Origin of the sequence: Enterobacter cloacae complex sp. P14RS, assembly GCF_014895895.1 — a bacterium.
Classification (GTDB): domain Bacteria; phylum Pseudomonadota; class Gammaproteobacteria; order Enterobacterales; family Enterobacteriaceae; genus Enterobacter; species Enterobacter bugandensis.
The window spans coordinates 1-56,928 of record NZ_JADBQM010000019.1; the positions used below are offsets into that span (position 1 = coordinate 1).

At 57.3% G+C, this 56,928-nt stretch carries 52 protein-coding genes and 1 pseudogene (1 of these 53 only partly in view); 26 read left to right on the forward strand and 27 right to left on the reverse strand.

All coding sequences use genetic code 11. The features are described 5' to 3' along the window. Window positions 1–293 precede the first annotated feature (293 nt). The 5 genes from arcA to IM295_RS14760 all read left to right on the forward strand — a co-directional run bounded on the left by arcA (window position 294) and on the right by IM295_RS14760 (window position 5,476). On the forward strand, window positions 294–1,514 hold the full coding sequence (gene arcA, locus IM295_RS14740) for an arginine deiminase (RefSeq protein ID WP_193066872.1): 1,221 nt from the start codon (window positions 294–296) through the stop codon (window positions 1,512–1,514). A 9-nt stretch (window positions 1,515–1,523) separates the two neighbouring features. Beyond that, on the forward strand, window positions 1,524–2,435 hold the full coding sequence (locus tag IM295_RS14745; RefSeq protein WP_150144683.1) for a carbamate kinase: 912 nt from the start codon (window positions 1,524–1,526) through the stop codon (window positions 2,433–2,435). 25 nt (window positions 2,436–2,460) lie between these two features. Beyond that, entirely contained in the window at window positions 2,461–3,465 is a 1,005-nt protein-coding gene (gene argF, locus IM295_RS14750) for an ornithine carbamoyltransferase (protein ID WP_003863360.1), read from the forward strand. A gap of 47 nt (window positions 3,466–3,512) precedes the next feature. Next, entirely contained in the window at window positions 3,513–4,916 is a 1,404-nt protein-coding gene (locus IM295_RS14755) for a YfcC family protein (RefSeq protein WP_045259604.1), read from the forward strand. A gap of 80 nt (window positions 4,917–4,996) precedes the next feature. Beyond that, window positions 4,997–5,476: an arginine repressor gene (locus IM295_RS14760; protein WP_028015317.1), complete on the forward strand. Its 480-nt coding sequence runs from the start codon at window positions 4,997–4,999 to the stop codon at window positions 5,474–5,476. Window positions 5,477–5,479: 3 nt separating this feature from the next. On the opposite strand, the pseudogene IM295_RS14765 reads toward IM295_RS14760, so the two are convergent. Next, window positions 5,480–5,597: pseudogene (locus IM295_RS14765) on the reverse strand (hypothetical protein). Here IM295_RS14765 and IM295_RS14770 point away from each other — a divergent pair. The 5 genes from IM295_RS14770 to gbpA all read left to right on the forward strand — a co-directional run bounded on the left by IM295_RS14770 (window position 5,577) and on the right by gbpA (window position 9,173). Further along, complete coding sequence (locus tag IM295_RS14770) at window positions 5,577–5,681, forward strand: pyrBI operon leader peptide (RefSeq protein WP_022646880.1); 105 nt, start codon at window positions 5,577–5,579, stop codon at window positions 5,679–5,681. The pseudogene IM295_RS14765 and the gene IM295_RS14770 overlap by 21 nt on opposite strands. A 34-nt stretch (window positions 5,682–5,715) precedes the next feature. Continuing rightward, window positions 5,716–6,648 (forward strand): aspartate carbamoyltransferase, encoded by a 933-nt coding sequence (gene pyrB, locus IM295_RS14775; protein WP_028015316.1) that lies wholly within the window; start codon window positions 5,716–5,718, stop codon window positions 6,646–6,648. A 12-nt stretch (window positions 6,649–6,660) separates the two neighbouring features. Next, window positions 6,661–7,122: an aspartate carbamoyltransferase regulatory subunit gene (pyrI, locus tag IM295_RS14780; protein ID WP_048960123.1), complete on the forward strand. Its 462-nt coding sequence runs from the start codon at window positions 6,661–6,663 to the stop codon at window positions 7,120–7,122. Window positions 7,123–7,195: 73 nt separating this feature from the next. Further along, a complete protein-coding gene (gene ridA, locus IM295_RS14785; protein WP_003863373.1) occupies window positions 7,196–7,582 on the forward strand; it encodes a 2-iminobutanoate/2-iminopropanoate deaminase in 387 nt (128 codons plus the stop codon). A 139-nt stretch (window positions 7,583–7,721) separates the two neighbouring features. Further along, a complete protein-coding gene (gene gbpA / locus IM295_RS14790) occupies window positions 7,722–9,173 on the forward strand; it encodes an N-acetylglucosamine-binding protein GbpA (protein WP_028015315.1) in 1,452 nt (483 codons plus the stop codon). A gap of 83 nt (window positions 9,174–9,256) precedes the next feature. Here the strand turns inward: gbpA and IM295_RS14795 are convergent, their stop codons facing one another. Next, window positions 9,257–11,641 carry a beta-N-acetylhexosaminidase gene (locus tag IM295_RS14795; RefSeq protein ID WP_193066873.1) on the reverse strand — a complete coding sequence of 795 codons (2,385 nt, stop codon included), beginning with the start codon at window positions 11,639–11,641 and terminating at the stop codon, window positions 9,257–9,259. 178 nt (window positions 11,642–11,819) lie between these two features. Next, window positions 11,820–14,528, reverse strand: coding sequence for a magnesium-translocating P-type ATPase (gene mgtA / locus IM295_RS14800; protein ID WP_048957647.1), 2,709 nt, complete (start codon window positions 14,526–14,528; stop codon window positions 11,820–11,822). A 390-nt stretch (window positions 14,529–14,918) separates the two neighbouring features. Between mgtA and treR the strand changes: the two genes are divergently transcribed. The 4 genes from treR to IM295_RS14820 all read left to right on the forward strand — a co-directional run bounded on the left by treR (window position 14,919) and on the right by IM295_RS14820 (window position 20,002). Continuing rightward, window positions 14,919–15,866 carry a trehalose operon repressor TreR gene (treR, locus tag IM295_RS14805; protein WP_028015312.1) on the forward strand — a complete coding sequence of 316 codons (948 nt, stop codon included), beginning with the start codon at window positions 14,919–14,921 and terminating at the stop codon, window positions 15,864–15,866. A gap of 127 nt (window positions 15,867–15,993) precedes the next feature. Beyond that, window positions 15,994–17,412, forward strand: coding sequence for a PTS trehalose transporter subunit IIBC (gene treB, locus IM295_RS14810; RefSeq protein ID WP_045259643.1), 1,419 nt, complete (start codon window positions 15,994–15,996; stop codon window positions 17,410–17,412). 51 nt (window positions 17,413–17,463) lie between these two features. Continuing rightward, the gene (gene treC, locus IM295_RS14815; RefSeq protein ID WP_126817956.1) at window positions 17,464–19,119 is read left to right on the forward strand and encodes an alpha,alpha-phosphotrehalase; all 1,656 of its coding nucleotides are present in this window, start codon (window positions 17,464–17,466) and stop codon (window positions 19,117–19,119) included. A gap of 136 nt (window positions 19,120–19,255) precedes the next feature. After that, complete coding sequence (locus IM295_RS14820; RefSeq protein WP_028015309.1) at window positions 19,256–20,002, forward strand: oligogalacturonate-specific porin KdgM family protein; 747 nt, start codon at window positions 19,256–19,258, stop codon at window positions 20,000–20,002. Between the two features lie 8 nt (window positions 20,003–20,010). On the opposite strand, the gene IM295_RS14825 is transcribed toward IM295_RS14820, so the two are convergent. After that, entirely contained in the window at window positions 20,011–20,670 is a 660-nt protein-coding gene (locus IM295_RS14825; RefSeq protein ID WP_041911449.1) for a MurR/RpiR family transcriptional regulator, read from the reverse strand. Between the two features lie 179 nt (window positions 20,671–20,849). On the opposite strand from IM295_RS14825, the gene IM295_RS14830 reads away from it, so the two are divergent. From IM295_RS14830 to nrdG, 5 genes are all read left to right on the forward strand, one after another. Next, window positions 20,850–22,247 carry a PTS fructose transporter subunit IIC gene (locus tag IM295_RS14830; protein ID WP_193066874.1) on the forward strand — a complete coding sequence of 466 codons (1,398 nt, stop codon included), beginning with the start codon at window positions 20,850–20,852 and terminating at the stop codon, window positions 22,245–22,247. Window positions 22,248–22,257: 10 nt separating this feature from the next. After that, a complete protein-coding gene (locus tag IM295_RS14835; RefSeq protein WP_193066875.1) occupies window positions 22,258–24,855 on the forward strand; it encodes a glycoside hydrolase family 38 C-terminal domain-containing protein in 2,598 nt (865 codons plus the stop codon). 1 nt (window position 24,856) lies between these two features. Continuing rightward, window positions 24,857–25,429: a PTS sugar transporter subunit IIA gene (locus tag IM295_RS14840; RefSeq protein WP_193066876.1), complete on the forward strand. Its 573-nt coding sequence runs from the start codon at window positions 24,857–24,859 to the stop codon at window positions 25,427–25,429. A 369-nt stretch (window positions 25,430–25,798) separates the two neighbouring features. After that, window positions 25,799–27,937, forward strand: coding sequence for an anaerobic ribonucleoside-triphosphate reductase (gene nrdD, locus IM295_RS14845; protein WP_041911452.1), 2,139 nt, complete (start codon window positions 25,799–25,801; stop codon window positions 27,935–27,937). Between the two features lie 85 nt (window positions 27,938–28,022). Beyond that, the gene (gene nrdG / locus IM295_RS14850; protein WP_193066877.1) at window positions 28,023–28,487 is read left to right on the forward strand and encodes an anaerobic ribonucleoside-triphosphate reductase-activating protein; all 465 of its coding nucleotides are present in this window, start codon (window positions 28,023–28,025) and stop codon (window positions 28,485–28,487) included. A gap of 3 nt (window positions 28,488–28,490) precedes the next feature. Here the strand turns inward: nrdG and IM295_RS14855 are convergent, their stop codons facing one another. The 12 genes from IM295_RS14855 to IM295_RS14910 form a co-directional block, all read right to left on the reverse strand. Continuing rightward, window positions 28,491–28,775: a type II toxin-antitoxin system RelE/ParE family toxin gene (locus tag IM295_RS14855; protein ID WP_088204684.1), complete on the reverse strand. Its 285-nt coding sequence runs from the start codon at window positions 28,773–28,775 to the stop codon at window positions 28,491–28,493. Further along, a complete protein-coding gene (locus tag IM295_RS14860) occupies window positions 28,765–29,007 on the reverse strand; it encodes a type II toxin-antitoxin system RelB/DinJ family antitoxin (protein ID WP_023331889.1) in 243 nt (80 codons plus the stop codon). The genes IM295_RS14855 and IM295_RS14860 overlap by 11 nt, the downstream gene beginning before the upstream one ends. 77 nt (window positions 29,008–29,084) lie before the next feature. Then, window positions 29,085–30,995 carry a transcription antiterminator gene (locus IM295_RS14865; protein WP_182033523.1) on the reverse strand — a complete coding sequence of 637 codons (1,911 nt, stop codon included), beginning with the start codon at window positions 30,993–30,995 and terminating at the stop codon, window positions 29,085–29,087. A gap of 19 nt (window positions 30,996–31,014) precedes the next feature. Further along, window positions 31,015–32,151, reverse strand: a complete 1,137-nt coding sequence (locus IM295_RS14870; protein WP_193066878.1) for a lactonase family protein — start codon at window positions 32,149–32,151, stop codon at window positions 31,015–31,017. A gap of 25 nt (window positions 32,152–32,176) precedes the next feature. Next, complete coding sequence (locus IM295_RS14875; protein ID WP_041911457.1) at window positions 32,177–32,917, reverse strand: KDGP aldolase family protein; 741 nt, start codon at window positions 32,915–32,917, stop codon at window positions 32,177–32,179. Beyond that, window positions 32,914–34,032 carry a DgaE family pyridoxal phosphate-dependent ammonia lyase gene (locus IM295_RS14880; RefSeq protein ID WP_028015299.1) on the reverse strand — a complete coding sequence of 373 codons (1,119 nt, stop codon included), beginning with the start codon at window positions 34,030–34,032 and terminating at the stop codon, window positions 32,914–32,916. Before IM295_RS14880 ends, IM295_RS14875 begins: the two co-directional genes overlap by 4 nt. Continuing rightward, entirely contained in the window at window positions 34,016–35,149 is a 1,134-nt protein-coding gene (locus IM295_RS14885) for an amidohydrolase/deacetylase family metallohydrolase (RefSeq protein WP_193066879.1), read from the reverse strand. The genes IM295_RS14880 and IM295_RS14885 overlap by 17 nt, the downstream gene beginning before the upstream one ends. A gap of 42 nt (window positions 35,150–35,191) precedes the next feature. Then, complete coding sequence (locus IM295_RS14890; RefSeq protein WP_003856081.1) at window positions 35,192–35,833, reverse strand: DUF4310 family protein; 642 nt, start codon at window positions 35,831–35,833, stop codon at window positions 35,192–35,194. A 13-nt stretch (window positions 35,834–35,846) separates the two neighbouring features. Next, window positions 35,847–36,623 (reverse strand): DUF4311 domain-containing protein, encoded by a 777-nt coding sequence (locus IM295_RS14895; RefSeq protein WP_023310182.1) that lies wholly within the window; start codon window positions 36,621–36,623, stop codon window positions 35,847–35,849. Between the two features lie 22 nt (window positions 36,624–36,645). Continuing rightward, entirely contained in the window at window positions 36,646–36,945 is a 300-nt protein-coding gene (locus IM295_RS14900; protein ID WP_008501409.1) for a DUF4312 family protein, read from the reverse strand. A gap of 2 nt (window positions 36,946–36,947) precedes the next feature. Continuing rightward, a complete protein-coding gene (locus IM295_RS14905) occupies window positions 36,948–37,310 on the reverse strand; it encodes an SFCGS family glycine-rich protein (protein WP_023293430.1) in 363 nt (120 codons plus the stop codon). 10 nt (window positions 37,311–37,320) lie between these two features. Beyond that, on the reverse strand, window positions 37,321–37,659 hold the full coding sequence (locus IM295_RS14910) for a PRD domain-containing protein (RefSeq protein WP_026080657.1): 339 nt from the start codon (window positions 37,657–37,659) through the stop codon (window positions 37,321–37,323). Between the two features lie 416 nt (window positions 37,660–38,075). On the opposite strand from IM295_RS14910, the gene IM295_RS14915 reads away from it, so the two are divergent. Next, window positions 38,076–38,231, forward strand: coding sequence for a Hok/Gef family protein (locus IM295_RS14915; RefSeq protein ID WP_041911460.1), 156 nt, complete (start codon window positions 38,076–38,078; stop codon window positions 38,229–38,231). A gap of 70 nt (window positions 38,232–38,301) precedes the next feature. On the opposite strand, the gene cybC is transcribed toward IM295_RS14915, so the two are convergent. After that, window positions 38,302–38,688 carry a cytochrome b562 gene (gene cybC, locus IM295_RS14920; protein WP_028015297.1) on the reverse strand — a complete coding sequence of 129 codons (387 nt, stop codon included), beginning with the start codon at window positions 38,686–38,688 and terminating at the stop codon, window positions 38,302–38,304. Between the two features lie 40 nt (window positions 38,689–38,728). Beyond that, on the reverse strand, window positions 38,729–40,081 hold the full coding sequence (pmbA, locus tag IM295_RS14925) for a metalloprotease PmbA (RefSeq protein ID WP_193066880.1): 1,353 nt from the start codon (window positions 40,079–40,081) through the stop codon (window positions 38,729–38,731). Between the two features lie 95 nt (window positions 40,082–40,176). Between pmbA and yjgA the strand changes: the two genes are divergently transcribed. Next, window positions 40,177–40,728, forward strand: a complete 552-nt coding sequence (gene yjgA, locus IM295_RS14930; protein ID WP_028015295.1) for a ribosome biogenesis factor YjgA — start codon at window positions 40,177–40,179, stop codon at window positions 40,726–40,728. A gap of 74 nt (window positions 40,729–40,802) precedes the next feature. Here yjgA and mpl read toward each other — a convergent pair whose 3' ends face one another. After that, on the reverse strand, window positions 40,803–42,176 hold the full coding sequence (gene mpl / locus IM295_RS14935) for a UDP-N-acetylmuramate:L-alanyl-gamma-D-glutamyl-meso-diaminopimelate ligase (RefSeq protein WP_193066881.1): 1,374 nt from the start codon (window positions 42,174–42,176) through the stop codon (window positions 40,803–40,805). A 197-nt stretch (window positions 42,177–42,373) separates the two neighbouring features. On the opposite strand from mpl, the gene fbp reads away from it, so the two are divergent. Next, complete coding sequence (gene fbp / locus IM295_RS14940; RefSeq protein WP_028015293.1) at window positions 42,374–43,372, forward strand: class 1 fructose-bisphosphatase; 999 nt, start codon at window positions 42,374–42,376, stop codon at window positions 43,370–43,372. Window positions 43,373–43,520: 148 nt separating this feature from the next. Next, window positions 43,521–43,877 (forward strand): LysR family transcriptional regulator, encoded by a 357-nt coding sequence (locus IM295_RS14945; protein ID WP_193066882.1) that lies wholly within the window; start codon window positions 43,521–43,523, stop codon window positions 43,875–43,877. On the opposite strand, the gene IM295_RS14950 is transcribed toward IM295_RS14945, so the two are convergent. From IM295_RS14950 to ytfQ, 5 genes are all read right to left on the reverse strand, one after another. Beyond that, window positions 43,849–45,420, reverse strand: a complete 1,572-nt coding sequence (locus IM295_RS14950; RefSeq protein WP_049138562.1) for a methyl-accepting chemotaxis protein — start codon at window positions 45,418–45,420, stop codon at window positions 43,849–43,851. The two genes, IM295_RS14945 and IM295_RS14950, sit on opposite strands and share 29 nt — an antisense overlap. 93 nt (window positions 45,421–45,513) lie before the next feature. After that, the gene (yjfF, locus tag IM295_RS14955; protein ID WP_021240694.1) at window positions 45,514–46,515 is read right to left on the reverse strand and encodes a galactofuranose ABC transporter, permease protein YjfF; all 1,002 of its coding nucleotides are present in this window, start codon (window positions 46,513–46,515) and stop codon (window positions 45,514–45,516) included. After that, entirely contained in the window at window positions 46,502–47,527 is a 1,026-nt protein-coding gene (ytfT, locus tag IM295_RS14960; protein WP_162268710.1) for a galactofuranose ABC transporter, ATP-binding protein YtfT, read from the reverse strand. Before ytfT ends, yjfF begins: the two co-directional genes overlap by 14 nt. 10 nt (window positions 47,528–47,537) lie before the next feature. After that, a complete protein-coding gene (gene ytfR / locus IM295_RS14965) occupies window positions 47,538–49,040 on the reverse strand; it encodes a galactofuranose ABC transporter, ATP-binding protein YtfR (RefSeq protein WP_193066883.1) in 1,503 nt (500 codons plus the stop codon). Between the two features lie 65 nt (window positions 49,041–49,105). After that, on the reverse strand, window positions 49,106–50,062 hold the full coding sequence (gene ytfQ, locus IM295_RS14970) for a galactofuranose ABC transporter substrate-binding protein YtfQ (protein ID WP_021240696.1): 957 nt from the start codon (window positions 50,060–50,062) through the stop codon (window positions 49,106–49,108). Between the two features lie 309 nt (window positions 50,063–50,371). Here ytfQ and ppa point away from each other — a divergent pair, with 309 nt between their 5' ends. The 3 genes from ppa (at window position 50,372) to IM295_RS14985 (ending at window position 52,173) form a co-directional block, all read left to right on the forward strand. Next, a complete protein-coding gene (gene ppa / locus IM295_RS14975) occupies window positions 50,372–50,902 on the forward strand; it encodes an inorganic diphosphatase (RefSeq protein ID WP_041911466.1) in 531 nt (176 codons plus the stop codon). 219 nt (window positions 50,903–51,121) lie between these two features. Then, entirely contained in the window at window positions 51,122–51,706 is a 585-nt protein-coding gene (locus tag IM295_RS14980) for a hypothetical protein (RefSeq protein ID WP_193066884.1), read from the forward strand. Further along, the gene (locus tag IM295_RS14985) at window positions 51,703–52,173 is read left to right on the forward strand and encodes a hypothetical protein (RefSeq protein ID WP_193066885.1); all 471 of its coding nucleotides are present in this window, start codon (window positions 51,703–51,705) and stop codon (window positions 52,171–52,173) included. The genes IM295_RS14980 and IM295_RS14985 overlap by 4 nt, the downstream gene beginning before the upstream one ends. A gap of 314 nt (window positions 52,174–52,487) precedes the next feature. Here the strand turns inward: IM295_RS14985 and IM295_RS14990 are convergent, their stop codons facing one another. The 3 genes in view from IM295_RS14990 to tamA are tightly spaced (at most 2 nt apart) and all read right to left on the reverse strand, a layout consistent with a single transcriptional unit that may run on beyond the window. Continuing rightward, complete coding sequence (locus IM295_RS14990; RefSeq protein WP_008501424.1) at window positions 52,488–52,832, reverse strand: gamma-glutamylcyclotransferase; 345 nt, start codon at window positions 52,830–52,832, stop codon at window positions 52,488–52,490. Between the two features lie 2 nt (window positions 52,833–52,834). Then, complete coding sequence (gene tamB, locus IM295_RS14995; protein ID WP_193066886.1) at window positions 52,835–56,611, reverse strand: autotransporter assembly complex protein TamB; 3,777 nt, start codon at window positions 56,609–56,611, stop codon at window positions 52,835–52,837. Continuing rightward, window positions 56,608–56,928, reverse strand: the end of a protein-coding gene (gene tamA / locus IM295_RS15000; RefSeq protein WP_045259622.1) for an autotransporter assembly complex protein TamA. 1,413 nt of this gene lie beyond the right edge of the window; 321 of the gene's 1,734 nt are visible here — the last part of the coding sequence; its start codon lies beyond the right edge, outside the window — the gene reads right to left on this strand; it ends in the stop codon at window positions 56,608–56,610. The genes tamB and tamA overlap by 4 nt, the downstream gene beginning before the upstream one ends.

Genomic DNA, 56,928 nt, shown 5'->3' on the forward strand with positions numbered 1-56,928 from the left:
CCAATAATTACAAAATGTGTAATTCTACAAAATAATAACAACCTCAAATAATGCCACCGGATCCTGCTTAGCTATTCAACTCCCAATAATATGAAATTAATCATTATCTGATGCGAATCATGCAAATGAAAACAAACTCATTAATATCCATTTTCGCGTGAGCAATATCACATTACGGATTATTTAACTGCCTAGTATAAATCACGAAATCAATTGAGCTTAGCCGCCATGTAATTAAACACACCACATGGCGCATGCCCTTTTTATTCTGAAAAACAGTTAAAGGAATAATTATGGAAAAGCATTATGTCGGTTCTGAAATTGGTCAATTGCGTAGCGTTATGCTGCACCGCCCTAATTTAAGTCTGAAGCGGTTAACCCCCTCAAACTGTCAGGAGCTGTTATTTGATGATGTACTGTCGGTTGAACGGGCGGGTGAGGAGCATGACATCTTCGCAAACACGCTGCGCGAGCAGGGTGTGGAAGTCCTGCTGTTGACCGACCTGCTCACGCAAACCCTTGATATCGCAGAAGCGAAAGCCTGGCTTCTTGAAACACAAATTTCCGACTATCGCCTCGGGCCAACCTTTGCCGGCGACGTGCGCGGCTGGCTGGCGGATATGCCGCACCGCGAACTGGCGCGGCGATTAAGCGGGGGATTAACCTACGGCGAAATTCCGGCAGCCATTAAAAATATGGTAGTGGATACCCACACGGCGAATGATTTTATTATGAAGCCGCTGCCGAACCATTTATTTACCCGCGATACCTCCTGCTGGATTTATAACGGCGTGTCCATTAACCCGATGGCGAAACCCGCCCGCCAGCGTGAAACCAATAATCTGCGCGCGATATATCGCTGGCACTCGGCATTTGCCGACGGCGATTTTATTAAGTATTTCGGCGACGAGAATATTAATTACGACCACGCCACCTTAGAAGGCGGCGACGTACTGGTGATTGGCCGCGGGGCGGTATTGATCGGCATGTCCGAGCGCACAACGCCGCAGGGCGTGGAGTTCCTCGCCAACAGCCTGTTTAAACACCGTCAGGCCGAACGCGTGATTGCCGTTGAGCTGCCCAAACATCGCTCCTGCATGCACCTCGACACGGTGATGACCCACATCGACGTGGACACTTTCTCCGTCTATCCGGAAGTGGTGCGCAAAGACGCCCAGTGCTGGACGCTCACCCCGGACGGACGCGGCGGCCTGCTGCGCACGCAGGAAACCGACCTGCTGCACGCCATTGAGAAAGCCCTCGGCATTAACCAGGTCCGCCTGATCACCACCGGCGGCGACGCCTTTGAAGCCGAACGCGAGCAGTGGAACGACGCCAACAACGTTCTGACCATCCGCCCGGGCGTAGTGATCGGCTACGAGCGCAACGTCTGGACCAACGAGAAGTACGACAAAGCGGGCATCACCGTGCTGCCGATCCCCGGCGACGAACTGGGACGCGGTCGCGGCGGCGCGCGCTGCATGAGCTGCCCACTGGAACGCGACGGAATTTAAGGAGCCATCATGGAACGAAAACCCACTCTGGTTGTGGCCTTGGGCGGCAACGCGCTGCTCAAGCGCGGCGAGCCGCTGGAAGCGGATATCCAGCGCCAGAACATCGAGCAGGCCGCCCGCATCATCGCCGGATTAACAGAACAGTGGCGCGTGGTGCTGGTGCACGGCAACGGGCCGCAGGTCGGGCTGCTGGCGCTGCAGAACAGCGCCTACGACAAAGTGACGCCCTACCCGCTGGACGTTCTCGGCGCGGAAAGCCAGGGGATGATCGGCTACATGCTCCAGCAGGCGCTGAAAAACAATCTGCCCCAGCGTGAGGTGAGCGTCCTGCTCACCCAGGTGGAAGTGGACGCCGCCGATCCGGCCTTTAGCAACCCGACCAAGTACATCGGTCCGGTGTACAGCGAGGCCCAGGCGAAAGCGCTGGCCGCAGAAAAAGGCTGGACGTTCAGGGCCGACGGCACCTATTTCCGCCGCGTGGTGCCCTCTCCGCAGCCCAAACGCATCGTTGAGAGCGACGCCATCACGGCGCTGATCCAGCGTGACCACCTGGTGATCTGCAACGGCGGCGGCGGCGTGCCGGTAGTGGAAAACGCCAACGGCTATCGCGGCGTTGAGGCGGTGATCGACAAAGACCTCTCCGCCGCCCTGCTGGCGCGCCAGATCGAGGCCGACGCCCTGCTGATCCTCACCGATGCCGACGCGGTGTACCTCGACTGGGGCAAGCCGACCCAGCGCCCGCTGGCGCAGGTGACGCCGGAATTGCTTAAAGACATGACGTTCGACGCCGGATCGATGGGGCCGAAGGTCGCCGCCTGCCGCGAATTTGTTGAGGCCTGCAACGGCATTGCCGGGATCGGCGCGCTGGCCGACGGCGCGGAGATCCTGGCGGGCGAGAAAGGCACGCTGATTCGTAACTGAGCACTCATTTAAAAAGGATTTACCCATGACCATTAACCTGAAAAACCGCAACTTTCTCAAACTGCTGGACTACACCCCGGCGGAAATTCAGTACCTGATCGACCTCGCCATCGAGCTGAAGGCGGCCAAAAAAGCCGGGCGCGAAAAGCAGACCCTGGTCGGAAAAAACATCGCCCTGATCTTTGAAAAAACCTCCACCCGCACCCGCTGCGCCTTCGAAGTGGGCGCGTTTGACCAGGGCGCGCAGGTTACCTACCTCGGCCCAAGCGGGTCGCAGATCGGTCACAAAGAGTCGATGAAAGACACCGCCCGCGTGCTGGGCCGCATGTATGACGGCATCGAGTACCGCGGCTACGGCCAGGCCATCGTCGAGGAGCTCGGAGAATACGCGGGCGTGCCGGTATGGAACGGCCTGACCGACGAGTTCCACCCGACGCAAATTCTCGCTGACCTGATGACCATGCTGGAGCATTCACCGGGCAAAACTCTGCCGGAGTTGAGCTTTGCCTATCTCGGCGACGCGCGCAACAACATGGGCAACTCCCTGATGGTCGGCGCGGCCAAGATGGGGATGGATATCCGCCTCGTGGCACCGAAATCCTTCTGGCCGGAAGCCGGGCTGGTTGAGCAGTGCCGCGCCATCGCCAAAGAAACGGGCGCGCGCATCACCCTCACCGACGATGTGGAAGAAGGTGTGCAGGGCACCGATTTCCTCTACACCGACGTGTGGGTCTCCATGGGAGAGCCGAAGGAGGCCTGGGCCGAGCGCGTCAGCCTGATGAAGCCGTATCAAATCAACGCGGACGTGATGAAGGCCACCGGCAACCCGAACGTCAAGTTCATGCACTGCCTGCCCGCGTTCCACAACGAGCACACCAAAGTGGGCCGTGAGATCGAGATGGCGTACGGCCTGAAGGGGCTGGAGGTGACGGAAGAGGTCTTTGAATCACCGAACTCCATCGTCTTTGACGAAGCAGAAAACCGCATGCACACCATTAAGGCGGTCATGGTGGCGACACTCGGCGACTAATCACCGCCCGGCGCGCCGCGGGGTGCGCCGGGTTTCAGGAGAACATCATGGGCAAGTTCAAGTTTCCCTCCGCTTACACCATTCTCTTTTTTCTGATTGCCGTGGTTGCCGTGCTGACGTGGATTGTTCCGGCCGGGCAGTACCATATGGCGATGAACGAGGCGCTCGGCAAAGAGGTGCCGGTTGCCGGCACCTATGCGCACGTGGCATCGCATCCGCAGGGGCTGGTGTCGGTGCTGATGGCCCCGATAGCCGGGCTGTACGATCCGGAGTCCGGCCAGGCCGGGGCGATAGACGTTGCGTTGTTTATCCTGATCATCGGGGGATTTCTCGGGATCGTCACCAAAACCGGGGCAATTGACGCCGGGATCGAGCGCGTCACCACTAAGCTCCGCGGGCGCGAAGAGTGGATGATCCCGATCCTGATGGCGCTGTTTGCCGCAGGCGGCACGATTTACGGCATGGCCGAAGAGTCGCTGCCCTTCTATACCTTACTGGTGCCGGTGATGCTGGCGGCGCGGTTCGATCCGGTAGTTGCCGCGTCCACCGTGCTGCTCGGGGCGGGGATCGGCACGCTCGGGTCCACCATTAACCCGTTCGCGACGGTGATCGCCGCCAACGCCGCCGGGATCCCCTTCACCAATGGGATCATGCTGCGCATCGCGCTGCTGGTCATCGGCTGGATCATCTGCGTGGCGTGGGTGATGCGCTATGCCCGTAAGGTGCGCAAAGATCCGTCGCTGTCGATCGTGGCGGATAAACAGGAGGAGAACCTCGCCCACTTCCTCGGCAACAAGGGCGAGCAGTCGCTGGAATTTACCCCGGTGCGCAAACTCATCCTGGTGATTTTCGCCCTCGCCTTCGCGGTGATGATCTACGGCGTGGCGGTGCTGGGCTGGTGGATGGCGGAGATCTCGGCGGTGTTCCTCGCCAGCGCCATTATCGTTGGGCTTATCGCCCGCATGAGCGAAGAGGAGCTGACCTCAACCTTTATCAACGGCGCGCGAGATTTGCTGGGCGTCGCGCTGATTATCGGCATCGCGCGCGGTATCGTAGTGATTATGGATAAGGGCATGATTACCCACACCATTTTGCACAGCGCCGAGGGGATGGTCACCGGATTGTCGACGGTGGCGTTCATTAACGTGATGTACTGGCTGGAGGTGGTGCTGTCGTTTCTTGTGCCTTCTTCGTCCGGCCTGGCCGTTCTGACGATGCCGATCATGGCGCCCCTTGCCGATTTCGCTAACGTCAACCGCGACCTGGTGGTTACGGCTTACCAGTCGGCGTCCGGCATCGTTAACCTTATCACCCCCACCTCTGCCGTCGTGATGGGCGGGCTGGCTATCGCCCGCGTGCCCTACGTGCGTTATCTGAAATGGGTCGCGCCGCTGCTGGGGATTTTGACGGTGGTGATTATGGTGGCGTTAAGCCTGGGCGCGTTGTTGTGATTTGCCGGATGGCGCTGCGCTTATCCGGCCTACGGATCGGTGCGGTGCCACCGGTTATTTCGGGAACTGATATGGGAACTATGATGGATTACGAAGAGTACTCTCCCAAAGAGCAACTACAGCTAACGGTCTGCCAGCGTCTGATCGCGGAAAAGAGCTATCTCTCTCAGGAAGAGATCCGCCGCGACTTGCAGGAGCGGGGTTTTGAGACCATCAGCCAGTCCACCGTTTCACGTCTGCTCAAGCTGCTTGGCGTCATAAAAATTCGCAATGCCAAAGGGCTAAAGATTTATTCGCTGAATCCCCAGCTGCGCCCTGCCCCCGACGCCGCGCGTACCGTCTCCGAAATGGTGGTGAGCGTGGAGCACAATAGCGAATTTATCCTTATTCATACCGTTGCCGGATATGGCCGCGCGGTGGCGCGTATTCTGGATTATCACCAGTTACCGGAAATTTTAGGTGTGGTGGCGGGAAGCAGTATCGTCTGGGTCGCGCCCCGGGTGGTGAAGCGTACCGCGCTGGTGCATAAGCAAATTAATTACTTACTCAGAATGCATTAATATTCATAAAGAACCGTTTGCATTGAGTAAAGCGTGCATTAAATCGCTTGATCCCAAAAACGAGCTGCGTATAATGCCCGACAATTTGCCGGGAGGAAGCATGGTCAAGCGTGTACGACATAACGTCTTACCGCGTCTGAAATCAGACGCTGGCCTGCCGTTTTTCTTCCCGTTGCTAAACCTATTCCCAGAGCCCCTCATTTGAGGGGCTTTTTTTTGCCCGGCGTCAGGAGATAAACATGAATCCGCTTTATCAAAAACACATCATTTCCATAAACGACCTCAGCCGCGAAGAGCTGGAACTGGTTCTGGAAACCGCGGCAAAACTGAAGGCCAATCCGCAGCCGGAGCTGCTGAAGCACAAGGTGATCGCGAGCTGTTTCTTTGAAGCCTCGACGCGCACCCGCCTCTCCTTTGAAACCTCCATGCACCGCCTGGGCGCGAGCGTGGTGGGCTTCTCGGACAGCAGCAACACGTCGCTGGGCAAAAAAGGCGAAACCCTGGCGGATACCATTTCAGTGATCAGCACCTACGTGGACGCGATTGTGATGCGCCACCCGCAGGAGGGCGCGGCGCGTCTGGCGACCGAGTTTTCTGGCGGCATTCCGGTGCTGAACGCCGGTGACGGCGCCAACCAGCATCCGACGCAGACCCTGCTGGACCTGTTCACCATTCAGGAGACCCAGGGCACGCTTGAAAATCTGAACATCGCCATGGTCGGTGACCTGAAGTACGGCCGCACCGTCCACTCCCTGACCCAGGCGCTGGCGAAATTTAGCGGCAACCGCTTCTTCTTCATCGCCCCGGACGCACTGGCGATGCCGCAGTACATCCTCGACATGCTGGACGAGAAAGGCATTACGTGGAGCCTGCACGCCAGCATCGAAGAGGTGGTGGGCAACGTGGATATTCTCTATATGACCCGCGTGCAGAAAGAGCGTCTGGATCCATCCGAATACGCCAACGTGAAGGCGCAGTTCGTGCTGCGCGCCAGCGATCTCGACGGCGCGCGCGACAACATGAAGGTGCTGCACCCGCTGCCGCGCATCGATGAGATTGCCACCGACGTGGATAAAACGCCGCACGCCTGGTACTTCCAGCAGGCCGGAAACGGCATCTTCGCTCGCCAGGCGTTACTGGCACTGGTTCTGAATCGCGAATTAGCTCTGTAAGGGGAGACGACCATGACACACGATAACAAACTCCAGGTTGAAGCCATCAAGCGTGGCACCGTGATTGACCACATCCCTGCGCAGGTGGGCTTTAAGCTGCTGACGCTGTTCAAACTGACCGAAACCGACCAGCGCATCACCATCGGCCTGAACCTGCCTTCCGGCGAAATGGGCCGTAAAGATCTGATCAAGATCGAGAACACCTTCCTGACCGACGAGCAGGTCAACCAGCTGTCGCTGTACGCGCCGGAGGCCACGGTTAACCGCATCGACGATTACGACGTGGTGGGCAAATCCCGCCCGAGCCTGCCGGAGCGCATCGAAAGCGTGCTGGTCTGCCCGAACAGCAACTGCATCAGCCACGCCGAGCCGGTTTCGTCCAGCTTTGCAGTGAAAAAGCGCGCCAATGACATCGCGCTCAAATGCAAATACTGCGAAAAAGAGTTTTCCCATTATGTGGTGCTGGCCAACTAATTGAGGTTGGTAATGAAATCCCGGCTGTTATAATGGCCGGGAACATTCTTAACGCTGTAATTCTGGAGAAAAAATGAGCAAAGTACTCGCGACGGAAAATGCACCAGCGGCTATCGGCCCATACGTTCAGGGCGTTGATCTGGGCAGCATGATCATCACCTCTGGCCAGATCCCGGTAAACCCGAAAACCGGTGAAGTACCGGCCGACGTGGCGGCGCAGGCGCGTCAGTCGCTGGAAAACGTGCAAGCTATCGTTGAATCTGCGGGCCTGAAAGTGGGTGATATCGTCAAAACGACGGTGTTCGTGAAAGATCTGAACGACTTCGCCACCGTTAACGCCACTTACGAAGCGTTCTTCACCGAGCACAACGCCACCTTCCCGGCGCGCTCCTGCGTGGAAGTGGCGCGTCTGCCAAAAGACGTGAAAATTGAAATTGAAGCGATCGCCGTACGTCGTTAATACATTTCAATAAACAGAAGGCAGCTCGGGCTGCCTTTTTTATTTCGGTTATTTTTACTCTCCGGGTAAAATGACACAGAGCCAGATCCATTATTAGACTCTCCCTCGCCTAGTAATATTCTCTAATAATGGATGAGTAATGAAACTTTCAAAAATTGCACTTGCCCTCGCAACAGTGACCGTTGCGTCTTCGGCATTTGCTCACGGATATATTGAATCTCCTGCCAGCCGCGCCTATATGTGTAAGCTGGGTCAAAATATTGATTGCGGCTCCGTACAGTATGAACCGCAGAGCGTAGAGAAAACCTCCGGCTTCCCGACCGGGGCAGAGCCAGCAGACGGACACCTTGCCAGCGCGGGTATCTCTCAATATTCTCAGCTGGATAAGCAGAGCCTGAATGCGTGGACTAAAAACCCGATGACCGCGGGCCCGCATGAATTTGTCTGGCACCATACTGCGCCGCACAAAACTACCAACTGGCGTTATTACATTACCAAACAAAACTGGGATCCAAATAAACCGCTAACTCGCGATCAGTTTGAATTAACCCCGTTCTGTACAATTAACGGAAATAGCCAGGCGCCAGCCGTAACTAAATCCATGACCTGTAATGTTCCTGAACGCACAGGTTATCAGGTAATTTACGGCGTATGGGAAATTGCAGATACCACAAACAGCTTCTATCAGGCTATCGACGTTGATTTCGGGAATGGCGGCAACGTTACCCCGGACGAAACGCCTGCGGTTGTGTCCGAGTGGAGCAAAACCCTGAGCGGCCAGATTGCCGGTAATAACCTGAACGTGGGCGATAAAGTTATCGCACGCTTCTTCGACGCCCACGGCGAAGTGACCGCCATGCGCACCGAGATGACCATCGGCTCTGCTGAACAAGGCGACGCTAACCAGTGGTCCTACGATCTGGCGCAGAAGATCAACACCGCGCAGCACGACGTGCGCGTCGGCGTGAAGGATGAAGCCGGTGACATCAGCCCGGTTCACGGCGCCAACAGCGTCTTCGTGAAAGACGGCAGCACCTTACAGTCCGTTGCTATCTCTTATGAAGAGCAGAAAGCGCAGGTGAGCGAAACCATCGCCGTAACCGATCTGCAATACAGCAAAATCGAACATGGCAACGCGACCGTGACCTTCCACGTGAATACGCAGGGTGACGTGAATTTTGAAGCACACGTGATGAACCACCACGGTGCGGAAAAAGGCTACCTGAAGCAGGACATGAACAACAGCAATCAGGACGTCACCATGACCCTGACCGACGTGACCGCCGGTCACCACATGCTGAAATACTACGCGACCAATAAAGACGGCACCCTGTTCGCGCAGGACGTCCTGAACCTGATGCTGGAAGGCGATGCCGCTGCGGATAGCACCGGCCACCACGACTTTACCTTCCCGGACAATATCGCGTCGTACAAGGCAGGTACCGTGGTGCTTCAGCCTAAAGACGGTAAGACCTACGAATGTAAGCCTTTCCCGTACAGCGGCTTCTGCGTGCAGTACAGCCCAACCGCAAACCAGTATGAGCCAGGCGTTGGCGCACACTGGAAAGAGGCGTGGGTTCTGAAGAACTGAGTGGCCTTTATGCCCGGCGGCACTTCGTTTGCCGGGCCTACACCACGTAGGCCCGGTAAGCGCAGCGCCACCGGGCATGTGTGTTACTGATTTCGCGTGGCGCGTAGCAGCGTCTCCAGCGGATAGACCGCCGCAATCACCACCTCATCCTGCACCTTCGCCGCGCTGTCCAGCTCGCTCTGGATCGACGCGATCTCTTTGTCGTCCAGCGTCCCCTGACGCGCCACCAGATCCGTCAGCCTCAGGCCAATCGAGGCCAGCTTATCCACCTCCAGAATGACCGGCTTAATGGCCTTCAGCTGATAGCTGTTTTCGCTCAAGGCCAGCACGTCGCTGGTGTTGTTCTGCCAGCGGTTAAAGACGTGGCGCAGCGCCTCGGCGCTCTCCGTGTCTTCCGCGTCGCTCACCAGGCGGTCCGCCCACTTGTGCATCTGGCGCACGGTGGCGCTTTCGGCGTTCAACGCATCTGCAAGTCTGTTAAGCGGCTCAAACTGATGGTAGTTTCCGGCCTGGAACTTCAGGTGCTGGCGGGTGTAGTACTGGGCCGGCTCGAGCGCCTGGGCGAGGATTTGCAGCGGCAGGGTGTCGGCATTGTTAGCGAGGCGCGTGAACTGCACCTGCTGCTGGGTATGCTGCTGCAGCCCGACGGACACCGTCGACCAGCTGTCCATCGCCTGCAGGCGGGTATACATGTTATCGACGTCGTTGACGTCCTGCGCGGACCACAGCCGCTCCGCCACCGCAAAGGCGCGCGGCCACAGGCGGATGTCCAGCACCGGCGCGACCACGTTTTCCGCCCACAGCGCGGCTTCGCCACCGAGCAGGTTGGCCTGATTCGCCACGTCCGGCACGACCGGAGGGGTACCTTTCGGCACGTCGTCCAGACGCGCGCCGCTAATCGGGTAGCGGGTGTTTCCCACCAGGAAATAGCCGGTGAGTTTGTCGTTATCAACGTTGACCACCGGGCGCGTTTCACCCATCCAGGTGTCGACGGTAAAGGTCACCTGGTTGTCGTCGCGCCACTGAATGTTATTCACCGCCCGACGCGATTTCCCGGCAAAATCAATAAATCCGCGCCAGCCGGCGTCGCCTTTCACCAGCGTAAAGCTGCCTTCCACCGGCTTGCCCTTCAGGCGCGGCATGGAGAAAGCCCAGCTCTGGACGCTGTCGGTGTCCGCTATCACATCCACGCCATTCAGCCCCTGCGGCACGATTTCGTTGCGGTAGTGGTAGGCGGTGGACTGGGGCTGGTCGAGGTAGAAGCCGGTTGAGAGAATGCCCTTATAGCCGTTCTGCGCCACCTGCCCCAGCGCGTCCTGCCCCTGCCAGGACTGGATCAGAATGCTTTTCGGCAGATCGGGATGGTAGATCTCGTCCCAGCCGACCATCTGCCGGTGGTGCTTCTCAAGGATCGTCTCCAGCTTGCGGTTGAAATACGCCTGCAGCGCGTGGCTGTCCGCCAGTTTGTTGTCGCGCATAAATCTCTGGATTGCCGCGTTTGCCTTCCACTGGCTGTCGTCCACCTCATCGCCGCCGATATGCAGATACGGATCGGGGAAGATCGCCGCCAGTTCGCTGACCATCGCGTCGACAAAGGTGTAGGTCGCCTCTTTGGTGGGATCCAGCACCGGCTTCAGCACGCCCCAGTGGCGCTCCATGGCGAACGGCCCCGGCGCGCTCATCAGTTCCGGATAGGCGACGGCAATCGCTGAGGCGTGGCCCGGCATATCGATTTCCGGCACCACGCGTATGCCGCGTTCGGCAGCGTAACGCACAATCTCACGCATCTGCTCAGGGGTGTAGAACAGCCCGTCGCTGGCAAGCTGGGTTAATTTTGGATAACGCTTCGAGGTAAAGCGCCAGCCCTGATCGTCAGTCAGATGCCAGTGCAGGACGTTGAGCTTAGCCGCAGCCATGCCGTCGATCTGACGCTTGATATCGGGTAATGGGATGAAATGGCGCGCCGAATCGAGCAGCAGCCCGCGCCACGGGAAGCGCGGCGAATCTTCGATGGTAACCCACGGAATCGAAGTGTTTTCGGCACCGTTCTGCATTAGCTGGAGCAAGGTTTCCATTGCGCGCAATGCGCCAAAGCGGGTGTTAGCAGAGATGTTCACGCCGTTGGCATCCACTATGAGTTTGTAGCTCTCATCGCTGTCCGGCAGCGGCTGCGGCTTCACCTTTTTAGCGATGGCGATACGGATGGTTGGCTTGTCAGGTTTTTCGGCCTGTGGCTGTAGCGTCCAGCCGGTTTGCAGCGCAATGCGCTGGCGCAGGCGGTTGACCGCGTCCCCCAGATCGTCGCCGCTGACGCTCACGGAGAGTTGATTGTTAAGCACCAGCGCGCCCTGCGTCGTCGGGCGTTCAACCTTCGCAGGCCAGGGCATCAGGGGAAGGTCGCCTGCCGGCGCGGCAAAAGCGGAGGCGCCGAGCATAAGCCCGGCGGTTAAGAGACTGTACCGTAACATGAATGTTCCTTATCTGACGGGCCAAATACAGGCAAAACATTCTGTTAACATGCGTACAAATTGTCGTCAAGCGAATGCGCCGACGGAGATCACAGGTTGTTGAATTTGGGAGGAAAGCCAGATGCCGGGTGGCGGCTTCGCCTTACCCGGCCTACGTTTGGATTGTGGCAAAATGAGCTTACTGCCACCCATATCGACGCGCATAGAACCCTTTCACCATCTGGGTCAGCACCATATAACCCGCAAGAATCGCCACCAACCATGGGAAGTAGCTCAGCGGCAGCGCCTGAAGTTGCAGGTAGCTTGCCAGCGGTGAGAACGGCAGCGCGATACCCAGCGCCATCACAATGCCCGTCATCACAATCAGCGGCCACGCGGCACGGCTCTGGATGAACGGAATGCGGCGCGTGCGGATCATATGCACAATCAGCGTCTGGGACAGCAGACCTACCACGAACCAGCCGGACTGGAACAGCGTCTGGTGTTCCGGGGTGTTGGCGTGGAACACAAACCACATCAGGCAGAAGGTCAGAATGTCGAAGATGGAGCTGATCGGCCCAAAGAACAGCATAAAGCGGCCCAGATCGGCGGGGTTCCAGCGCTGCGGCTTCTGGATCTGCTCGTCGTCCACGTTATCAAACGGGATCGCTACCTGAGAGACATCGTACATCAGGTTCTGGATCAGCAGGTGCAGCGGGAGCATCGGCAGGAACGGCAGAAACGCGCTCGCCACCAGCACGCTGAAGACGTTACCGAAGTTGGAGCTGGCGGTCATTTTGATGTACTTGAGCATGTTGGCGAAGGTGCGACGCCCTTCGATGACGCCCTCCTCCAGCACCATCAGGCTCTTTTCCAGCAGGATGATATCCGCCGCTTCACGGGCGATATCCACGGCGCCGTCCACGGAGATGCCAATGTCCGCCGCACGCAGCGCGGGCGCATCGTTGATGCCGTCGCCCATAAAGCCCACCACGTGCCCTTCACGACGCAGCAGCGTCACAATGCGCTCTTTGTGCATCGGCGTCAGGCGGGCAAACAGCGTCGTGCGCTGGGCAAGCTGCGCCAGTTCGTCGTCGGTGAGGTGCTCAATGTCGCTCCCCACCACCACGTCGCCCGCGTCCAGCCCCACTTCGTGGCACACTTTGGCCGCCACCAGCTCGCTGTCACCGGTGAGAATTTTGACGGTGATGCCGCTCGCCTTCAGCGCCTTCAGCGCCGGTGCGGTGGTCTCTTTCGGCGGATCGAGGAATGCGATGTAACCCTCGAGGATCAAATCGGATTCGTCGATACGCTGATAGTCCCCCTCCCGCGCGGGCAGGAATTTGCTCGCCACCGCCACCACGCGCAGCCCCTGACGGTTCAGGTTGTCGGTGACGCGCTTGATGCGGCGCAGCATGGTGTCGTCCAGCGGCACGATCTCCCCGTTATGGCGCACCTGCGTGGAGACGTTCAGGATCTCCTGCAGCGCGCCTTTGCAGATCAGCTGGTGCACGTCCGGCTGCTCGCTGACCACCACCGACATGCGGCGGCGCTCGAAGTCGAACGGGATTTCGTCCACCTTCTGCCAGCGGCCGGAGAGCGTACGGGCGGCCTCCTCGTCCACGCCTTCCAGCACCGCCACGTCGAGCAGGTTTTTCAGCCCGGTCTGGTAGTGGCTGTTCAGCCACGCGCTGTGGAGCACGCGCTCGCTGGTTTTACCGGCGATGTCGGTGTGGTTCTCCAGCACGATTTTATCCTGCGTCAGGGTGCCGGTTTTATCGGTGCAGAGAATGTCCATTGCGCCAAAGTTCTGGATGGCGTCGAGGTGTTTGACGATCACCTTTTGTTTAGAGAGTTTGACCGCCCCACGCGCCAGCGTGGAGGTAACGATCATCGGCAGCATTTCCGGCGTCAGGCCGACGGCCACGGAGAGCGCAAACAGCGCCGCCTCCCACCAGTCGCCCTTGGTGTAGCCGTTGATCAGCAGCACGATTGGCGTCATAACCATCATAAAGCGGATCAGCAGCATGCTGACGCGGCCAATGCCTTTCTGGAACGCATTCGGCTCGCTCTCCTGCTCGCTGACGCGCCCGGCAAGCTGTCCAAACCAGGTATTGCCCCCGGTGGCGGTGACAATCGCCTGCGCCGTGCCGCTGACCACAGTGGTGCCCATAAAGCACAGGGTGTCGCACTCGAGCGGGTTCATCTGCTGCGGGTCGCGGCTGCGCGATACCTTCTCAACGGGCAGGGACTCGCCGGTCAGGGAGGCCTGCGCCACGAACAGATCCCGCGCCTGGATGATGCGTAAATCCGCCGGGATCATGTCTCCCGCCGCCAGCTTCACCAGGTCGCCCGGCACCAGCTGGTCAATGGGCAGCTCAACCCAGGCGTTTTCGCCGAGATCGTTAATCACGCGCGAGACGGTTGCGGTGTTGCTGACCATCGCCTTCAGGGCGTCTGCCGCTTTGGTGGAGCGGGCTTCCTGAATGAAGTTCAGCAGCGTGGAGATACCCACCATCAGGGCAATCACGCCCGCGGCAAAGAGATCTTCCGTCGCGTAAGAGATGATGCCGAGCACGGTCAGCAGCAGGTTGAACGGGTTGCGGTAGCAGAGCCACAGGTGCACCCACCACGGAGAGGGCTTCTGCGCCGGGATCTGGTTATCGCCGTGCACGGCGCGGATTTTTTCCACTTCAGACGCATTCAGCCCTTCCGGATGGCCGCCAAAGGCGCGCCAGACTTCGTTTTCATCCATCGCCGCCACGTTCAGGCAGCGTTCGGTCAGGGACGCCGGGATCGCCGCTCCCGCCATGTTTTTGGCATTGGGCAGCGGATCGCGCTGAACAAGACGGTGTGGCAGATGGCGGCTCAGCAGCGCCTGCAGCTGCCGGGTGATATTTTTAAACATAGACATTCCTCCGCATCCGCCAGGCGGACGCAGCATTCCCTTCAGGCGTGGCAAAGCCGTACCTGTCAGGCACTCAATTTTTCAAGCAGGAACGTTTGGGACGTTGCTGCCTCACATTACCGGTGAGACAGCAAAAGCTGGCTTACCGGAAAGAACAAATTCTCCCGTTCAGGAGAGGTGCGGGATCGGGATCCATAAAGCCTCCGGTAAGTAAAAAAACAGGGTGTCGCCGCGCAGTATAAAGATTTAAGCGTACCCTTTGTGACGATTCGGGCGGTATTATACGCGCCTGCAAATAAACAGTACGTAAACCAGACTTTGCCCATAGCGAAATCGCGCTATAGCATTAGGCTCAATTGACCATTTTGTCGTTGTTACAGGGAAAACAGCATGCAGAACCGCCTTACAATTAAAGACATCGCGCGTTTAAGCGGCGTGGGGAAATCAACCGTCTCACGCGTGCTGAACAACGAAAGCGGCGTCAGCGAACGCACCCGCGAGCGCGTTGAGGCGGTCATGAATCAGCACGGTTTTTCCCCTTCCCGCTCCGCGCGCGCCATGCGCGGGCAGAGCGATAAAGTGGTTGCGATCATCGTTTCGCGTCTGGATTCCCTCTCCGAAAACCTCGCCGTTCAGACCATGCTGCCAGCCTTCTACGAGCAGGGCTATGACCCGATCATGATGGAGAGCCAGTTCTCGCCACAGCTGGTGGAAGAACATCTCGGCATGCTCCAGCGCCGTAACATTGACGGCGTGGTGCTGTTTGGTTTTACCGGCATTGACGAGGAGATGCTGAAACACTGGCAGCCGTCTCTGGTGCTGCTGGCGCGCGATGCCCACGGCTTTGCCTCCGTCTGTTATGACGATGAGGGGGCGATTATCACCCTGATGCAGCGCCTGTACGAAGAAGGCCACCGCCACATCAGCTATCTGGGCGTGCCGCACGCGGACGTTACCACCGGCAAGCGCCGCCACGAGGCCTATCTGGCCTTTTGCAAAAAGCACAATCTCCCTGCCGTGGCCTCCCTGCCGGGGCTGGGCATGAAGCAGGGCTACGAGCAGGTCGCCAGCGTCCTGACGCCGCAGACCACCGCGCTGGTGTGCGCCACGGACACCCTTGCGCTGGGTGCCAGCAAGTATCTGCAGGAGCAGCGTATTGATAACCTGCAGGTGGCGAGCGTCGGCAGCACGCCGCTGATGAAGTTCCTGCACCCTGAAATTATCACCGTCGATCCGGGCTACGCCGAGTCCGGCAGACAGGCCGCCGCGCAGCTGATCGAGCAGATCAACGGGCGGAGCGAGCCGCGCCAGATCGTTATTCCTGCCCGTCTCTCATAACCCCCCTGAATCGTTTATTGTGATCTTCGCCCGATTTCGGGAACGTTCCCATTTTCGCCGTCACGCTGAAGGAGTAGGCTTGCGCTCAGGTCATTACCCCCCTCAACATCTGTCATGAGGTTTCATGATGAGTAAAGTCAAACAAGCAGATATCGATCGGCTGATCGTCCTGGTCGGCGGCCGCGAAAACATCGCCACCGTCAGCCATTGCATTACCCGCCTGCGCTTCGTGCTGAACGATCCGGCCAAGGCCAACCCGAAGGCGATTGAAGAGCTTTCCATGGTGAAAGGCTGCTTCACCAACGCCGGACAGTTCCAGGTGGTGATTGGTACCGAAGTGGGCGATTACTATCAGGCTCTGCTGGCGACCACCGGACACTCTTCTGCCGATAAAGAGCAGGCGAAGAAGGCGGCGCGCCAGAATATGAAGTGGCACGAGCAGCTGATTTCCCACTTTGCAGAAATCTTCTTCCCGCTGCTGCCGGCGCTGATCAGCGGGGGCTTAATTTTGGGCTTCCGTAACGTCATCGGCGATGTGCCAATGAGCGACGGTAAAACCCTGGCGCAGATGTACCCGGCGCTGCAAAGCATCTATGACTTCCTGTGGCTGATTGGCGAAGCGATTTTCTTCTATCTGCCGGTGGGGATTTGCTGGTCCGCGGTGCGCAAGATGGGCGGTACGCCAATTCTCGGTATCGTACTGGGCGTCACGCTGGTCTCTCCGCAGTTAATGAACGCTTACTTACTTGGTCAGCAGGTGCCGGAAGTGTGGAACTTCGGCCTGTTTACCATCGCCAAGGTGGGCTATCAGGCGCAGGTCATTCCGGCCCTGCTGGCGGGTCTGGCGCTGGGCTTTATTGAGACGCGTCTGAAGCGCATCGTGCCGGATTACCTCTACCTGGTGGTGGTGCCGGTCTGCTCGCTGATCCTGGCCGTCTTCCTGGCGCACGCTTTTATCGGTCCGTTTGGCCGCATGATTGGCGACGGCGTGGCCTTCGCGGTGCGTCATCTGATGACCGGCAGCTTCGCGCCAATCGGTGCCGCGCTGTTTGGCTTCCTGTATGCCCCGCTGGTGATCACCGGCGTGCACCAGACCACGCTGGCCATCGATATGCAGATGATTCAGAGCCTCGGCGGTACCCCGGTCTGGCCGATTATCGCCCTCTCTAACATCGCACAGGCCTCTGCGGTGACCGGCATCATTATCGTTAGCCGTAAGCACAACGAGCGTGAGATCTCCGTTCCGGCGGCCATCTCCGCCTATCTCGGCGTCACCGAACCGGCGATGTACGGCATCAACCTGAAGTACCGCTTCCCGATGCTCTGCGCGATGATCGGCTCTGGCCTGGCGGGCCTGCTGTGCGGCCTGAACGGCGTGATGGCGAACGGGATTGGCGTCGGCGGCCTGCCGGGGATCCTCTCCATCCAGCCTACTTTCTGGCAGGTGTTTGCCCTGGCTATGGCGGTGGCGATTATCGTCCCCATGGCGCTCACCACCGTGGTTTACCAGCGTAAATTCCGTCAGGGCACGCTGCAGATTGTTTAACTTCATCTTTCGGGGCGCAGTTGCGCCCCTTCGCATTTGCAGGAACGCATTATGAATACCCTTCCTCACTGGTGGCAGAACGGCGTCATCTACCAGATTTACCCAAAGAGTTTTCAGGACACCACCGGCAGCGGCACCGGCGATCTGCGCGGCGTGACGCAGCGGCTGGATTACCTGAAAACCCTCGGCATCGACGCCATCTGGCTGACGCCGTTTTATATTTCCCCGCAGGTGGATAACGGCTACGACGTGGCGAATTACACCGCCATCGACCCGTCCTTTGGCACGCTGGATGACTTTGACGAGCTGGTTGCCGAAGCGCACGAACGCGGCATTCGCATCGTGCTGGATATGGTGTTTAACCATACCTCCACGCAGCACGCCTGGTTCCGCGAGTCGCTGAACAAAGCGAGCCCGTACCGCCAGTTCTACATCTGGCGCGACGGCACGCCGGAGCAGCTCCCCAACAACTGGCGCTCCAAGTTTGGCGGCAACGCCTGGCGCTGGCACGCCGAGAGCGAGCAGTATTATCTTCACCTTTTCGCGCCCGAGCAGGCAGATCTCAACTGGGAAAACCCGGCGGTGCGCGCCGAGCTGAAAAAGGTATGCGAGTTCTGGGCCGATCGCGGCGTGGACGGCTTGCGTCTGGACGTGATTAACCTCATCTCTAAAGATCAGGATTTCCCGGACGACACCATTGGCGACGGTCGCCGCTTCTACACTGACGGGCCGCGCATCCACGAATATCTTCAGGAGATGAGCCGCGACGTCTTCACCCCGCGCAACCTGATGACGGTGGGGGAGATGTCGTCAACCTCGCTGGAGAACTGCCAGCAGTACGCGTCGCTCGACGGGCGCGAGCTGTCGATGACCTTTAACTTCCACCACCTGAAGGTGGACTACCCCGGCGGCGAAAAGTGGACGAAGGCAAAGCCGGACTTCGTGGCGCTGAAAACCCTCTTCCGTCACTGGCAGCAGGGCATGCACAACAAAGCCTGGAACGCGCTGTTCTGGTGTAACCACGACCAGCCGCGCATCGTGTCGCGCTTCGGTGACGAAGGGGAATACCGCGTTCACGCCGCGAAGATGCTCGGTATGGTGCTGCACGGCATGCAGGGCACGCCGTATATCTACCAGGGTGAAGAGCTGGGCATGACCAACCCGCACTTCAGCCGCATCACCGACTACCGCGACGTGGAAAGCCTGAACATGTTCGCCGAACTGCGGGCCAATGGCCGTGAGCCGGATGAATTACTGGCGATTCTGGCGAGTAAATCCCGCGATAACGGGCGAACCCCAATGCAGTGGGACGCGTCGCACAATGCGGGCTTTACCGAGGGCGAGCCGTGGATTGGGGTCTGCGATAACTATGAAACCGTGAATGCCCGTACGGCGCTGGACGACCCGGATTCAGTGTTCTACACCTATCAGTCGCTGATTCGTCTGCGCAAAACCCTCCCGGTGCTGACGTGGGGAGATTATGAAGATCTCCTGCCGGAACACCCTTCCCTGTGGTGCTATCGCCGCCAGTGGCAGGGCCAGACGCTGATGGTGGTGGCAAACCTGAGCCGAGAGCGCCAGCAGTGGCAGCCGGACCCGGTACAGGGCGCATGGCAGGTCGCACTCAGCAACTATGAGGACGTCCCCTCTCGTCCCGATACGCTGCAACTGCGCCCGTTTGAAGCCATCTGGTGGGTGCAGGAATAAACGTCAGGAGATACAGCATGCTGTATCTCCTTTTTTTATGTTTAGCGATACGCTAAATGTACGACGATAACTTTTACATCACGGCGTACCGAAAATAAAAATAGCCCTGCCAATTAAATAACCTCGGCAGGACATGATGAAAAAGACAATTATTAAAGTAACGTGTATTAGCGCATTATTATTGAGCACACAGGGATGGTGCGGAAATACGTCCGTCGACCTTCGCTTTGGCCATAATACGCGCTCTGACGTAAATGATTCTCGTATTAAGGTTATGCATCAGGCGGATAACGGTTTTTACTTCTCCGTTGAAGCCGCACAAAACCATAACGACACCTTTTTTGGTGATACCGACCGAAATAATCCCGATGACAAAGGATTAACGGAGGCGGCACAGGAGATTGAAACGCGCTGGCGCTTCAATCTGGGCAATGGCTTTGCCGTTGCGCCTGGCATGGTGACGGTTTTCACCCCCAGTAATACCCACTATCGCCCCTTCATTCAGGGCTGGAAAGCGTTTGATAACGGTCTGAATCTTTCCGCCCGTTACCGTTATAACACCATCAATGACGCGCACAGCGACAAAGAACTCGACGGCAGCGGCTATACCCGCCGCCAGTCACACCAGTTCGACATTTGGTTCGCGTACAACATTGGCAAATTCGGTATGTCCTACAACCCGCGCTTCCGCTGGCAGGATAATGTTGATCAGGGAACCGGGGATGATACCTACTGGGAGCATACCGTTGCGTTCAACTACCAGCTCGACGATGGCTGGACGCCTTACGTCGAGCTGGTGTCACTGGATAAAACCTATATCAACAATGACGGCAACCATGAAAATGATTATGCCGTACGTCTGGGGATAGTGAAGCAGCTCTGACGGCCTGACTACACCGTATCGTGCTGCAGCAGCCTGCAGCCGATACGGTCCACGGCGCTTAAAAGTTCAAGCTGTCCCTCCCGCTGATACAGCGATACCGCGTTAATGTCGATCGATAACGGCCAGCATAGCGTTGAGATCGACGCCAGCGTCGCCCCCTGACGGGTAATTGCAATAATCTTTAAGCCCTTGCGCAGCGCGTTTCGCGCCATTTCTATCAGCGACTGTGTCTCCCCGGATTTGCTGATCAGCACCAGCGTCCCCTTCGATACCCGTGTCAGCTGGTGCATGTCATTCAAAATAAGATGCGGCAGACTCGCCAGCGATAAAAAGCGCGACAGGTAGTTGAGGCTGGTAAGCGAGGCGCCGCGTGCGTACAGATAGATATGGCTGGAATGGATGAGCAGCCTGGACACCTCCGCCACAATGTCGTCCGCCTGCGGACCCGCGTCGGGCACTGCAGGCGCCGGGGTAAAATGATCGCGTAAAAAACGATACCGAAGCTCGGTATAGCTTTTATACCCCATTTTTTTACACACACGATTAACGGATGTTGTCGTTGTAAAGGTATCACGGGCAATCTCTTTTGCCGAAATATTAGAAATATTACACGCGTGATGCTGAATGTATTCAAATATCAAGCGTTCACTTCCCTGGAATGAATTCATATATTACACCCTGTTTAATCCCGGCATGATATTAACACAACAGAGAAATAGTCTCTGGAAGGCGCTTCACACATTGCATTTACGCGTATCACGATACGTAATTAGTATTAGCAAACGTTAAAAACTGTTTTAGGTTCTCTTTATACTTTCCCTGTTTTCACATCCAGGGAATTATGACAATGACGAAACAGAAAGTTGTCGCGGTAACGGCGTGCCCGACGGGCATTGCACATACCTTTATGGCGGCGAATAAAATTATTGCATGGGCTAAAGAGCACAATATTGAGGTTAAGGTCGAAACGCAGGGCAGCGACGGCGTTAAAAACCGCTTAACGAAGCAGGATATCGCCTCCGCCACGGCCATTATTCTGGCAACCGACGTCCCCATTCAGGATGCCGAGCGCTTTGAAAACATTCCCCACCTTCAAACCCGCACGCAAGAGCTGATCAAGCATACCGATCGCTATCTGCGTCAGGCGCTTGCCATGGAAAAAAACGTCACGACTGTCGTACATGAAGACGAACTCCAGCCTTCGGCTTACCAGATTTTTATCGGCCATATCATGGCGGCCATCAGCTATATGCTGCCGGTGGTGGTCATGGGCGGGCTGATGATGGCAACGGCCAAAATTACCGGCCAGTTTATTAACATCGACCATTCGCCGTTCAGCGTGCTGGATAAAGTGGGCTTTATGACCATTAAGTTCATATATCCGGTTTTCGCCATGTATCTGGCGTTTTCCATTGCCGGCAAACCGGCGCTGATCCCCGGACTTATCGGCGGCATCATGTCAGACGAGGTCTACAAGCGCTTCTTTGATATCGAAGGCTTTATGCCGTCCGGCTTTTTCGGCGCGATCGGCATTGGCTTTTTTGTGGGCTATCTGGTGCGCTGGCTGAATGATTCCATTCACGTCCGCCAACAGCTCACCACCATCAAGACCATGCTGGTCGTCCCGCTCATCACCGGCATTACGCTGGTGATGGTCATGGAATATTTGATTAACCCGATTTTCGGCTCGCTTAACCAGCTGATGGTGGTCTTTTTTACCTCGGCAGGTGACACCGGGCGCGGATTCTATTCCGCGATGATCGCCGCAGGCACCGCGTTCGACCTGGGCGGCCCGGTCAACAAGGCGGCAGGCTCAGTCGCGCTCGGTCTGAATGGCATGAGCGAAACGTTTGATCTCACCGCCCGCGAACTCTCCATCGTGATCCCCTCTATTGGTGTCGGCTTTGCCGCGTTCCTCAACGGCCGCTTTGGATTACCGGATGTTTTTAGCCGGGAAGAGAAAACCGTCGGGAGTACCTCGTTGCTGCTGGGCGTGATTGGGATCTCCGAAGGCGCGATCCCGTTCATCCTGAAAAACCCACGTCTGATCCCGGTGTTCATGACCGGTGCCGTCGCCGGCGCGCTGGTCGCCATTGCACTCGGCGTGAAGCAGACGCTGCCGCTGCCGGCCATCTGGGGCTGGCCGCTGGCAACCAACGTGGCGGGCTACCTGACGAGCGTCTTTATTGGCGCACTGATTTGCGCCCTGGGCGTGCTTTACGTCAGCCCAAAGAACGCCAGCTAAGGGGAAGGTCATGAATCAGATCCACGTCATTGCCCATACGCACTGGGATCAGGAGTGGTATTTCACCCGTCAGGACAGCATGGTGCTGGCGTCATATAACTTTGCGGACGTCATCGACACGCTGGAGCAGGACCCGGCTTACAGCTGCTATCACCTTGACGGACAGATGGCGGTGGTAGAGGACTTTCTCGTCATCAATCCCGAGTATCGCACCAGGCTGGAGACGCTGGTCAGAGCGAAAAGGATTTTTGTGGGGCCGTGGTATACCCAGACGGACACCTACAACGTGCATGGCGAATCCATTATCCGCAACCTCAAATACGGCATCTTCTCTGCCCGTAAGCTGGGGCACGCCATGCAGGTTGGGTATCTTCCGGATACCTTCGGCCACAATGCGCAGATGCCCACGATTTTGCAGGGCTGCAATATCGACAACATCGTCTTCTGGCGCGGCATCGATCACGACAGACAGGCGAAAAGCAGCCAGTTCCTCTGGCGCGCGCCGTCAGGGGCGACCGTTATCGCCTGCGCGATGGCGCTCGGTTATGGCGCGGCTAAAAACATCTCTTCAGACGCGAGCCATTTGCAGGGAAAAATCTATCCGATGGTCAATCTCCTGCGCTCGCGGGCCGGAATAAATGACCTGCTGCTGCCCTGCGGCGGCGATCAGGTCAGCATCGACCCGGCGCTGCCGAAAATCCTGCAGGTCGCCAGCGCACGCTCCCCGGATGAGGACCGTTACGTCATCAGTTCGCTGGAGCGCTACGTCGACATTCTGCGCGCGCAGCGTGAACAGTTTGAATTCTGGGAAGGAGAGCTGAAATCGCCGCGCTACACCCGCATCCATAAAACGATCGGCTCCGTGCGCTACGACATTAAAAAGAAAAATGATGCAGTTGAGCAGTTCATCCTGCGGCAGCTGGAGCCGACAATCGCCATGGCGCGTCATCAGGGGCTCCCGGTCAACCTCTCGGTGGTCGATACGCTCTGGAAGAAGCTGTTGCGAAGCCATGCCCATGACTCCATCGGCGGCTGTAACAGCGATACCACCAACCGCGATATTTTGCATCGACTGGAGCAAACCGAACAGCTGTGCCATAGCCTGTGGAACCTGGTGGTGAAAACCCTGGCCGCCGCCTGCGCTCGGGAAGGCGATCTGCTGCTTTTTAACCCGCTGGCCACGCAAACGCAGCGCGTGGTGAAAACCACTCTCTATAGCCGCGCTGAAAATATTGCCCTGACGTATCAGGGGCAGACCATCCCCTTCGACGTCCTGAAAAGAGACGTGTTGCCCGGCGGAACGGCGATCTCCCTTAACGCCGAAGGCGAGTGTGAAACGCCCCTTCCCCCTTATTACCGCTGGCACGTTGCTGTGAAAACACCGGTTCTGCCGCCGGTCGGCTATCTCAGCGTTAACGTTGAAGATGACCCGGCGCCTTTCCGGCAGCCTGAACAGACAACGGGCAGCGAGATAGAGAATGCACAGTATCGATTAACGCTGGACGACGGAACGCTAACCCTGCACGACAAACGCAGCGGCAGATGCATCCCCTCGTTCTTTACCCTTGAAGACTGTGCGGATGCCGGCGACAGCTACGATTTCTCACCGCTTGCGGGCGATACCCCGACGCGATGCGACCATTTCACGCTCGTCGGCTGCCTGAAAACGCCGCTTGTCGAAAAGCTGATCGTTGAAGCCACCCTGTTTCTTACGCCAGATCTCGCCGGACGCCAGGATACTGCCCGAACGCCGTTATCCATTCGTCTGGAGTGCACATTACGCGAAGACGATCCGAACCTGTACGTCGAGGCTTCGCTGGAAAACAGCCACTGCGATCACCGGCTACGTTTACTGATAGGCAGCGATATTCGCACCCGTCACGCTATCGCCTCCCAGCCCTTCGCGATAATCCAGCGCGATACGGGGTGTGAGAGTGAAAACTGGCAGGAGCGCTATCGCGAGATGCCCGTGGATATCGAAACCACCGAAGGCATTATTGCTGTCGCGGAAGCGGGCAAAGCGCTGGTGGTGAATAGTCGCGGTATGAAGGAATTTCAGATTATCGGCAGCGAACCCGCGACGATTGCCCTGACGTTGTTTAAAGCGACGGGCGTGCTCGGGCGCAACGATCTCGACTGGCGACCGGGCCGTGCGTCCGGCATTAATAATACGGTGGTTGAGACCCCCGACGCCCAGTTACTGAAACCGCTGCACTTTTCATTTACCGTCGCGCTGGCCGACAGCGCCGATCATCTCACGCTTCGCCAACTGGAAAATCAGGCGGCCGGACAGCCCTTCACCTATCAGCGGCAAACGCTACATACGCTCGATCACCGCCTTGAACGCTTTGCGTTGCGTCTGCCCGAGCATCAGCTTCCGGCACAATTCTCATTATTGATCCTGCCGGAGCCGCTAGTCCTTTCTGCCCTGCCCCATGCGCAACGGTCGAATGGCACCGTCGTCCGCGTGTTTAACGCCGGGACGCAGCCGGTTCCCGTCCCGGAAAGTCTGGCGGGGCTACGTCAGATCAACTATCTGGAAGAGCCTGTGCCGCCGGTAACGGCAATCCCCCCTTTCGCAACCTGCGATTTTTTGATGGAGGCTTAATATGAACTTGCTTGCATTGACGCACCTCGATCTGGTTTTTATCAACCCGCCGCACCGTACGCCTGAAGCGCTGATCCGCTGGCTCACCGAACCGCTCGCCAGGCGAAAAATCATCTGCGATGAAGAAACATTCATCCAGAGCGTGTTACAGCGCGAAAGCGAAGGCCCTACCGCGCTGGGTGAAACGCTCGCCGTTCCGCACGGTAAAACCGAGGCGGTGCAGCAGGCGGCGTTTTGTCTGGCACTCTTTGACGACCCGATACGCTGGCCGGGGCTGGACGGTGATGAAGAGGTCAGAATGGTTTTCCTGCTCGCCATTCCGCCCGCGGAAGCAGGCAGTACCCACATGCAGCTGCTGACGACGCTGACCAGTTTATTGACAGAAGATCGAGTGCGCGCGCAGCTTCTGGCGGCGCGCACCCGGGAAGAGGCGATGTCCGCCCTGAGTGCTGAAGAACCTCAAAAACAGGATGCGGCCCCTGACCGCTCCCTTCTCATTCCGGTGATACTGGGCAGTATCGCTACCGCAGCCTTTTTACAGGCAGGATTGAGCTGGGCCTGCGCGGTGAGTTAACCGAACGGCGCTCAGCACGTACCGCGTTGAGCGCTTGTTTTTGTTGAATAATTAATCAGATTTTTCCTTCGCGTCTTTACAAAGGCTGAAGCGCCCGCCGTTTGTACTCTCGTCTTTTTACTTTGTTCTGCGTCAAATAAATCGCAAACTTGTTTGATGCAAATCACTATATGTAGAACTTAAAATGCACGCCGACCCAACATCTTGTATTAATCGTCTACTATTCCAACAACAAGACGGCGCTTACGCTGGCCGGAATTGTGGATAACACGAGCTGGGAACGGGGGAAGTCTTTGGCCTGACGGGGAATACGTCCGGTGAATACTTCTCCACCTCTGTGGATAACCTGTTTTTAAAAATGGAGTGATCATGACACCGCATGTGATGAAACGTGATGGCTGTAAAGTGCCGTTTAAATCAGAGCGCATCCAGGAAGCCATTCTGCGTGCAGCTAAAGCAGCGGGAGTCGATGACGCAGATTACTGCGCCACCGTCGCAGAAGTCGTTAGCAGCCAGATGACTGAACGCAGCCAGGTCGATATCAACGAGATCCAGACCGCGGTTGAAAACCAGCTGATGGCTGGCCCCTACAAACAGTTAGCCCGCGCCTACATTGAGTATCGCCACGATCGCGACGTGCAGCGTGAGAAGCGCGGTCGCTTGAATCAGGAGATCCGTGGCCTGGTGGAGCAGACCAACTCTGCCCTGCTCAATGAAAACGCCAACAAAGACAGCAAAGTGATCCCGACCCAGCGCGATCTGCTGGCCGGTATCGTCGCCAAACACTATGCCCGCCAGCATCTGCTGCCGCGCGACGTGGTCTCGGCACACGAGCGCGGCGAGATCCACTATCACGACCTCGATTACTCGCCGTTCTTCCCGATGTTCAACTGCATGCTGATCGACCTGAAAGGCATGCTGACCCAGGGCTTTAAAATGGGTAACGCCGAGATTGAACCGCCTAAGTCGATCTCCACGGCGACAGCGGTAACGGCACAGATTATCGCTCAGGTGGCGAGCCACATTTATGGCGGGACCACCATTAACCGCATTGACGAAGTGCTGGCCCCGTTCGTGACGGCGAGCTTCAACAAGCATCGGAAAACTGCCGAAGAGTGGCAGATCCCGGACGCGGACGGCTATGCGCACTCCCGTACCGAAAAAGAGTGCTACGACGCGTTCCAGTCGCTGGAATATGAAGTGAACACGCTGCACACCGCCAACGGGCAGACGCCGTTTGTAACCTTCGGTTTTGGCCTGGGCACCAGCTGGGAATCACGCCTGATCCAGCAGTCCATTCTGCGCAACCGTATTTCCGGCCTCGGCAAGAACCGCAAAACCGCGGTGTTCCCGAAACTGGTGTTCGCCATCCGCGACGGCCTGAACCACAAGTTTGGCGATCCGAACTACGACATCAAACAGCTGGCGCTGGAGTGCGCGAGCAAGCGCATGTACCCGGACATTCTGAACTACGACCAGGTGGTAAAAGTCACCGGCTCGTTTAAAACGCCTATGGGCTGCCGCAGCTTCCTCGGGGTGTACGAGGATGAAAACGGCGAGCAGATCCACGACGGGCGTAACAACCTGGGCGTCATCAGCCTGAACCTGCCGCGCATCGCGCTGGAGGCCAAAGGCAATGAAGCTGAATTCTGGAAACTGCTGGATGAACGCCTGCAGCTGGCGCGTAAGGCGCTGATGACCCGTATCGCACGCCTTGAAGGGGTGAAAGCCCGCGTGGCGCCCATCCTCTATATGGAAGGGGCCTGCGGCGTGCGCCTGAAGGCGGACGATGACGTGTCCGAGATCTTCAAAAACGGCCGCGCGTCGATTTCGCTGGGCTATATCGGCATCCACGAAACCATCAACGCCCTGTCTGGCGACGCGCATATGTACGACAGCGCGGCCCTGCGCGAAAAAGGCATTGCGATTGTCCAGCGCCTGCGCGACGCGGTTGACCAGTGGAAAGAGGAAACTGGCTACGGGTTTAGCCTCTACAGTACGCCGAGCGAGAACCTGTGCGACCGCTTCTGCCGTCTGGACACCGCCGAGTTCGGGATTGTGGAAGGCGTGACCGACAAAGGGTACTACACCAACAGCTTCCACCTCGACGTGGAGAAAAAGGTAAACCCGTACGACAAGATCGACTTCGAAGCGGCCTATCCGCCCATCGCCAGCGGCGGGTTCATCTGCTACGGCGAGTACCCGAACATCCAGCACAACCTGAAGGCGCTGGAAGACGTGTGGGATTATAGCTATCAGCACGTGCCGTATTACGGGACCAATACGCCAATCGACGAATGCTACGAGTGTGGCTTTACCGGTGAGTTCGAGTGTACGAGCAAAGGCTTTACCTGCCCGAAATGCGGCAACCACGATGCAGCCCGTGTCTCCGTGACCCGTCGCGTGTGCGGCTATCTCGGCAGCCCGGATGCCCGTCCGTTTAACGCTGGCAAGCAGGAAGAGGTGAAGCGCCGGGTGAAACATCTGGGGAATGGGCAGATCGGTTGAGCCACTGCCACATTTATGCCCGGTGGCGCTACGCTTACCGGGCCTACAATCCGCACTCACACTGTACCCGGCTTGGTTAACCGCTATGAACTACCATCAGTACTACCCCGTCGATATTGTCAACGGCCCCGGCACCCGCTGCACCCTGTTCGTTTCAGGCTGCGTACATGAGTGCCCCGGCTGCTACAACAAAAGCACCTGGCGCGTAAATTCCGGCATGCTGTTTACCGCTGAAATGGAGGACCGCATCATCAACGACCTGAACGACACGCGCATCAAACGCCAGGGGATTTCGCTCTCCGGCGGCGATCCGCTCCATCCGCAAAACGTGCCGGAGATCCTGAAGCTGGTGAAACGCATTCGCCGCGAGTGCGCGGGAAAAGATATCTGGGTCTGGACGGGATATAAGCTGGATGAGCTGAATGCAGCTCAGAGGGAAGTCGTGGATTTGATTAACGTGCTGGTGGACGGCAAGTTCGTGCAGGATTTAAAAGATCCGGCCCTGATCTGGCGCGGCAGCAGCAACCAGGTTGTGCATCATCTGCGTTAAATGCTAAAGCCGTTTATTTGCTTCATGATAAACGGCTGATTTCTCTCTCTTTCCGATAGCGATAACAAATACCGTAACTACGTTATCCTGAACCTGATAAACCAAACGATAACCCAGAGATCTGAGTTTTATTTTGTAGCAATCCGACAGGCCGTGCAGGCGGGCCGATTCAATTCTGGGGTTCACTAAGACGTCAGCAAGTTTCTTTTTAAACTGGCATTTCACCGTATCGCCCAGCTTATGCCACTCCTTTAAAGCCCTCGGGTCGAACTCCAGTTCATAAATCATCCAGACTAACCTTAATTCCCTTTTGTGGATTCGCCAGTCGCTCCCGGACTGTCTGTATCAGTTCATCTTCACTGTCACTGATGGTGACAGTTTTCACCGGCATACGCCCTGTTTCCGCAACGTACTGAAACAGTAACCGCACGGCTTCCGTTGGGGTAATATTGAGTTTTTCCAGCACGGCATACGCCTCATTTTTGAGTTTGTCATCCAGACGGACGTTAAGCGTGGCCATTATGCCTCCAGTAAAATCGAATGTGTAATGCAGTTTAGCATTACATTCGCATTACATCGAATTCTGGATAACGCCTCTCAAAACCGGCTCAAACTCTCCATCGCCTCAGCCTTAAACGCCGCAAAATCCTCGCACTGGCACAGGCGCGCCATCGCGCGTTCTCGCAGGAAAGTGACGAAGATGTCATAAATCGCCATCGCCTCTTCGTACTCGCTTTTGCTGATGGCGAGCAGGAAGATGACGTGCGCCGTTTCATCCCCCCACTGAATACCCTGCGGAGCCAGCACCGTATAGACCACCGTTTTCTGTGCCAGCAGGCCGAGGGAGTGCGGCAGCGCGATGCCGTCGCCGAGCATGGTGCTGACGATAGCTTCACGCTCAACGACCGAATCCAGAAACTCCGCGCCGACAAAGCCTTCGGCCTCAAGCTGTTCACACAGCTCGCGGAACAGCGTTTGCTGGTCAACAGGCTTGTCGAGAATGCGGAAATGGGCCGCGTCGAAGTATTTCTCCAGCATCCACGGGCGGGTGCGGTCCACCAGCACCAGCTTGCCGATCTGTTCTAACTGATAATCGGTCGGGAACGGGGCGATCGTCACCACCGGTTTAGATTTTTCACTCACGCGGGCGGTGGAGATGACAAAGTCTTCGCCGATGGCATCCGCCAGCTCGTATTCGCGCAGAGTGAGCGTGCGCGTCACCTCGATCTGCGGGTATTTGCGCTGGAGCACCGCCTCGATCATGCGCACCATCGCATTACCGGCGTCGCACACCAGCAGCACGCGCGGCTGGCGCTGGTAGCCGATGTTGTAGTGGCGCTCGAGCCCCACGCCGATGTGCAGCACCAGAAAACCAATCTCGTTTTCGCTGATCGCATACGGGGTGTATTTCCCCCAGCTCGACACCGCCGCGAGAGTCATATCCCACGCCATCGGATAGTGCTGCTTGATGTTGTCCAGCAGCGGATTGGGGATCATGATCTGATAGCGCACGCGGGTGATCATGGTTTTGATGTGCGTGAGCAGATCGGCGTGCAGCTGCGCGTCGCTGAGCAGGTTGTAGTTATAGTGGGTGTTGATGTAGCGAAGGATATAGTTGACCAGCGCTTCGTCGTCGTCGGCGTTAATCGCGCTGGGGGCAATCTCCTGAATCTGCCGCGCCGCGATGTGGACGCACAGCCAGCTCTCTTCCGATGGCGCAAGCGCCTTGCCCGCCAGCTCCTGAATGGCCACCGCGATATCCTTCGCAGCCTCGCGCACGTTCTCTTCCACGTCTTCCGCGTGGAATTCCGGCAGCGGATACCCCTCGCTGATGCGCCGCACCGACACCGCGCAGTACAGGCGCAGGAACAGTTCGCCTTCGTCGGTCAGACGAATGTGATGGCGGGTGAGCGCGTCGTGAAGCACGACTACCATCTGCTCCGGTACCCCGGCGTTGAGCGCGACCTCCGTCACCAGCGGGTTAAGGCTGTCCTGCTGCGCCAGCTCCCACAGAAGATCGGTCAGGCAGGCGCGGACCGACATCTCGCTGCCAAACAGCTTCATGCCGTGGCGCGGGCGGGTTTCCAGCGTCAGGTTATAGCGCTGGAACCACTCGCGCACTTCCACCATGTCGCTCTGCAAGGTGGCGCGGCTGACAAACCACTCGTCGGCCAGATCTTCAAGCTTAAGTGAAAACGCCGACGTCAGGAAACGCACCACCAGATAGTGCACGCGCTCCGGTCCCGTTCGGGGAATACGCAGTGCGCGCGGGTGCGATGCCTGCAGCTGCTGATAGCGCTCGGCATCGTCAATTTTAAGCTGGTAGCCGTTACCCCGGCTCAGAATAAACTGCGCGCCGTGGCTCGCCAGCAGCGCGTTCAGGGCGGTGATATCTGCGCGGACGGTTCGCGTGGAGACCGACAGCCGCTGCGCCAGCTCGTCCTGCGGCAGCGTCTCGTTTTGCAACAGATCGAAAAGTTGCGCTAAACGTTGGTTCGGAAATCGCACGTCGTTGTCCTCTTACTGCTCAGGGTGAAATGACCATCTGGGATGGGCTGCCGACCGGGGTATAGTCTGGCTCGAAGCTCAGCTTGCCGTCCTGCGCCACGCGGAAACGGGTAATGTTGTCGCTGCGCTGGTTCATGACGTACAGCCAGCGTCCCTGCTTATCGAGCGTCAGGGTGCGCGGGTAGTCGCCGCGCGTCCAGACATCCTCCTGATGCGTCAGCGTGCCCTCCGCTGTTACGGTAAAGTGCCCAATGCTGTTATGCAAACGGTTCGCCACATACAGCTGTTTACCATCGGCGCTTAGCGCCAGCCCGGCAGCAAAACTGGTGCCTTTATAGCCGTCCGGCAGGGCAGAGATCGTTTTGCCCTCTTTCAGTCTGCCGCTGCTGTCCAGCGCATAATGGGTGAGCGTCGACGCCTCTTCGTTAATCAGCCACAGGGCATCGCCTTTCGGCGTAAAAACAAAATGACGCGGGCCGGCGCCTTTTGAGGAGGCGCTGATAAACGGCGGATCGTTCGGCGTGAGCTTTCCGGTTCGATCGTCAAAGCGGTACTGATAGATACGATCCAGCCCAAGATCGGTGGAAAAAACGTACTTACCGTTCGGATCGGCGGCGATCATGTGCGCATGCGGGCCATTGTGATCGCTGATGGCAAAGCTACCTTCGACAGCCGCTTCCGGCTTCGCCGCGCCCGGTTCGCCCTGGTCCTGATGTCTGTCCGTCGCGTCACCCAGGCTGCCGTCCGCGTTGACGGGCAAAACGGCAATCGATCCGCTGACGTAGTTCGCCACCAGCAGATGCTTGCCGTTTGGCGTTAGCGAAAGATACACCGGCCCGGCGCCGCCGGAGGCCACCTGATTCAGCTCGCTCAGCTCACCGTTATCGCCGACGCGCAGCGCCTGCACCACGCCCTGCTCTACTTCGCTTGCCAGATACAGCGTTTTACCGTCTTGCGAAAGGGTCAACTGCGCCGCGTTCGGCAGTTTGCTCACCAGCGTTTTGTTATCGAGCGCGCCGGTTTGCGGGTCGACGGTAAAACGGTACAGCCCTTCACCGTTCGGATTATAGGTGCCCACCCAGGCGTATTGCGTCTGGGCAATGGCGGCGGTGGCGAGCATTGAGAGTGAAGCGACAAGCAGGTTACGGGTGTGCATGGTGGCTCCTTTATATGTGTGAGTTCTACTTCACCAGCTTCTTCGTCATCGCCAGAAGCGTACGCACATCTTCGGGACGCGTATCGCCGCTGGCTTTGTCGATAATCGAGCTGTAGATATGCGGGATGATTTTGCTCACGCCCGCGTCGAGGGCGATCTGCAGGATCGCCTCATAGTTTTCCAGATCGATACCCCCCGTCGGCTCCAGCCAGAAGTCGTGACGGGCGCAGGCTTCCGCTACCGCCTGGTATTCGTCACGGCACTTGAGGCCGCCCATCGGGAAGTACTTGATCGAGCTGCCGCCGAAGTCTTTCAGCAGGGCAATCGCCGTTTCAACCGGCACGATGCCGTCCGGCGCTTTGCTGCTCAGCGGGCCGGTGGAGATTTTCACCATGCCGACGGTACCGGTCGGAGAGACCAGGCCATTGACCACCGATTCATTCTGCCCCAGCAGCGCGCGGCTCGCTGCCACGCCGGTGAAGACCTGATTAACGTGCTGCGGCTGCACCTGGCGGGAGATCTCGCTCACCATCGCCGACTGGTTCGGATCGCCCGCGCCGAGGCCCACGGAGAGCGCGTTATCAATCAGCGCCGCGTATTCACGCATATCCGCGACCGCGCTCGCCACGTCCGGGTAATTTTTGGAGAGCACGCCCACCAGCACGTGACCTTCCGCCGCCTCGTAAATGGCGCTGGCGTTGGCCTTTGAGCCGGCCAGCACGTTCAGGCAGACGCGGTCACGGTAAAAATTGGGGGTCAGTTTCATGCGTTTTTCTCCTGTCCTAATACTTCACTAATGCGGCGGTAGACGATGTTCAGCTGGTCAGCACTTACGCTGCGCACGTCCGCTTCGATAATCCCTTCGTTGGCCTTGTAGCCACGGAAATAGATGGCGTATTCGCCCTGCTTGAGCGCGTTCACCAGGTCACCCGTGCCGACGCCTGTGGTGGCTTCGTCGAACTTAATTTCGGTGCGGGCGATATCGCGACCCGCGCTGTCCCAGACCACGCGGGCGGTGACGCCGTTCAGGGTGTTGAGCGCGTCGATAAACGGCGTCATTTTCGCCACCATCTCGGCGCCGCTTTCCTTGGTGGCCGTCAGGTAGTGTTCGATGGCGCAGGTCAGGCCGAGGATCCCCTCTTTACCCACCTTCATGGCGCGGCCAATACCCGCCGTCTGGCGTTTCACCCACTCGACGTACTGGGTTTTGCCGATCACCAGGCCGCTGGTTGGCCCCTCGATCGCTTTCGCGCCGCTGTAAATCACCAGATCCGCGCCGGAGCGGTAGTACACGTGCAGATCTTCTTCCGCCGCGGCATCAACGATCAGCGGCAGGGAGTGTTTACGTGCGACGACTGCCGCCTGCTCGACGCTGAGCATGCTTTTCTGCACGCAGTGGTGCGATTTGATGTAGAGGATCGCCGCCGTGCGCGGGGTGATGGCCGCCGCCAGCTGGTCGGCGGAACATTCGTTGGCGTAACCCGCTTCCACCAGCTTGCCGCCGCCCAGCGCCACCATGGTGCCGACCGGCGCGCCAAAGTTAACGTTGTGGCCTTTCGGCAGGACGATTTCATTGTTCTCGATTGGGGTGACGTGCAGGTTTTCCAGCAGCCAGTCGCTGTCTTTTACCAGCACCGCCGCCACGGACTGGGCGATGCCCGCCGACGCGCAGGAGACCACCGTCGCGCCTTCCACATCCAGCAGCTTCGCGATGTATTCCCCAGTTTTATTGACCAGATCCTTCATCTCGAAGTAATGATTCATGCCGTCCATCGCCGCCTGCACTACTTCCGGGCGCGGCGTGGAGACGCCCAGCGCCGTCATGCGGCCAGAGGTGTTGATAACCTGCTTTAAATTATACTTCTCATAAATCGAAGGCATGTTCCGTGCTCCCTTGTTCGGTCATGTAGCCCTTGCCCGCGCGGATCGCGGCAAGCGGCACCAGAATGTGTTCAGCCTGCAGGCTGTCGTTTTCAGCGTCCGTCAGCACCGTTGGCTGGCGTTTAATCGTGAACAGCGTCAGGTCGGCGTCGAGACCCGGCTGGATGCGACCCTTGCGCGTCAGGCGCAGGCCGTCGGCGGCGTTCGAGGTCACGCAGTCAATCACCTGCGGCAATGACATGCCGATGGCGAGAAACTTCGACATCACGCTTGCCAGCGAGCCAACCGGGCCGTTAATGCGGTTTCGGCAGTAGATATCCGAGCTGATGGTGTGCGGCAGAATGCCCATCGCGATGGCGCGTTTTGCCACTTCGAAGCTGAAGCTCGCCGTACCGTGGCCGACGTCCAGACGCACGCCGCGCTTAAGGGCGGAGGTGATGGAGGCGCGCAGCTCGCCGGACGGCGTCAGAATGCGGTTAGGCTTGCCGTTATAGCAGTGGGTAATGATGTCGCCGGAGCTTAACAGCTCGGCGATTTCGTCGAGGTTCGGCGGGTTATTGCCGATGTGCACCATCAGCGGCAGGTCGCCATTCTCTTTCTGAATGACTTTGGCGCGCTCCAGCGGCGTGATGCCGTTTTCACCAACCACGCTGCTGCTCATGCGCGCCTTCAGGCCGACAATAAAATCCGGGTGGCGCTTCACCGCCTGCTTCACCGCATCGGCGTCAATGTTTGCCATGTTGGCCAGTTCGTTCTGGGCAATCAGCCCCACGCGGGAGATATTCAGCAGGGCAAAGACCTCGGTGGAGGCTTTACGGGTGATTTCATAAAAATCGTCCACGTCGTCGGCCCCGGTACTGCCCGCGTCCACCACGGTAGTGACGCCGGTGGCAATGCCCACGCTGTCCGGCTCGTCGTGGTAAATCGGGGAGTTCGGGTAGCAGTGTACGTGGGAGTCAATCCAGCCTGCGCTCACGAACACGTCACCGTTAAGCTCAACCGTCTTGCGGGCGGGAGCATCAATTTCGCCCGTCGCGGCGATCTTCCCGTCCTGAATGGCGATATCGGTCAGAGTATCGTCGGCGAGGCGCGCACGGCGCAGGAGTAAATCTAACATGAGGATCTCCTGAAAAGGCGGGCGCCGGAGCGCCCGCGGGTATTAAAGGGCGACCGGGAACAGCCAGCCCAAAATCATTGCGCCGAGGATGGCGCCACCGGTAATCGGCTTCTGCCAGATGTAGAAGAGCAGCGCGCCGACCAGCGAACCAACGCCGATTGGAATGGAGGCGGTCATCGCGCTGAGGATAATCAACGGCCCGAGGAAGCGGCCGGAGGCGTTACCCGCGCCCATCATCACGTCTGCACCGTAGGTGGAGTTGCTCTGGTTGATGGTGAACTTACGCGCCAGGATGATGACGTAGCCAATCGCCAGACCAATCACCAGGCCGGTAATCAGCGAGGCAATGAAGTTGGTCACCGGGAACATGATCCCCGCGCCCAGCAGCAGCGCCGGTACGCCGAGGCCCACGCCGGTCTGGATCGCCCCGCCGATGTCGAGAATACCCACCAGCGACCCTTCAATAATGCGGGCGAACAGGAAGCTCGCGCCGAACGCCGCCACCGCGCCGTAGACGCCGGTATCGATGCCCGCTTTCAGCATCGCCACGAAGGCCACTTCGTTAAACGCGCCGATGCCGTAGAGGTAGTACATGTGCGTCCCGGCGAAGACGCCGGAGGAGAGCAGGCCAACGAAGATCGGGAACGACCAGTCGGCATACCAAAAACCTTTATTCTGTTCCATGTAGAGGCTCCTGTTATTTACCGCTGAGCGAGTTGTGGATCATGTCGAGCCAGTTCGGCACGGTCAGATGGAAGGATTCGATCATCTTCATGTCGAAGCCGCGGAAGAAGCCGCTCAACACGAACAGCAGCACGATCGCCGCCATCATCACTTTGGTGACGTGGTTCCAGCCGCTCTCCTCAACGCCTTTACCGATCAGGATGCCGAGAACCAGACCCGGTACGGCGTTCCCCATGATCAACTGCGCCGCGCCGCCGAAGATGGTGGCCCAGAAGCCCGATTTTTTACCCGCGTCGATGGCCGCCAGCCAGAAGATCACCGGCATCACGGTGTTAACCAGCAGGTTCGCGGCAGGCACCAGCACCTTCACGGCGGTAACCTGCAGCGCTGCCGGCACGGAGGAGGCGGTCAGGTTCAGGAAGGTGACGACGAGCATGCCAATCACGCCGCAGGCAATCGCCATTTTGCGGGGATCGTGCAGCGTTTCGCCGACGTTACGGTTTTTGATCATCAGTGCAGCAGCACCCCAGTTCGGGATGATGCGGTGGTCAACGTCCTGTGTGAAGGCACCTGCAGCCACGGAAGAGGCCCAGGCGTTAAAGAAGAAACCTAACCCAAAGGAGAAGTGGGACGCCGGATCCCCTTCACAGGAGTTCAGTTCCCCCAACGTACGAAACGCGCCCATACCCTGAGTGGTAGGCGCATGAAACATGCGTGCAGCCCCGGCTCCGACACCGACGCCAACCAGGCCGCCAATGATGAGCGATTTTATTAATATAATTAAGAACATCAGTCTGCCCTTTTATGAATAATCAGCGTTGCGTGACGAAATCCACCCGGTCAAGATTGATGGCGGTCACGTTGACGGTCACATCCAGCTCCACGCTGTAGGTGCGTCTTTCCCGGCGCAAAAAGAAGAACAGAAACGCTTCTTTACGCACCGCTTCTTGCGCCTGAACTACCTGCACATCCTGTGGCTCAATACGCAGTAAGATATGCGGTGAGGCTTTCATCACCGCGGCCTGAACGTGGTTGAGGGCATCGGCAAAGGCGCGCGCTTTAGCGTCGCCCTTCCCCTTCACTCTCACCGTGGTTGTGAACTGTTCTTTCATGCTTATGCGCCGTATTTCTTCTGCCACGCCTGTACCAGACGCTCGCCCAGCTCTTCTTTATCCATAAAGCCAAAGCCCAGCACGTTGCAGCCTTCGTTGATGGCGGTCACGCCCTCTTCCACGGAACGCATGCCGTATTTGGCCTTGTAGCCATATTTGGTTTGGGCGGTGATGGCGCCCGCGCCGCCGCTGCCGCAGAAGGAGATGCCGAAGGTGGCGTTTTCCGCTTTCATTACGTCGCCGAGCTTCATGTCCGCCGCCATGCCCGGCACAACCACCGCGCGTCCACCGGCTTTTTCCACACCCGCAGCCACTTTCTGACCTTTACCCAGGCGATCGCCAATCACGACTGTAATCTGTTCCATGTGTTGCTCCTTAAAGGTTGTCTTTCGCGACTTCAAAGTGAACGGAGAGCAGCCAGGCCTCTTCATCAGGAAGGTTGCCAAACTGCGCCACCACTTCACGGGCAAGCTGCATTGAATCTGGTGAGATTTCGTCGAACAGCTCTGCTTCAACCTCCGGCAGCGGCTCGCCGGTCACGGACCGGTGCGCCATTGCGCGAACGTGGGAGGTGAGCATCTGCTCCTGTACCGCATTGGGGATGATGTTGTGCCGGGCCAGCAGGGCATAAACCTGCTGCAGCATGGTGTTCGCGAGCTGTTCTGTTTGCACCGCCTGTTCCCCAACGTCGTTCATTACCGCTCCGTTAATCACTCGTCTTACCCCGTTAATGGCTCTGGAATAAAACTAACGTTGGGCGTGAAGGGTTTGTAGCGAGTTGTTTTCCACTTCGAAGTGGAAAGGCGAGCCGCAGCAGTGATCTGTGCCACATAAATATGGTGAATCTGGATTAACGGCCGCATTTACGTGATGAATATCACGCTATTAAGCGGCACTAAACAGGTAAGCGGAGTGGAAAAGTTTACGAGCAGGCTCGTAGAAATGTGACGTGGATAAGGTTTTCTTATGGGGATTCGCTAGAGTGGCTGCGGGTGCTTGAGACTGACCGTCTCAGGCATGGGACGGAAAGTGGAAAGCCCCGCCTGATAGAAAATCAGGGCGGGGGCTCGAAACGACACGTCGGACCGTGGAGTTCGCTACCTCGCCCGCTTTAAAGCAAGGAGGCATCCATGAAACGCCAATCCCCAATTATCCGGGTTTCGATGATTGTTGCTTTGACAATAATCATCTTAACGCTGGTGACGAGGAAAACACTGTGCGAGATCCGTTTTCGAAACGGCTCGCTTGAAGTGACAGCGCGGATGGATTGTCGCTCCGGCCAGTAGGGAGCAAGGATGCGGGGGCGCTTAGTGCGCCTCCGCATACGGAGGAAGGACGTACAGCTCAGGCACCCAATTAACGGTATTTCTTGTGATACGTGTTGCGCGTCGCCACAAACTGGTCGGCCGCCGCCTGGGCTTCCTTCACTTTACCTTCGTTAGCCAGCTTCAGCGCGCCGTCGATCTGACCGACCAGCACGTCAAAGCCGTGGCGATAGTCTTTCATCTCTGCGCTGTCTGCCGCTTTGCTTTCCAGCTTTGGCGGCGTCGCTTTTTGCGCGTCCAGCGCCGCTTCACGCATTTTGGTCAGTGCGCCTTTCATTTCCGCCGCATTGTCCGTTTTCTGCACTACCTTCAGGTTTTGACTGAGGATGTCCATGTTGTCTTCGAGATCGGCAGCAAACGCAGAAGAGCCAAGAACCAGCGTTGAAGCCGCGACGATCGCTAACAGGTGTTTACGCATTGCTCACTTCCTTTTTTATTATTAAAACGCTTTTCGGGTATTACTGGCCGGCGATTTTCATTTCCGGCAGTAATACAGAACCACACTGTATATTGCTACGTGTTTCAATATCGTTACCGACCGTAACGATATTGCGCCACATGTCCTTCAGGTTACCGGCGATGGTAATTTCGCTCACCGGATACTGAATTTCGCCGTTTTCGACCCAGAAGCCTGCCGCACCGCGAGAATAGTCGCCGGTGATGCCGCTTACGCCCTGGCCCATCAGCTCGGTGACCACCAGACCGGTGCCCATCTCTTTCAGCATCTGCTCGAAGTTCAGGCCCTGACCGGCAATGCGCCAGTTGTGGATCCCGCCCGCATGTCCGGTGCTTTTCAGCCCCAGCTTGCGCGCGGAGTAGTTGGTCAGCAGCCACTGGGTCAGAATGCCGTCTTTAACGATATCGCGGCGTTCCGTGCGCACGCCTTCGCTGTCGAATGGCGTGGAGGCCAGCCCTTTCAGCAGGTGCGGATGTTCCTCGATAGTCAGCCACTCCGGCAGGATCTGCTTGCCCAGCGAGTCGAGCAGGAAGGTCGATTTACGGTACACCGAGCCGCCCGCGATAGCGCCCACCAGATGACCAAACAGACCGGTCGCCACTTCATTGGCAAAAATGACCGGGGCCTTCATGGTGGAGAGCTTACGCGGCGACAGGCGAGACAGCGTGCGTTTGGCACACTCTTTGCCCACCCACTCAGGAGACTGCAAATCCCCCAGCGCGCGGCCAATGGTGTAGGCGTAGTCACGCTCCATGTCGCCGTTCTCTTCGGCAATCACGCAGCTTGAAAGCGAGTGACGGGTGGAGCAGTAGCCCTGCAGCATGCCGTGGCTGTTGCCGAAAACTTTGATGCCGTAGTGGCTGTTGAAACTACCGCCTTCGGTATTCGTGATGCGCTTGTCAGCCTGCAAAGACGCCTGCTCGGCGCGCGCGGCCAGTTCAATCGCTTCATCCGGCGTGACTTCAGCCGGATGGAACAGATCGAGATCCGGCGCGTCAAACGCCAGCAGATCTTTATCCGCCACGCCTGCGTAAGGATCCGGAGAGGTGTAACGGGCGATATCCAGCGCCGCCTGCACCGTGCGGGCGATGGCATCCGGGCTGAGATCGGTGGACGACGCGCTGCCTTTGCGGTTCTGGTGATACACCGTGATCCCAAGCGCGCCATCGCTGTTAAATTCTACATTCTCCACTTCGCCATAGCGGGTGCTCACGCTAATGCCGGTGGTTTTGCTGACCGCCACTTCGGCGCCATCTGATTTACCTGAAGCGAGCGTCAGCGCGGTGGAGACGGCTTCTTCCAGAATCTTACGCTGCGCTTCAACTTGTGAGGTTACTTTCATCGCAAATGCCATACTGTAAGAGAGAGTTAAGTGAAGTCTAACAGAGAACCGTTTTTCAGTGCGCGTCTTAACTGGTAACATTAGCCTCTTTTTTTAAGGAGCCTGACATGACTAAGCAGCCCGAAGACTGGCTCGACGACGTTCCCGGTGATGACATCGAAGACGAAGATGATGAGATCATCTGGGTCAGTAAAAGTGAAATTAAACGTGACGCCGAAGAGTTAAAACAGCTTGGCGCAGAAATGGTAGAACTGGGTAAAAACGCGCTGGATAAGATCCCGCTCGACCAGGATCTGCGTGATGCCATTGAACTGGCACAGAAAATCAAGAAAGAAGGCCGTCGTCGCCAGCTTCAGCTTATTGGTAAAATGCTGCGTCAGCGCGACGTTGATCCGATCCGTCAGGCGCTGGACAAGCTGAAAAACCGCCACAACCAGCAGGTTGCGCTGTTCCATAAGCTGGAGCAGATCCGCGATCGTCTGATTGAACAGGGTGATGATGCGGTACCGGAAGTGCTGAACCTGTGGCCGGATGCCGACCGCCAGCAGCTGCGTTCTTTGATCCGCAACGCGAAGAAAGAGAAAGAGGGGAATAAGCCGCCGAAATCCGCGCGTCTGATTTTCCAGTATCTGCGCGAGCTGTCTGAAAACGCAGAGTAAGCCCCTCACCCCAAAGGGGAGAGGGAGAAGAGATAATGTAGGCCCGGTAAGCGCTAGCGCCACCGGGCTTTTTTTTACTCTGCGGCCGCGGCTTTCTTCGCCAGACCGTCCAGCAGCTTCTGATGGATCCCACCGAACTCACCGTTGCTCATCACCAGAATGTGGTCGCCAGGCTGTGCGGCTTTCACCACCATATCCGCTAAGACATCCACGTCCGCGCTCCAGTGCGCAGGCTGAATGCAGGCGTCGGCCACTTCAGCCACCTGCCACGGAATATGCTGCGGCTGCAGCAGGAAGACTTCGTCGGCACGTCCCAGGGACGGCGCGAGGTCGTCTTTGCAGATGCCCATTTTCATGGTGTTCGAGCGCGGTTCCAGCACCGCCAGAATGCGCGCGGTGCCGCCAACCTTGCCACGCAGGGCGGCAAGCGTCGCCAGAATGGCCGTTGGGTGGTGCGCGAAATCGTCATACACCGTCACGCCGTTCGCTTCGCCGCGCAGCTCCAGGCGGCGGCGGGCGTTGATAAACGTCCCCAGCGCATTGGCCGCATCCGCAGACAGCACGCCCACGTGGCGCGCCGCGGCGATCGCCATCAGGCCGTTGTGCATGTTGTGCTCGCCCACCAGGCCCCACTTCACCTCGCCCACTTTCTCACCGTCGAGCAGTACTTCCCACTCGGAGGCATCCGCGTTGAGTTTTTTCGCCTGCCAGTGGCCCTGCTCGCCCACCAGTTCCTGCTCGCTCCAGCAGCCCATCGCCAGGGTCTGCTTCAGGTTGATGTCGTTCTCCGGCAGGATAATGCGGCCCTGGCCCGGAACAATGCGCACCAGGTGGTGGAACTGTTTCTGAATGGCTTTCAGGTCGTCAAAGATATCCGCGTGGTCAAACTCAAGGTTGTTGAGGATCAGCGTGCGCGGGCAGTAGTGCACGAATTTGGAACGCTTGTCGAAGAATGCGCAGTCGTATTCATCCGCTTCAATCACAAAGAACGGGCTGTCGCCGAGACGCGCAGAGACGTCGAAATTACCCGGCACGCCGCCGATCACGAAGCCCGGCTTGTAGCCGCAGGCTTCAAGGATCCAGGTCGCCATGCCGGCGGTGGTGGTTTTGCCGTGGGTACCGGCTACGGCAACCACCCAGCGGTCGCGCAGCACGAAATCATGCAGCCACTGCGGGCCGGACATGAACGGAATATTGCGTTCCAGCACCGCTTCAACGCACGGGTTACCGCGGGTCATGGCGTTGCCAATGATGACCAGATCCGGCTCGGGATCCAGCTGGCTGGCATCGTAGCCCTGAATTAAAGAGATGCCCTGTTTCTCCAGAAGCGTGCTCATCGGCGGATACACATTGGCGTCCGAACCTGTCACTTCATGGCCCAGCGAGCGCGCCAGCATTGCCAGTCCGCCCATGAAAGTGCCACAAATCCCCAATATATGAATGCGCATACGTCACTATCCTTCTTTAATGTGGCGCACATTTTACTCACATGTTAGCGGCTGTGAAACGCATTTCAGGTAAATCCGTATGTTGCTGGCGCGATTCACCTCTGCGCTACTATTTGAATATTTGTTAAGATTGTTGGGCTTTAGTCGTTTTAGTGAACATACAATCGCTCTACTCACAAAGATGCAGGGAAAGTGTTATGAAAACGTTAGGTGAATTTATTGTCGAAAAGCAGCACGAGTTCTCTCATGCTACGGGTGAACTCACTGCTTTGCTGTCGGCAATAAAGCTGGGCGCTAAGATCATCCACCGTGATATCAACAAGGCCGGTCTGGTCGATATCCTGGGTGCCAGCGGTGCCGAGAACGTTCAGGGCGAGGTTCAGCAGAAACTCGATCTGTTCGCAAATGAAAAACTGAAAGCTGCACTGCGCGCGCGCGACATCGTTGCGGGTATCGCCTCCGAAGAAGAAGATGAAATTGTTGTATTCGAAGGGTGTGAACACGCGAAATACGTCGTACTGATGGATCCGCTCGACGGCTCCTCCAACATCGACGTTAACGTTTCTGTCGGTACCATTTTCTCCATCTACCGCCGCGTCACGCCTGTTGGTACGCCGGTAACCGAGGAAGATTTCCTGCAGCCGGGCAGTAACCAGGTTGCGGCCGGTTACGTCGTTTATGGCTCGTCCACCATGCTGGTCTACACCACCGGATGCGGGGTTCACGCCTTTACCTACGATCCGTCGCTGGGCGTCTTCTGCCTGTGCCAGGAACGTATGCGCTTCCCGGAGAAAGGCAGCACTTACTCCATCAACGAAGGCAACTACATCAAGTTCCCGAACGGCGTGAAGAAGTACATCAAATTCTGCCAGGAAGAAGATAAAGCGACCCAGCGCCCTTACACGTCCCGCTACATTGGCTCTCTGGTCGCGGATTTCCACCGTAACCTGCTGAAGGGCGGTATCTACCTCTATCCAAGCACCGCCAGCCACCCGGACGGGAAGCTGCGCCTGCTGTACGAATGCAACCCGATGGCGTTCCTGGCCGAACAGGCGGGCGGCAAGGCGAGCGACGGTAAACAGCGTATTCTGGACATAGTGCCGGAAAGCCTTCACCAGCGTCGTTCGTTCTTCGTTGGCAACAACCATATGGTTGAAGACGTTGAACGTTTTATCCGTGAGTATCCGGACGCGTAATATCTCTCCCGGGGAGCCAGTCTGGCTCCCCAACACATTTATATATTTTACCGTATAAGTGTTTATAAAAATCACGCTTTAATCTTCACCCCTGCTCCTGCATTATTTCCATAACAGTTTGACATTTATTTCCTGGAGCAGAATTGCAATGAAAAATTATTCCCGGGCTAATACCGGCATTGATTTAAATCTTATCCCTGTATTTATTGAAGCCGTCCGCTGCGGCAGTATGGCAAAAGCCTCTTTGCGCCTGGAGATGTCCCGTCCTGCGGTGAGCCTGGCGTTGAAGCGTTTTAATCAACTGTTTGATGAGCCGTTATTTTTTCGCAAAGGTTTATATCTCGAGCCGACTGAAAAAGCGTTAGCGTTAACCAACTCGCTGGAATTATTAATGGGTGATATTCACGATAATATTGCGGCGGTAAATTCCGCGAGAAATAAAGCCCCGGCACAGAACGCTCCGGGGCTGGGAAATATTATGCCGCAGTCTGAGCCGTCACTTTGAATGATGACATGGCTTCCATCAGCTGACGCGACTGCTCCTCAAGGGAGCGGGTCGCGGCGGAGGATTGCTGCACCAGCGCCGCATTCTGCTGCGCGGTTTCATCCATCTGGTTCACCGCAATATTCACCTGCTCGATGCCGCGGCTCTGCTCCTGAGACGCGGTGGCAATTTCGCGCATCAGTTTGGTCATGCGCAGCACTTCGGTGGCAATCTCATCCATCGTTTCACCCGCCTGCTGGGCCAGCTCGCTGCCCTCGTTAACGTGGGCCTGCGAATCGCCGATCAGAGAGCGGATCTCTTTCGCCGCGTCGGCGCTGCGGCTGGCAAGGTTGCGGACTTCACCCGCGACCACGGCAAACCCGCGCCCCTGCTCGCCCGCGCGCGCCGCTTCCACGGAGGCGTTAAGCGCCAGAATGTTGGTCTGGAAGGCAATACCGTCAATCACGCTCAGGATGTCGGCGATGCGCGCCGAACTGCCGGAGATATCGCGCATTTTTTCAATCACGTAGCAGACCATTTCGCTGCCGTGATCGGCGGTGTCGGAAACAGACTTCGCCAGCTGGTGCGCCTGCTCGGCGTTGTCGGCGTTAAGCTTCACCGTGGCGGTGATCTGCTCCATGCTGGCGGCGGTCTGCTCCAGCGACGTGGCGGTGGATTCGGTGCGCTCGGCAAGATCCCGGTTCCCCGCCGTCAGCTCGCGGCTGCCGGTATCAATTTGCGAGCTGGCATCGCGAACCCGCAGAACCGAGCTCATCAGCGACTGACGCATCTCCTCTATCGCCGCGTTGAGGCGGTTAAACTCCTGGCTCGCCGGGGCATTCAGCGTGTGGGTTAAATCGCCTGCTGCCACGTTCTCCAGCTGAGCAATCGACGCCGAGAGCGGCTTGAGCAGCATATGGCGCAGCGCCAGCCAGGCGAGCGCGATAATGCCCGCCGTCAGCAGCGCAGCGACAATAATCAGGATCAGCACGCGGGTTTTACTCGCCTGTACGGCACGCACTTCCGCCTGACCTCGCGCTTCGCTCCATTTCTGAAACGCCTGCATGTCGTTATCGAACTGCTTCGCCACCGGAATCAGCGTGTTCTCCAGCAGATCGTAATAGCTGTCTGCACTCTGGTCATTCAGGGTTTTCAGCATCGGGCCGATCCCCTGCTGGTTATACGTCGCCAGGCTGGCCGCGACTTTGTCGAGGAGCTGCTGCCCCTGTTCGTCAGCCACGCCGCCGTCAATCACGCCTTTTAACGTTTTCCGGGCCAGGGCGACTTCCTGATTGATGTTTTTTACCGCTTTGGCCGCATCGTCCAGCATGCCGATTTCCATCATGCGGACGGCCTGACCCGCCTCATTGCGTGCGCGCAGGATCAGCGTATAGCCGGTGTTCAGCTGCACCATCTGCTCACCCTGAAGGTGATTAATGCGCTGCAGTGAGGAAGAACTCTGTGTGAGGGCATAAATGCCGATGCCGCTGACAATCAGCAGCAGAAGGGTCATAACGGCCAGTAAAGAGAGCAAGCCGGTACGAATCGATAGCGTTTTAAGCATGATATTATTTCCGGTAGCGAGATATTTCTGGGCATAAAAGAAGATTATCGGCCGCTACCGGAAAATGTTTAGACTTTAAGCAAATTCAGTGTGTTATCGCTCTGTTACCGATGTGTTTACGCGGGTAACAGGCGAGCTTTGACGGTTCTCCCAGAGCACCGTCAGCCCCCGCTGCAGGGCAATAAAAATAAACAGCAGAATGCCGATGGCGATCTTCGTCCACCACGAGCTGAGCGTGCCGTCAAAGTTGATATAGGTTTGTATCAGCCCCTGAATCGCGACGCCGAACAGCGTCCCCAGCACCGTCCCTACCCCGCCGCTGAGCAGCGTGCCGCCGATAACCACAGAAGCAATCGCATCCAGTTCCACGCCGACGCCTGCAAGGGCATAGCCCGCCTGGGTATACACCGAGAAGACAATACCCGCCAGCGTTGCCAGGCCGGTCGAAAGCATATAGATGCGGATGGTGGTGCTGCGGGTCGAGATCCCCATCAGGTTGGCCGACGTGGCGTTGCCGCCAATGGCGTATACCTGATTGCCGAACCGGGTGCGGTGGGCGAGGAAAATGCCAATCACCACCACGCCCAGCATCAGCAGCCCCATCGCGCTCAGGCGACCGCCGCCGGGAATTTTCCACGCCAGGCTGGAGAGCGTGTCATACACCGGATGGTTAATCGGAATCGACTCCTCCGACACCAGATAACTTACGCCGCGCAGGAAAAACATCCCGGCCAGCGTGATGATAAAGGCCGGAATTTTCAGCGCGTCGATCAGAAGCCCCATAAAGGCGCCAAACGCGCAGCCCATCACTAGCACCAGCGGAAACGCCACCAGCGGCGAGATGCCCCAGAAACCGATCGCCTTCGCGAGGAATACCCCCGTGAATGCGATCACCGAGCCGACGGACAGATCGATCCCGCCGGAGAGGATCACAAAGGTCATGCCGACGGCGATAATGCCTAAAAAGGCGTTGTCCGTCAGAATGTTGCAGATCACGCGCGTTGAGGCAAAACCGGGGAACTGCGTGAGGCAGTAGAGATACCCCAGCACAAACACGCCCAGCGTGATCATTAACGGTAAATTACGTTTTATCATGGCCACGGATCCCCTTAATGATGCTGACAAAGCGCGGCGACTGGACGATCAGCACGCAGAGTACAACTACCGCTTTTACCACCTGGTTGAGTTCCGGCTGGAATCCCGAGAGCAGGATCCCGGTGTTCATGCCCTGAATGATCAGCGCGCCGATCACCGAGAGCAGCAGGTTAAAGCGCCCGCCCATCAGCGACCCGCCGCCGATCACCACCGCGAGGATCGCATCCAGCTCCAGCCAGAGTCCGGCGTTATTGGCATCGGCCCCGCGAATATCGGCGGCGACGATGACACCGGCAATGGCGGCGCAGACGCCGCTCAGCACGTAGGTCAGCATCACCATCAGGCGGGTGTTGACCCCGGCGTTGCGCGCGGCGCGAATGTTGATCCCCACCGCCTCAATAAACATGCCGAGCGCCGTTTTGCGGGTGAAGAGCCAAAAGACAATAAGCGTGACCAGGGCAATAATCACTGGCGTCGGGAAGAACAGAAGGTTACCGCTGCCAAGCCATGCCAGGCTCGGAGAGTTGAAGGTAACAATCTGCCCCGAGGTGATCAGCTGTGCGACCCCGCGCCCGGCCACCATCAGGATCAGCGTAGCGACAAAGGGCTGAATTTTCAGCACCGCCACCAGAATGCCGTTCCATAGTCCGGCCAGCACGCCGGTGCCTAAGGCCGCCAGCAGTACCACCGGCAGGCTGTGACCGGCCACGGTCATGGAGGCTGCCGTGGCCCCGGCGATAGCCATCACCGCGCCGACGGAGAGATCTATTCCGCCGGTGGCGATCACCAGCGTCATCCCAATCGCCAGCAGCGCCACGGGCGCGGCGCGGTTTAAAATATCGATCGGGCTGCCAAACAGGCGGCCATCCTGAACAATAATCTGGAAGAAATGCGGTGCGACAAGGCTATCTACCAGCAGCACCACCAGCAGCGCTGCAATTTGCGGCGTGCCGGTTGGCCAGCTAAAGCGGCGCTTTGACTCACCGGTTTGCGAAAGCGAACGGGACATCACGATTCACTCCTTACGCCGCGATGGCATTCATGATTGCCGGAACGGACAGTTTATCCAGCGGGATCTCTGCCACCTGTTTGCGATCGCGCATGATGATGACGCGATCGGCATAGCCCACCAGCTCCTCCAGCTCGGATGAGATAACCAGCAGGGCCAGCCCGTCCGCACAGAGCGTTTCGATAAGCCGGATAATTTCGGCGTGCGCGCCCACGTCGATACCGCGCGTCGGCTCGTCAAGGATCAGGAACTGCGGTTTGGTCAGCAGCCAGCGGGAGAGCAGCACCTTCTGCTGGTTACCGCCGGAGAGAAATTCAATCGGCTGTTCCGCGCTCGGGGTGCGGATGCCGAGCTGGCGGATAAAGCGCTCGGCGATGGCGTTTTGCTCTTTACGGGGGATCGGGCGTAGCCAGCCGCGCTGGGCCTGCAGGGCCAGGATGATATTTTCCCGCACCGAGGCGGCGGCAATGATGCCGTCCGTTTTCCGGTCTTCCGGGCAGAAGCCAACGCCCAGACAGGAGGCCTGATGCGGCGATCGCAGGGTTTGCGGTTTGCCCTTGATCAGCGCGGTGCCGCTGTCGGCAGGCTTGATCCCGAAGATCACCTCGGCGGTTTCGGTTCGGCCCGAGCCCAGCAGGCCCGCCAGCCCGACAATTTCGCCGGGACGCACCTCAAGGTTAAACGGCGATATCACGCCTTTCTTGCCGTAATCGCTGAACGCGGCAACCGGGTTTTCGCTCAGCAACGTGCGGCCCGCGCGCTGGAGCGCGTTGGTTTCCAGCTCGCGGCCCAGCATCATTTTCACCAGCTCGATCTGCGGCAGCTCGCGGGTTTCGCGGCAGCCGACAAAGCTGCCGTTGCGCAGCACCGTAATGCGGTCGCTCACCTCATACACCTGATCGAGGAAGTGCGTGACGAAGATCAGGCTCACGCCCTGATCGCGCAGCTGGCGCATCAGGGTGAAGAGCATCTCCACTTCCTGGGTATCGAGGCTGGCGGTGGGTTCATCGAGGATCAGCACCTTCGCAGAGAGATCGATCGCGCGACAGATGGCGACGATCTGCTGCATCGCCACGGAAAAGCGGTTCAGCGGCTCGCGAACGTCGAGGGAGAAGCCGTAGGACTCCATCAGCTTCGTGGCGCGCGCCTCCATCTCTTTTCGGCGCAGCAGGCCAAAGCGGCGTGGCTCGCGACCAATAAACAGGTTATCTGCCACCGACATATTCGGCAGCAGGTTCACTTCCTGGTAAACCGTCCCGATCCCCAGCTGCTGGGCGTGGGCGGTATTTTTTGGCGAAATGGCGTTGCCTTCCAGCCAGATGGTGCCGCGATCGGCGTGATAAACGCCGGTCAGCGATTTAATCAGCGTCGATTTTCCCGCGCCGTTCTCGCCCAGCAGCGCCATGATCTCACCGCGCCGCAGGCTGAAATCAACGCTATCCAGCGCCTTTACGCCGGGGAAGAATTTACTCAAGCCCTCTGTGCGGAGGATTTCCTGGTGTTGTTCAGTTTTCATATTCACGTCCCCGGCACGTTCCCGTAGGCCGGGTAAGCGCAGCGCCACCCGGCAATTTCACTGGATCAGTAGCCCATATTTTTCTTCTTCTCTAACTCTTCTTTCGCTGTATCAGGCAGGTAGAGCGTGGACTTGGTGACGGTCACCTTCTCAGGCATCGTGCCGTCTTTCTTGAATTTCTCCAGCGCGTCGAATGCCGGGCCCGCCATGTTCGGCGTCAGCTCGACGCTGGCATTGGCTTCACCGTCGATCATCGCTTTGTAGATGTCCGGCACGCCGTCGATAGAGCCGGTGAGGATATCTTTGCCCGGCTTCAGGCCCGCTTCTTTAATCGCCTGAATCGCCCCGATCGCCATGTCATCGTTGTGGGCGTAAACCATGCAGATATTCTTGCCGTTGTTTTCAGCCTTGATAAAGCTCTCCATGACCTCTTTACCCTTACTGCGGGTAAAGTCGCCGGACTGGGAGCGGATAATCTTGATGTTTGGCGCTTTGGCAATGGCCTCAGCAAAGCCTTTCTTACGGTCGATGGCCACGCTCGCACCGACGGTGCCCTGCAGTTCAACGACGTTACACGGCTTGCCGTCGACCTGTTTAATCAGCCAGTCGCCAATTAACTGCCCTTCAAGCACGTTATTAGCGGTGACGGTGGTCATATAGAGAGATTTGTCTTTAACATCGATGGAACGGTCGAGCAGGAAGACCGGAATTTCAGCGTCTTTCGCTTCCTTCAGAACCGGTTCCCAGCCGGTCGCCACCACTGGTGCAATAAAGATGGCATCCACGCCCTGGGCGATAAACGAGCGCACGGCTTTGATCTGGTTTTCCTGCTTTTGCTGACCATCGGCGATTTTCAGGGTGATGCCGCGTTTCTGAGCCTCGCTTTTCGCAACGTTGGTTTCCGCCGCACGCCAGCCGGATTCAGAGCCAACTTGCGAAAAACCTACGGTTAAGGGAGCGGCCATCGCCATAGACGACATGGCTGCCGAAACTGCTGTGACAAGAAGTAAGCGCTTCCACATATGAGCGTCCTCGTAGGGGTGTTTATTGTTGGTTAAAAGATGTTCTGCGAAATGACTATAGCCAATGAAATATGTAACGAATTGCGTTACATCACACTTCAGGAAAGTGAATAAAATGTTAATCACAAGTTTGTAATCGCTTTCATTTCACCATTAAAAATGCGGCTGAGTTTATGGATTTTCCTGTCATGGAAACGGTCTGAAAAGTGGAGCTTGCGGGGAGAGAAAGCGAAAAGAGGCGGAGACATTCAGCGTGAGTTGGCTATAATACCTGCCACTTGTTTACCATCCATTTTAAAGGACACCGACATGAGCTTACTCAACGTCCCAGCGGGTAAAGAACTGCCAGAAGACATCTACGTTGTTATTGAAATCCCGGCCAACGCAGATCCAATCAAATACGAAATCGACAAAGACACCGGTGCGCTGTTCGTTGACCGTTTCATGTCTACTGCCATGTTCTATCCGTGCAACTACGGCTACATCAACCACACCCTGTCTCTGGACGGTGACCCGGTTGACGTGCTGGTTCCAACGCCATACCCACTGCAGCCAGGCTCCGTCATTCGCTGCCGTCCTGTTGGCGTGCTGAAGATGACTGACGAAGCGGGTGAAGATGCGAAGCTGGTTGCGGTACCGCACACCAAGCTGAGCAAAGAGTACGATCACATTAAAGATGTGAATGACCTGCCAGAGCTGCTGAAAGCGCAGATCGCCCACTTCTTCGAGCACTACAAAGACCTCGAAAAAGGTAAATGGGTTAAGGTTGACGGCTGGGACAACGCAGAAGCGGCGAAAGCAGAAATCATCGCCTCCTTCGAACGCGCTGCTAAGAAGTAATTCTTACTGTCGATTGATGAAAGCCCCGCATACTGGGGCTTTTTTTATCTTTGTTAAAAGCAGCATACATTAGCTTTTAAGATAAATCCCATTCCCTTTGGCTTTCATGTTAATACAACAAAGACACCCTCTCATTTATGGTGGGAGTGGTTGAATAGGCTGTCAATTAATCACATACTGTCATAATGAGCATTAATCCCCATTGATTACAGGATTCATATGTCATCCATTAACATTGATGTTGCCCGCCCAACTGGAATTTACTTTATTATTGAAAGGCTATATTCCCGCGATGGACTTATGCCTTCCGTTGGGGAAATCAGCCCCTCTTTGACACAGGTACACCGCACTGTCATTCAGCTAAAACGCAAGCAAGATATGTTTATGGATGGTGTTAAGGTTACCCCAAAAGATATTACACTTTGGCAACAGATAAAATATCTTACGGGCTCGAAAGTAACGACCAAAGATACAGATGCGTTAGTGTATACGACTGATTTTATCGGCTCTCTTGTTGCCACTACACCTTTAGGCAATATTGAGCATGAAAATATTCCTCGCTTCCTCACGACAGAGTCTATTCACTCCCTTCCTCAGGCGGTGAGCTATGGGCGTGATCCCATCCCACAGGTCCTTCTTTATGGTCGTAAGGATATTGTCTTCTTTATGGACAATGGTGGTAAAGGAACGCCAACCGCTATTGCAAAATATAATCACAACAATCGTGACCTTGCCATAATCAAAGATCAGCTGGAGGCCAGTAAAACGATGAAGGAACTGCTTTCTAAGGGAGCAAAATTATGAGTAAGAAAATCCATATCGTAAGTCTACTCGTCATTATTATTGCCTCCTTTATCTTTGGCAGAAGTACGTATACTCAATATCTGGCATGGTATTATGGAAGCGATAATTTAATATTCAGCGAAATAAACAGCTCCTTACTATCCAGTTTATTTAACGGGCTTTACTTCGCTCTTTCAGCAAGTATTATTTATACGTTACTCACTCTATTAAAAAGAATTCCAGCGAATATTGCCACTTCTTGTCTGCTTCAGTTCTGTATTAACATCGGGCTATATACGCTTTTTGTTGCAGTAGATAGAGGATATAGTAAATTACATACTTTAAGCTCGGGTGCTACTGATATCACCCACAGCTATTTTTTAGGAGCGTTGCTGACGAGCACGCTTCTGACCGTCGCGATCGTGAGCGTTATACATGCTAAGTTTCTTTCTTCAAAGCATAAAGATGGGCTACATAAAGGCGTTTGACTGTTACGGCAAAGACAGCAAATGGCAGTATCTCTGCATCCTGACATTCCAACTTGCCTGGTTTTTGTTTTACTTATGGATCCCTTATCGAAGCGATTATGCGATTTTGCTGTTTTTACTGTTTTTCCTGCCCGTCATATCAAGCAATACGCGATGCATAAACTACTATGGCCGTTCACGCGCCTTGTGTTTTTTATGGCTTATTGCCCCATACATCATGCTGTTCGTTCCTCTTTTTTTAACCCGACGCAGGGATACAGAAGAGAATTGAAAGTGAAAAAAACAACGCCACCTCACGGTGGCGTTGTCGTTTTTCAGTACTGGTCTCTGTCTAACCAGTTACCGCTTACAATCCGCGTTAACCCGTCGACCGGACGCTGGTAGACATACATCCACGCGCTTCCGTACGGTGTCTGGATCAACTGGCGAGCGTATTCACCGCCCCTGGTGCGCAAGGCATCAAGTTCGGCAAGTGTAGCATTATCAATACGATAAACTTCACCCTGTACTGTTCCTTCGCCGGGAACCGCGCCTGGATAGTGGCCCAGGCTGTACAACTGGTAGTTCTCGATATTGTAATTCCCCAGTAGCTGGGCATTGGTCATCCAGTGACTGTTGCCTTGCCTGGTTCGTAAACTGCCGTAGACAAATATTCGCATTGCTAAAACTCAAACTGATAGAGCAGATCAAGTGCCTGGTCTACGCCGGACACTGCTTCCAGATATAGCTTAGGCATCAGGCGATAGCGTAACGTGAGTGTTGCCAGTGAGTCAAAGATCCCCACACCATATTTTACCTGCAGACCCGGCAGTACATAGCCGCTGACCACCACCTGCGAGGAGTCACCCACGCCCTGGGTGTCCAGCGCCAGATTGCTTACGCCGAACGTCTCGCCGATTTTACCCACAACCTGCCCACTTTGTGCAACCCCCAGACCGACCAACATTGAGGTCATCGCCGCACTGTCGCTTTGTCCGCTGTCCAGACCTTGTCCGCGCAGCAGATAAGAGAGGGCTTCCTGCTGCGACATCGCCGGGTCGGAGAAGATCTCCGCCTTCGGTTCGTCGGCAGAGCCGGTGACGCGTACGCCAGCAATGACGTCGTTTTCCGTCGCTTCCGGGTTACGAATCGCTTCGATGTTCAACAATGGTTGATCCGGTGGGCCGGAGAACAGCAGCTCGCCTTTACGGACAATCAGATCCTGACCATAGGCATGGAAACGCCCTTCAGGAATATTGATCTGCCCGTTGAGGCCAAGCCCTTGTTTATCCTGCGCCACTTTCAGGTCGCCCGTGAGCCTCGCCTTCAGCCCAAACGCATCCAACCGCACGTTATTTCCCACGTGCACGATAAGGTTACTATTAATCGGTATGCCAGCGCTCTTCTCTTCGGCAGGTTTCAGATTTTCATTGAGCATAACTTCATCACTGGAGACGCCAACCGCGCTTTCCGGCACCTCGTGAACCACGATACGCGCCCACGGCACGTCCACGCGGCCATCCAGGGTGAAGAGGCTTGGCGTCGCCTCAAAGACCACGTCCGGCGAGACGTCCAGGCGCACCATTGGCGGTACGGTGATGCGCACCTTACTGCCTTTCGCGGCAATACGGGCGCGCCAGTTGTCGAGCTGGCTCCAGTCCGCGTCGCCGCTCAGGTTGATTTGCCCCTGCTGAGTTAATACCGAGCCGTTCAGCGTCGAGCTCATGCCGTTGAAGTTCATCGCAATCTGGCTGGGCTGCATATCAAACGGCATGAAGTTACCGTCGATATCCACACCGCTGAGACGCAGCTGACCGAACAGCTGAGGGCTTTGCGCGTTGCCCGCCAGGCGCAGGTTGGCATTCACCATGCCCTCGGCTTTTTCCCCGCGGGCGAAGATCGGGTTGACCATCGCCAGGTTGAAGTTACGAATATTGACGTTGCCGCCCAGATTGCGCCGCCCCTGCGGATCGGTAATCTGTATCTGCCCGTCCATCTGGCCGTTGTTGGTCAGACGGATAAGCCACCCCAGCTCCGCACGGTTGTTATGCAGGTCTGCACTCACATTCAGGGTGTCGAAGGCCACCGGCAGCGTCGCATCGTTCACCTCCTGCGTTACCTTCACGTTACGCCCGGAAAGCGTGACGCTGCCCTGCGGCAGCCCCTCTTTGGTGGTATCCCAGGCGACATCGGCTTTCCCGCTGAAGACGCCGCTGGCCTGCGTGGTGTCCGGCATAAACGGTTTCAGCATCGCCAGATCGAAGCGGTTCAGGTTGATCTGCGCGCGCCCTTCCGCCCCCGCATCAATGGTCTGCGGCACGCACAGCTCCGCGTTCGGGTTGGTCCAGCAGTGAGGCCCGATGCTGATCTTCTGCTCGGCGTTGCGGTAGTCCAGCGCAATGGAGCGCGAGAGCGTCAGCGGCCCCACCGGAGTGTTGAAGCGGGTGTTGTCCAGCGTTCCTTTCCAGCGCGTTTCCTTCCGGTCGAAGCTGCCGGTCAGGTGAAGCTGGCCGGAGACGGGCTCGCCCTGCACGCGCAGCTGGAGGTCGTGCTGCTTCTCGTTCCCTTTGGCGTCCAGAGTCACCAGGCTAATGTTCACGTCCGGCTGGGAAATGCGCTCCACGCGCAGGTTCAGGTTGCCGCCGATCTGATCGGTGGATTTCACATCCCCTTCCACGCGGACGCGGGCAACGCTCAGCTCCTGCCAGCGCAGATTGTTGGCGGTGATATCTGCCAGCAGCTGCGGCGCGTCCACGGTGCCGCGCACTTTCAGGAGTCCTTTCGCCGTACCGCCCAGACCCGGCAGGGCGTTATCCAGATTCGGCGCGTCGATGGTGGCGTCAAGATTGAGATCTTTTACCCCCAGCTCGCCTTTGATATCCGCCGTGTTGCGGCCCAGCGCCACGTGCAGTCCCGGGATAATCCACTGCAGGTAGCTGTTGCCCTTCACCGAGCCTTCAACGTTCACCTTGTTCTGCTTCACGTTCCCGGTGAGCTTGATTTCCGGCACGTCCATCTGCCACGTGCCGCCGTAGAGGCTGCCGCGGGTTTTGATCAGCCCGTCCAGCTTCGACGGCCAGTCCGGCACCTCTTTGGCGGTGTTAATTCCCGTCAGCTTCAGCTCGCCGCGCCAGCTGATCGCCTGCTGCCAGTCGAGCAGCGCGGTCAGTTCCGTTTTGCCTTCCAGCGCCGCGACGGTCAGCTTGTCGAGGTTAACCTGCTGTTCGTTGCCTTTTGCATCCAGCGTGATGGTCGCGGGCGGCACGCCCTGCCCCTTCACCGCAGTGCGGAACGAGAGCGTGTAGTCGGTCATCTTGCCGCTCAGCTTCAGCTTCAGATCGTCGGCCTGATACTGTTTTTCGCCGGTAAACGGCCAGTAAAGCTGCTTGCTGACAACCTCCAGATTGAGCGGCAGCCCGGCTTCCGCCAGCTGGGTTTGCGCGCGCAGGGCCATGTCTACCGGGCCGGAGAGATTCACCCCGATATCCAGCTTCTCGCGCAGCGCCCCGCCCACTTTAACCTTCACTTTTTCGCCCTTCAGCGGGTCGATATTCAGGGCGCTATTGAGGGTGATATCCACCGGCCAGCTGTCGCGCAGCAGGGCGTTGCCTGACGCGTTCACCGAGCCCTGGTTGGTGTCGATATCCAGCGCGTCGAGCTTCATGTTGCCGTCAATGCTGCTGACTTTCAGCAGCATGTTAAAGACCGTCAGATCGGTGTCGCCGGTCAGGCGCAGCTGTTCGCCTTTGAACTCCTCAATGTTGAGGTTCAGCGGCAGATGCACGTCGGTCATTTCAGGCAGGACAGGCTTCGAGAAGAGTTCTTTCAGCGTTTCGCCCAGCGGCTTCTCTTCCGGCTGCGGGTTCTGGATCTTCGGCTCGACGATCTCTTCCTGCGCCACGTCGGCCACTTTCGGCAGCGCGATGAGTAAACCCTGCAGCGATGTAGGCGTCAGGGTGAGGTTTTTCTCCTGCCAGCGCAGGCCGGAGGTGAAATCCATCACCGAAACGGTGGTGTCGTCGATTTTGATATTGACGTTATCGAGCGCCACCCGATAGAGCGCAATCGGGTACGGCGTGGAGAGATTCAGCGGGCCGCTGTCCTCTTCCTCAACCGGCGCAGACTTCGGCATTTTCTTTGAGTCTATCGCCACGTTGACGTCTTTTAGCGACAGATCGTTCACGCAGAGCTTGCTATCCCGCAGGCAGCCCAGCTTCACCGCGAGATGGAATTCCCCGGCGTTGACCGCCACGCCCGGCTGCTCGTAGCGGATGTTCTTCAGACGCAGGTCTCGCCAGCCGCCCGTTACCTGACCAATTTCCAGCCCCGGCACCCAACGGTTCGCGGCGTTAAACAGCAGATGCAGCCCGGTCGTCGTTCCCACCAGAAACGCCACCGTTCCGAGCAGCAGCACGATAAAAATCAGCACCCCGAGGCTTATTTTCTTCCATAAACTCATAATTCAGGCCCCAGACCGATGTAAAACTGTAATCCGTGTTCATCTTTGTCGCCCACCGGCACGGCGAAGTCGAGCTTGATGGGTCCGACGGGTGACTGCCAGCGTACGCCCACGCCTGCACCGGTTTTGAAATCGCTGCGGCGGATATCGTTCACCGCTTCACCACCGTCAACAAACATTGCGCCCCACCACTTGCCGCTGACGTTGTACTGATACTCCAGCGATCCGGTCGCCAGTTTGGATGCCCCGGTCAGCTGGCCTTTTTCGTTTTCAGGTGAGATCGATTTGTACTTATACCCGCGAATGCTGCGGTCGCC

Excerpts from the sequence above, each read along its gene's own strand:
- gbpA (WP_028015315.1), top strand. The coding sequence starts at position 7,722 with ATGAAACTTTCAAAAATTGCACTTGCCCTCGCAACAGTGACCGTTGCG.
- yjgA (WP_028015295.1), top strand. The coding sequence starts at position 40,177 with ATGACTAAGCAGCCCGAAGACTGGCTCGACGACGTTCCCGGTGATGAC.
- IM295_RS14880 (WP_028015299.1), bottom strand. The coding sequence starts at position 34,032 with ATGCCTTCGATTTATGAGAAGTATAATTTAAAGCAGGTTATCAACACC.
- pyrI (WP_048960123.1), top strand. The coding sequence starts at position 6,661 with ATGACACACGATAACAAACTCCAGGTTGAAGCCATCAAGCGTGGCACC.
- arcA (WP_193066872.1), top strand. The coding sequence starts at position 294 with ATGGAAAAGCATTATGTCGGTTCTGAAATTGGTCAATTGCGTAGCGTT.
- IM295_RS14905 (WP_023293430.1), bottom strand. The coding sequence starts at position 37,310 with ATGGAACAGATTACAGTCGTGATTGGCGATCGCCTGGGTAAAGGTCAG.
- ytfR (WP_193066883.1), bottom strand. The coding sequence starts at position 49,040 with ATGAAAACTGAACAACACCAGGAAATCCTCCGCACAGAGGGCTTGAGT.
- IM295_RS14985 (WP_193066885.1), top strand. The coding sequence starts at position 51,703 with ATGAGTAAGAAAATCCATATCGTAAGTCTACTCGTCATTATTATTGCC.
- argF (WP_003863360.1), top strand. The coding sequence starts at position 2,461 with ATGACCATTAACCTGAAAAACCGCAACTTTCTCAAACTGCTGGACTAC.
- tamB (WP_193066886.1), bottom strand. The coding sequence starts at position 56,611 with ATGAGTTTATGGAAGAAAATAAGCCTCGGGGTGCTGATTTTTATCGTG.
- treR (WP_028015312.1), top strand. The coding sequence starts at position 14,919 with ATGCAGAACCGCCTTACAATTAAAGACATCGCGCGTTTAAGCGGCGTG.
- IM295_RS14950 (WP_049138562.1), bottom strand. The coding sequence starts at position 45,420 with ATGCTTAAAACGCTATCGATTCGTACCGGCTTGCTCTCTTTACTGGCC.
- IM295_RS14840 (WP_193066876.1), top strand. The coding sequence starts at position 24,857 with ATGAACTTGCTTGCATTGACGCACCTCGATCTGGTTTTTATCAACCCG.
- nrdG (WP_193066877.1), top strand. The coding sequence starts at position 28,023 with ATGAACTACCATCAGTACTACCCCGTCGATATTGTCAACGGCCCCGGC.
- IM295_RS14855 (WP_088204684.1), bottom strand. The coding sequence starts at position 28,775 with ATGATTTATGAACTGGAGTTCGACCCGAGGGCTTTAAAGGAGTGGCAT.
- IM295_RS14760 (WP_028015317.1), top strand. The coding sequence starts at position 4,997 with ATGATGGATTACGAAGAGTACTCTCCCAAAGAGCAACTACAGCTAACG.
- IM295_RS14860 (WP_023331889.1), bottom strand. The coding sequence starts at position 29,007 with ATGGCCACGCTTAACGTCCGTCTGGATGACAAACTCAAAAATGAGGCG.
- cybC (WP_028015297.1), bottom strand. The coding sequence starts at position 38,688 with ATGCGTAAACACCTGTTAGCGATCGTCGCGGCTTCAACGCTGGTTCTT.
- ytfQ (WP_021240696.1), bottom strand. The coding sequence starts at position 50,062 with ATGTGGAAGCGCTTACTTCTTGTCACAGCAGTTTCGGCAGCCATGTCG.
- IM295_RS14900 (WP_008501409.1), bottom strand. The coding sequence starts at position 36,945 with ATGAAAGAACAGTTCACAACCACGGTGAGAGTGAAGGGGAAGGGCGAC.
- nrdD (WP_041911452.1), top strand. The coding sequence starts at position 25,799 with ATGACACCGCATGTGATGAAACGTGATGGCTGTAAAGTGCCGTTTAAA.
- IM295_RS14825 (WP_041911449.1), bottom strand. The coding sequence starts at position 20,670 with ATGAATTCATTCCAGGGAAGTGAACGCTTGATATTTGAATACATTCAG.
- IM295_RS14875 (WP_041911457.1), bottom strand. The coding sequence starts at position 32,917 with ATGAAACTGACCCCCAATTTTTACCGTGACCGCGTCTGCCTGAACGTG.
- IM295_RS14890 (WP_003856081.1), bottom strand. The coding sequence starts at position 35,833 with ATGGAACAGAATAAAGGTTTTTGGTATGCCGACTGGTCGTTCCCGATC.
- yjfF (WP_021240694.1), bottom strand. The coding sequence starts at position 46,515 with ATGATAAAACGTAATTTACCGTTAATGATCACGCTGGGCGTGTTTGTG.
- pmbA (WP_193066880.1), bottom strand. The coding sequence starts at position 40,081 with ATGGCATTTGCGATGAAAGTAACCTCACAAGTTGAAGCGCAGCGTAAG.
- IM295_RS14745 (WP_150144683.1), top strand. The coding sequence starts at position 1,524 with ATGGAACGAAAACCCACTCTGGTTGTGGCCTTGGGCGGCAACGCGCTG.
- IM295_RS14835 (WP_193066875.1), top strand. The coding sequence starts at position 22,258 with ATGAATCAGATCCACGTCATTGCCCATACGCACTGGGATCAGGAGTGG.
- ridA (WP_003863373.1), top strand. The coding sequence starts at position 7,196 with ATGAGCAAAGTACTCGCGACGGAAAATGCACCAGCGGCTATCGGCCCA.
- mpl (WP_193066881.1), bottom strand. The coding sequence starts at position 42,176 with ATGCGCATTCATATATTGGGGATTTGTGGCACTTTCATGGGCGGACTG.
- IM295_RS14755 (WP_045259604.1), top strand. The coding sequence starts at position 3,513 with ATGGGCAAGTTCAAGTTTCCCTCCGCTTACACCATTCTCTTTTTTCTG.
- fbp (WP_028015293.1), top strand. The coding sequence starts at position 42,374 with ATGAAAACGTTAGGTGAATTTATTGTCGAAAAGCAGCACGAGTTCTCT.
- IM295_RS14820 (WP_028015309.1), top strand. The coding sequence starts at position 19,256 with ATGAAAAAGACAATTATTAAAGTAACGTGTATTAGCGCATTATTATTG.
- IM295_RS14795 (WP_193066873.1), bottom strand. The coding sequence starts at position 11,641 with ATGTTACGGTACAGTCTCTTAACCGCCGGGCTTATGCTCGGCGCCTCC.
- ppa (WP_041911466.1), top strand. The coding sequence starts at position 50,372 with ATGAGCTTACTCAACGTCCCAGCGGGTAAAGAACTGCCAGAAGACATC.
- IM295_RS14870 (WP_193066878.1), bottom strand. The coding sequence starts at position 32,151 with ATGCACACCCGTAACCTGCTTGTCGCTTCACTCTCAATGCTCGCCACC.
- mgtA (WP_048957647.1), bottom strand. The coding sequence starts at position 14,528 with ATGTTTAAAAATATCACCCGGCAGCTGCAGGCGCTGCTGAGCCGCCAT.
- IM295_RS14895 (WP_023310182.1), bottom strand. The coding sequence starts at position 36,623 with ATGTTCTTAATTATATTAATAAAATCGCTCATCATTGGCGGCCTGGTT.
- treC (WP_126817956.1), top strand. The coding sequence starts at position 17,464 with ATGAATACCCTTCCTCACTGGTGGCAGAACGGCGTCATCTACCAGATT.
- IM295_RS14945 (WP_193066882.1), top strand. The coding sequence starts at position 43,521 with ATGAAAAATTATTCCCGGGCTAATACCGGCATTGATTTAAATCTTATC.
- IM295_RS14990 (WP_008501424.1), bottom strand. The coding sequence starts at position 52,832 with ATGCGAATATTTGTCTACGGCAGTTTACGAACCAGGCAAGGCAACAGT.
- pyrB (WP_028015316.1), top strand. The coding sequence starts at position 5,716 with ATGAATCCGCTTTATCAAAAACACATCATTTCCATAAACGACCTCAGC.
- IM295_RS14980 (WP_193066884.1), top strand. The coding sequence starts at position 51,122 with ATGTCATCCATTAACATTGATGTTGCCCGCCCAACTGGAATTTACTTT.
- IM295_RS14830 (WP_193066874.1), top strand. The coding sequence starts at position 20,850 with ATGACGAAACAGAAAGTTGTCGCGGTAACGGCGTGCCCGACGGGCATT.
- IM295_RS14770 (WP_022646880.1), top strand. The coding sequence starts at position 5,577 with ATGGTCAAGCGTGTACGACATAACGTCTTACCGCGTCTGAAATCAGAC.
- treB (WP_045259643.1), top strand. The coding sequence starts at position 15,994 with ATGAGTAAAGTCAAACAAGCAGATATCGATCGGCTGATCGTCCTGGTC.
- IM295_RS14915 (WP_041911460.1), top strand. The coding sequence starts at position 38,076 with ATGAAACGCCAATCCCCAATTATCCGGGTTTCGATGATTGTTGCTTTG.
- IM295_RS14885 (WP_193066879.1), bottom strand. The coding sequence starts at position 35,149 with ATGTTAGATTTACTCCTGCGCCGTGCGCGCCTCGCCGACGATACTCTG.